The sequence below is a fragment of the [Lactobacillus] rogosae genome (assembly GCA_900112995.1).
Lineage (GTDB): Bacteria > Bacillota > Clostridia > Lachnospirales > Lachnospiraceae > Lachnospira > Lachnospira rogosae.
Genome location: FONU01000021.1, coordinates 1 through 57,671, shown reverse-complemented (window position 1 = coordinate 57,671; position 57,671 = coordinate 1). Strand labels below are relative to the sequence as shown.

Genomic DNA, 57,671 nt, shown 5'->3' with positions numbered 1-57,671 from the left:
CAATATTGTAGACAGAGTGTACATTGCAAGGATTCCCGATGTCGGAACAAATGCCCTTGGTGCAGTTGGACTATGCTTTCCAATAATTATGATTATGACCGCTTTCAGCAACCTCTTTGGAAGCGGAGGTGCACCTTTATTCTCAATTAAGAGAGGAATGGGTGATGAAAAAAATGCTAACACCATTATGAACACTTCTTTTACAATGCTTTGCGGCTCCGCAATTATTCTTATGTGCATATGCCTCTTATTTGCAGCCCCTCTGCTCACACTCTTTGGAGCTTCTGACACAGCACTTAAGTACGCATTTCCTTATCTGTGCATTTACCTTATCGGAACCCTTCCTTCAATGATAGCAACAGGAATGAACCCATTTATCAATGCACAGGGCTACTCAACAATCGGTATGCTCTCTGTTGCAATCGGTGCTATTGCCAATCTTATATTAGACCCGGTGTTTATATTTATCCTTAATCTTGGAATAAAAGGTGCGGCTGTGGCAACTGTTATTTCACAGCTTATGTCAGCTTCATTTGTAATATATTTCTTAAGATTTAAAGCTGAATTAAAGATAAGCTTTATAAGAAAAAATGAACTGCCACAATGTCTGAATTTTGCAAAAGATATAATCAGCCTTGGTACTTCCGGCTTTGTAATGCAGCTTACTAACAGCCTTGTATCAATATGCTGTAACAATGTTCTCTCAGTTACCGGCGGCGATATTTACATTTCTGTAATGACTATTGTTTCAAGCATACGGCAAATGGTTGAGACACCTATATACGCAATCAACGAAGGTTCTTCACCAATTATCAGCTATAATTATGGTGCCAAAAGGCCAGGAAGGGTGCGTAAAGCCGGACTTACTATGGGGGCATTAATATTAGGATATACCGCAGTTATGTGGAGCATAATACTTCTTGCCCCTCATATGCTTATTAATATTTTCAGCTCTGATACTTCACTTATGGAAGATGCAGTATCAGCATTGAAGATATATTTTGCCGCATTTATATTTATGGACCTGCAATACATCGGACAGACCATTTTCAAATCCCTTAATAAGAAAAAACAGGCTATATTCTTCTCTTTATTAAGAAAAGTATTTATTGTAATACCTCTTACATATATTATGCCTTACGCTCTTAATATGGGAACAAATGGTGTATTTGCAGCCGAACCTGTATCTAATATAATTGGCGGAAGCATATGTTTTATAACTATGCTGTGTACCATTCTCCCCGAACTTAAGCAGATGGAAAATGATAGATAATAACGACTTTTCTCCTTGTATTCGACAGACATTGATAGTATAATTCAATTAAGATATTTTGTGCGACAATATATCAATATAATGCCTTAATGGATAACATTTTAAATGTTATTTCGATATATTCTGGCATTATATCTTTTAATGTTGCAACTTATTATAGGTAATTGCGAATGGTCTTAGCAGTTTTCGCAATTACCTACAACTCAATTATACTAGGAGGAGATATTTTATGATTAATTGGAACAATCTTGACACACTTGAAGCTTTTAAGGAATTAAAGGAAACTCCGCTTGTTGACCTTAATAAGGTTATGTCGGGCGAAGCTGGTGCTGAACGTGTTAAGACATATAATATTCCTATGGCTGAGGGACTTAACTACAACTTCGCAGCTAAGAAAGTAGATGATACAACTCTTAAGGCACTTGAAAAGCTTGCTACAGAAGCTGAACTTTCAAACAAATTTGCTGCTCTTTACAATGGCGAAGTTGTTAATACCGGCGAGAACAGACTTGTACTCCACCATATGACACGCGGACAGCTCGGTGAAGCTGTTAATGCTGACGGCGTAGACAAGCGTACATTCTATACAACACAACAGAAGCGTATCGCTGAATTTGCTGACAAGGTACATAATGGTGCTATTACTAATGGTGCTGGCGAGAAGTTCACAACTGTTGTTCAGATTGGTATCGGTGGAAGTGATTTAGGTCCTCGTGCTATGTATATTGCTCTTGAGAACTGGGCTAAAAAGAATAATTCATTTAAAATGGAAGCTCATTTTATAAGTAATGTAGATCCAGATGATGCATCTGCTGTACTTACTTCTATTGATGTTGCACACTCATTATTCATTCTTGTATCTAAGTCTGGAACAACTCTTGAGACGTTAACTAATGAATCATTTGTTAAAAATGCTCTTAAGGAAGCTGGTCTTGACCCTGCAAAGCATATGATTGCAGTAACAAGCGAGACCTCACCTCTTGCCAAAAGTGATGATTATTTAGATGCATTTTATATGGACGATTACATCGGAGGACGTTTCTCTTCAACATCTTCTGTAGGCGGTGCTGTATTATCATTGGCATTTGGTCCTGATGTATTCGCAGATTTCCTTGAAGGTGCCTCTGCTGAGGACAAACTTGCATTAAACAAAGACATTCTTAAGAACCCAGCAATGCTTGATGCGCTTATTGGCGTATATGAACGCAATGTACTTGGATATGAATGTACTGCTGTACTTCCATACTCACAGGGCTTAAGCCGTTTCCCTGCACATTTACAGCAGCTTGATATGGAGTCTAATGGTAAGTCCGTCAACAGATTTAATGAACCGGTTAATTACCCTACAGGTCCAGTAATATTTGGTGAACCGGGAACTAATGGACAACATTCTTTCTATCAGCTTCTTCATCAGGGAACTAATATCGTTCCTTTACAGTTCATTGGATTTAAGAACAGCCAGCTTGAAAATGATGTTACTATTCAGGACAGCACAAGCCAGCAGAAGTTATGTGCCAATGTAGCGGCTCAGATTGTTGCATTTGCGTGTGGAAAAGATGACAATAACCCTAATAAGACTTTCAAAGGTGGAAGACCTTCAAGCATTATAACTGGAGACAAGCTTACTCCTAAGTCTTTAGGTGCTTTGCTTTCTCATTTTGAGAATAAGGTTATGTTCCAGGGATTTTTATGGAATATCAACAGCTTCGATCAGGAAGGCGTACAGCTTGGAAAGGTGCTTGCTAAGAGAGTGCTGGCACACGATACTGATGGAGCATTGCAGGTTTATAGTGAGATGCTTGGGATTTAGGGCGTGAGTTTGCTATTAGTGCATTATAGATGATATGCTATAAATTTCTGTAATATTGGATTTATGATTATATAATTATGGCTTATAACGGACGGAATTAAGGCAGACAGCTGGATGGTTGTGTGGCTGGACTGGCGGGGAGCTCGTTACTTAAGTTATAAGACAATTGGATACTACTAAGCCTTTCCCGATAGGCAAAGAGAACGGACGCACCGCTCCAAATTCGCCATCGTGGCTCAGTTGTCGCTTGCCCAGACCTCGTGTCTGGGCATTGCTGTTTGGTGAGGGGAAAGACTAAGTTGTATCTCAATTGTGCTTATAATACTTGCGTAACAAGCCCCCGCCAGCCCACGCTGACACAACCGTCCAGCCGTCTGCCTTAATTCCTGCATTGTGAAGGAATATACAGTACACCTCTACAGCTAACTTCACGAACTACAGGTCCCACTGATTTGTACAGCTTTCCAACCACTACATCTTGACAGCCACACTCCTATCTCCCTTCCCAGCCATATTTCTGCCCTATTATCCGCAACCCCGGTAGTGTGTGCCCCTGCCATCGCAACCCGACAGGGGTGCGGGTAGGGGCTGTGGTGGTGCGTGTGAGGACTGACATTATAAGATAATTGCTGATATTTCTTAGTCATTCCCTCCACCATACAGCAATGCCCAGACACGAGGTCTGGGCAAGCGACAACTGAGCCACGATGGCGAATTTGGAGCGGTGCGTCCGGCACCATAACTCCACCGGGAATGACTTAGTAATATCCAATTATCTTATAGCAGTCTCACACGCACCACCACAGCCCCTAGCCACAGCCCGTCCGTTTGTCACAACCATTTGCCACAACCGCACTCCGCGTCCGACATAATAAATCAGCAGAAATTATATCTGTCTATATCTATATCTGTCCCACCAATTCCTTAATCAGCTTAACCGAATTCTCAATCGCCTGCTTCTCAAATGTAGGATAATCCATAGTTGCACTATCATCAGCCTTATCTGAGATTGCTCTTAATATAACAAATGGAACTTTATTAAGATATGCTGCCTGTGCAATTGCTGCACCTTCCATCTCTGTGCAGTATCCATCAAAATTAGCTGATATTCTTTCTTTAACAGCCTTGTCTGATATGAACTGGTCACCGCTTACAACCCTGCCAATATGTGTACCTATCTCTGGAAGAACCTTAGCACAAGCCTCTTTGGCAACATCTATAAGGTGCTTGTCTGCTTCAAAAGACAATACGTCCATTCTTGGAATCTGTCCTAAAGGATATCCAAATCCTGAAGCATCCATATCGTGATGTAATACATCACTTGATATAACAATATCTGCAATATTAATCTCTGCCTTAAGTGAACCTGCAATTCCTGTATTAATAACATAATCAACGCCGAAATCATCTACAAGTATCTGTGTACATACTGCCGCATTTACCTTGCCGATACCGCTTCTTACAACAACAACATCTTTGCCATTAAGCTTTCCAGCCTTAAATGACATACAAGCCTTATCTTCCTGTCTTTCAATTTCCATAGCTTCAACTATCTTAGCTACTTCTTCGTCCATAGCTCCAATAATACCTATCATAATAATCCTCATTTCTGCGCACATTTTTCGCATACTGGTTTGTGTATGGTACGCACAGACACAAATCCACTGTGTGAAAATCTGTTTTCCACACTAATCTCCTGTTATTACTTTATTAGTTAATTATTCACAGTTAAAATGCGTTTTACTTATTGTACCAATTAATTGGCAATATCACAATGTTTGTGTCAGGCTTTATTTTTAAATATTAATCACTATAACATCATAAACGAAAATCATTTGATTTACTCTGATTTTCACCTGAATATTGAATTAATTACATCTTACATAATACAACTCTTTAAAAACTATGATATAATATGACTACTTCGTAGTCACTTAGATGTTTCTTCGAAACTTCGGATGCGTTGAACGCACACAATGCATTTCCGTCTATATAACATTTTTGTACTAACTGACTGTGCGTAGAAATGAGGATAATTATGAAATATACTACAAGAGGCGTATGTTCACGTTCTATTGAATTCGATGTAGTCGATAATAAGGTTACTGGCGTTAAGTTTGAGGGTGGCTGTTCTGGTAATACCCAGGGTGTTGCCGCACTTGTTGAGGGCATGGACGTTAACGAAGCTATCAAACGTATGGAAGGAATTAAATGCGGCTTTAAGCCAACATCCTGTCCTGACCAGCTTGCAACTGCACTCAAGCAATATATTGCCAATAAGTAATTTATGGGAAATATTAAACGCTTCAAACGAATATATATAGAAATAACAAGTTCCTGTAATCTGAAATGCTCTTTCTGTCAGGAAACCAAACGCCCGGCACATTTTATGCCGATTGAAGATTTCGGACATATACTTGATGAAATACGTCCGTATACGAATTATATATATCTTCACGTCAAGGGTGAGCCACTGCTTCACCCACAGCTTGCCGACATACTTTCCCTGTGCAGGGATTGTGGCATAACGGTCAACCTCACTACCAATGGAACGCTTATAAGACAAAGACTTGATACTTTGATTAAATATCCAGTACACCAGATTAATGTATCTATGCACAGTGCCGATGACAACGACTGCATAGATATGGATACTTATATTAATGATTTGTTCTATTCCTGTGAGACACTTCTTGATAAGACTGATACAGAGATTTCGTTAAGATTATGGAACACGAAAAATGAGCCATTTTTATTTGGTGAGCGAAACTGCACTATCAAACGTCATCTTTATGTCAATGTGCAAAGTCCATTTGAATGGCCTGAACTTAACGGAAGTTATTATAACGAACGCGGCTTCTGTCAGGGAATACGCACACATATTGCCATATTAAGTGATGGAACAGTTGTACCCTGCTGTCTTGACGGCAACGGCGTTATGGCTCTTGGCAATATACTTGATACTCCGCTTTCTGATATACTTGAAAGCGATAAAAGCAAGGCATTTGTTCAGGGATTCAATGACAAATATGCAGTTGAACCGCTATGCAGGCATTGCAGTTTCAAGGAAAGGTTTTCACACAAAATATAATAACACCGCGTGAATTCTGACACTCACTAATGCAACAGTAAATTACTGCTATAAAATTTTAAAATTTACCATAAACAATAATTATAATTAAGAAAATGAGGATTGGCTATGAAAAAGATTATATTAACAGGTGGTGGTACAGCCGGCCACGTAACACCTAATATAGCATTACTTCCCAGCCTTAAGGAAGCTGGCTACGAAGTATTCTATATTGGTTCATACACTGGAATCGAAAAGACATTAATAGAAAATCTGGATATTCCCTACTATGGAATATCTTCAGGTAAATTAAGACGTTATAAGAGCTTTAAAAATCTTACTGACCCATTCAGGGTTATAAATGGATATTTTCAGGCACGCAGGCTTATGAGAAGAATTAAGCCTGATATCATATTCTCAAAGGGCGGCTTCGTATCTGTTCCAGTTGTACTTGCAGCTGGACACAAGCACATTCCTGTTATCATACACGAATCAGATATGACACCAGGACTTGCCAACAGAATAGCTATTAAAAAGGCTACAAAGGTATGCTGTAATTTTCCTGAAACTATCAAGTACCTTCCTGCTGACAAGGCTGTTCTTACAGGCTCTCCTATCCGTCAGGAGCTTTTACAGGGTAATAAGCTTGCCGGACTTAAGCTTTGCAATTTCACAAGTGGCAAACCAATAATTATGGTTGTCGGCGGAAGTACTGGTGCTGTTCACGTTAATGAAGCGGTAAGAAAAGTTCTTCCTGAACTTCTTAAAGATTATCAGGTTGTTCACCTTTGTGGAAAAGGCAAGACTGATAACTCACTTAACAACATTGAAGGCTATGTACAATTTGAATATATAAGTGAGGAAATGCGCGATTTATTTGCAATAAGCGATATCGTAATATCAAGAGCTGGTGCTAACGCTATATGTGAATTATTAGCCCTTAAAAAGCCTAACCTCTTAATTCCACTTTCAGCTAACGCAAGCCGTGGCGACCAGATTCTTAATGCAAAATCATTTCAGGAGCACGGTTATTCAAGTGTATTATTTGAGGAAGACCTTACACCAGAAAGCTTATTAAAAGCTGTTAATGAACTCTATACTAACAGACAGACATATATCAACGCTATGTCAGAAAGCAAGGAAAGCCACGCTATTCCTATAATAATGAACTTAATTAATTCTACTGCCAGATAAAAAGAATATGCAAAATACATTCTCGTGTCAGGTGCGGTTGTTTGCGACAAACTACATCTTCGCACGGGTGTGCATTACCGGCACATATTGCTTTTTATCTAACAGGGAATTATATTGGATTTTCCTATTACATAAAATATATATAAAGCACCCACTGTAAGCCGTATATAAATAATATATGATTTGAAACTATTGTAAGAAATTAAGTGGGTGCTTATTTTATCTATTCCACAAAATATGTGTCTGGGTTTATTGGTTCTCCATATTGTGTAAGTTTGAAATACACTCCAGGACCCTCTTCTATATAGTATGCACTTGGGCTTGCCACTGTACCAATCAGCTGTCCGGCTACAACCTTATCCCCTTTTTTCAAATTAACATTTTCTATAAGACCAGTTGTTGTTTCATAACCATTTCCAATTGATACTGTAACTGTTGTTCCTGTTTCTGAAAGATTAGCCACATCTGTTACAATTCCCGATGCCGCCGCTGCAACATTAGTTCCTACCTCGGATTGTATAATTATTGCTGGATTACATTTGTACATTCCAAGACTCTTAAAGAAAATGGTCTCGTCCATATTATAGTCGAGTACAATCTGACCAAGCACTGGCCACGCAAGCTTGTTGCTCTCATCAAATGCAAAATTCTTCATTGCCTCAGCCATAACTTCTTCTGATGATAAAGTCGGTGGAACTGTCGGCTCAGTTTCCTTATCTGCATCGTCAGTGCCAGCTTTATGTGTGTTATAAGTATTATCTGCTTTATTACTGATATTATCTGTATCCACCGCCATACTTGCACCAGCATTAGCTTCCTGTAATTCATCATCGATATTCCCCAGCACATCGTCCGTCACATCTTCTGTCTTTATTGCAACATCTTCCTGAGTTTCATTAAGATTAACAATGTTATTCTCATTATTTCTATTGGAATTAACGCTTCTTACCACCGAAATTACTCCTATAATAAGTGTTGCAATAATTCCTAATGATATAACGATTGAAACTATCTTTGTCTTACTGGCTGTGTTCTTATCCATATTAACCTCCATTCCTGCCCATAGAGGGCATAAAGTCTGGTGCTGTAGGTAAAACCTACAGTTATCAAAACCTTTCTATGTTAATATGCTTTCCATAATCCTGCGTATTATTCACTTATTATATTTATTTTATTATAAAATGTTTCTATAATATCTTCATAAGATGAGCCAGCCTTTGCCATACAATCTGCCGTATATACGCTGACACCAAAGCCTTCTCCAACACCGATTGTCGTTATCTTAACGCCAGTCTGCATATATTCAATACTAAAATTGGGCGAATTAATACCAAGTACATATGCAAATTCACTTCCCGACATAACAACATTCCCTATCTGAAGCTTTAACACATAACCAGCTTCATTCTTGGATACAATCTGAATTTGCTGTGCCAGATTATTTTTATCAAGATTAATGCTGTCGTATTTTTTCTCAAATGAATTAACAAAATCTTTATTGCTTATAGTCTTAACAACAAGATAGTCCTGTGCATTTTTATCATTATTACACTCCACTGCTGAAAGATAAGCATACTCATCACCTAGTATTGAAGCCCCTGAAAGCGTGCTTCCAGATGTTATATATGTATATCTTGCCTCAATATACTTATCGTTATACCTGATTGCAAGTCCACTTGTCGCAGCCGTGCAGTCCTTAACAAGATTATAATTATCCTCGTAATCCTTCCCCCATTTGCTTTTCATCTGCTGTGTCGTCATATATTCCATTCCAAGCTCACTGCTGTCTATAATCATTTGCTCACCCATAAGCCTGTATACATCTGTCCTTATCATAATGCTTTCTGCTTTAAGAACTTCTACTTCACTGCTCATATAAAGCCTTTTGGCAAGCACCATCGCCACAAACCTGTCAACACCTACCTCCTGCGTGGCATTTCTGTATTTTACAATCACTTTTCTTCCATCGCTGTAATCTTCATTCACAGGCGTGTACACAACTCCTGTAACATTCAGTGTAACAATAGTCGGTATAAGCAGATATATGGCGATAAATACAATTACCGCCGCACATTTTTTCTTTCTATAACTATATGAATTGCTTAAAAAAATTCTATCCAACATTCAGTACTCCTTTATGTCTGCACTTATATGGCGCATATTAAAGAGTATGAATTATGGATAGAATTTATTCTTGTTATTACTGTACTTTAACTGGTGTCTTAGTAAGCTTCCAGATTTCTGTAGCGTACTCTTCTATAGTTCTGTCCGATGAGAACTTACCAGCCTTGAACGAATTAATCATAACTGTCTTAGCCCAGCTCTTCTCATCTCTATATCTTTCATCAATCTTCTTCTGTGCATCTGCATAAGAACAGAAATCTTTAAGGATAAAGTAAGTATCTGCCCTTCTGCCTTCTTGTGTATTAAGAAGTGAATTGTAAATATCTCTGAACATCTCTGGGTCTTCCTTAGAATACTTACCATTGATAAGTTCCATAAGAACTTCTCTTATATCCTGATCATTGTTGAAGATTTCCATTGGGTCATATCCGCCCTCATTCTCATAACGTATAACTTCGTCTGAGCTAAGTCCGAATATAACTGCATTGTCTGCTCCAACTTCCTGTACTATCTCTACGTTAGCACCGTCCATTGTTCCAAGTGTCATAGCACCGTTAAGCATAAACTTCATATTACCTGTACCAGACGCTTCCTTAGAAGCTGTTGAAATCTGCTCTGATACATCTGCTGCTGCAAATATAATCTCAGCATTAGATACTCTGTAGTTCTCTATGAATACAACCTTAATCTTACCATTGATAGACTCATCATTATTGATTACTTCTGCTACATTATTGATAAGCTTGATTGTCTGCTTCGCAATCTTGTAACCTGCTGCTGCCTTTGCACCAAATATAAATGTTCTTGGCACAATATCCATATCTGGATTCTTCTTAATCTCATTGTAAAGATACATTATGTGAAGAATATTAAGAAGCTGTCTCTTATATTCGTGAAGTCTCTTTACCTGAACATCAAATATTGAATCCGGATTAACATCTATTCCATTATGCTCCTTAATGTACTTAGCAAGTCTTACCTTATTCTTATGCTTAATCTGCATAAATTCCTGTCTTGCCTTTTCATCATTAACATATACTAAAAGCTTCTCTAACTGCTTAAGGTCTGTTATCCAGCCGTCACCAATCTTGTCTGTAATCCAGTCTGCAAGAAGTGGATTAGCGTGAAGAAGGAATCTTCTCTGTGTAATACCATTAGTCTTGTTGTTGAACTTCTCTGGCATCATCTCATAGAAGTCCTTAAGCTCCTGCTTTTCTAAGATTTCTGTGTGAAGCTTTGCAACACCATTAACTGAGTAGCCTGCACATATAGCAAGATGTGCCATCTTAACCTGCCCGTCATAGATAACAGCCATCTTTCTAACCTTTTCCTGATCTCCAGGATATTTAGCTTTAATCTCTTCTACAAATCTTCTATTAATCTCTTCTACTATCTGATAAATTCTAGGAAGAAGTCTTGAGAATAATTCGATAGGCCATTTTTCAAGTGCTTCTGCCATAATAGTATGGTTAGTATATGCAACTGTCTTAGTTGTGATATCCCATGCCTCATCCCATTCAAGACCATTTTCATCCATAAGAATTCTCATAAGCTCTGCAACTGCAACTGTTGGATGTGTATCATTAAGCTGGAATGTAACTTTCTCATAGAGCTTTCTTACATCACCGTTGTGCATACTCTTATATCTGTCAACAGCTCTCTGTACTGATGCTGATACGAAGAAATACTGCTGCTTAAGTCTTAATTCCTTACCAGCATAGTGGTTATCATTAGGGTAAAGAACTTCTACGATATTCTTAGCAAGGTTCTCCTCCTCAATAGCCTTCTGGTAATCACCTTTATCAAATGAGCTTAAGTTAAATGTATTAACTGGCTCTGCATCCCATATTCTAAGTGAATTAACTGTGTTATTGCCATATCCAATAACAGGAAGGTCGTATGGAACAGCTATAACTGAACGGTAATCTTCCTGAACAAATATATCACGTCCTGATGCTTCATCTCTGTAAGAACGTACATATCCACCAAACTTTACTTCATACTTGTATTCAGAACGCTTAATCTCAAATGGATTGCCATCCTTTAACCAGTTATCTGGAACTTCTACCTGATATCCGTCCTTAATCTCCTGCTTAAACATTCCGTACTTATATCTTATACCACAGCCGTATGCTGGATATTCAAGTGTAGCTAAAGAATCAAGAAAACATGCTGCAAGTCTTCCAAGACCACCATTACCAAGTGCCGCATCAGGTTCCTGATCTTCGATAATATTGATATCAAGACCTAATTCTTCAAGAGCTTCTTTTATCTCATTGTACTTAGTAAGATTAATCATATTATTGCCAAGTGCACGACCCATAAGGAATTCCATTGACATATAATATACAACCTTAGGATCTTCCTTATCATATGTCTTATGAGTTGCTATCCACTTATCTATTATAAGATCTTTAACTGCATATGCCACTGATTGGAACACCTGCTGTTTGTCAGCTTCATCTATGTTCTTTCTATACAAAGACTTACAATTGCTTACGACCTTCTTCTTAAATTCTTCTTTGCTAAAAGATACTGCTGTGTCTGTCATACTGTATTCTCCTCCTTATATATAGATATACCCAATCTGTATACCTTTTATTACCAAATTAAGAGTTAATTAATCATCAACTCCGCTTTCCAACTGTATCTCCAGCCAGAAATACTATATAAGTAAATTATACACGATTACCACACCTATTGCAATTTAATAAACTTATTTTAGTGTAAATACAACATAAAATTGTTAAAAAAACAACATACTTTTCACGAAAATCATCTTTATTACAACATAAGCAATACCCTGCACTGAACTATATCAACTCCCAACTGTATATATTCTATTGTTCCGTTATTCTTCTTAACAAGCTCACTTACATTCCTAATACCATATCCGTGATAGCTGTTATCTTTTTTGGTTGTGTTCATTTCCGGATTGTTTTTTAACACATTTTCTTCTGTAGTATTACTTATTTTTATTACCATCGCCTGTTCATCTGAATATATGTCCACACTTATTCTTTTATTGACTGCTTTTAATGCTGCCTCTATTGCATTATCCAGCAAATTCTCCAGAATAATATGTATATCATAGTCGGATACACCTTTAAGTTCTCCACATACCATACACTTTATTGATAATCCATTATTGTTGCAATACTCTATCTTTCTGTTGAGAATATGATTGATAATTGCATTTTCTGAATATATATTATCCTGCCTATACAGCTTTCCTTCTTTCTGAAATTCACTCAGATAATTGACCGCTCTCTCTTGTTGCCCATTTTCTATAAGATATTGTGTCATATCTATAACTTTTGTAATTTCATGGCGCACTTTTTTAGTTTCAAGATACACTTTATTAATCTCATCAACATTTTGCTTCTGATGCTCCAACATCTCCATCTGAATAGCATTTTCCGCCTGTTTCTGACATATATTTTGTTCCATCATTAACAATATAATTGTTATAATATTTATAGCCACAAGTCCTATTATAACAACCGATGTATATACAATATTATTACCATTATCAGCATCAATGCTTAAAACTCCCGCACATACCATAATAGTAATAATAGGTATAGACAATGTAAGTATAATGTACCTGTCTTTCAAAAAGCTTCTTGTTCTTTCTTCCATTTTAACTATAATCAATAAAAATGACATTAATACAATCTGATTGACAAATGCCGCAATATAATAATCTATATTTCTAGTCTTTATAAGCTCCATAAAATCCTTGGATAAAACCAGTCCCACAATATTCCCCGCAATAACTGATGAGAAAGCCAGAACAAATACAAGCATAATATTATATACAAGTTTCTTTATAAAAGTACCTCCAAGCATCATATAACTAAAAAACAATGATAACCCCAGATATATTAAAATTCCGACACCTTCAAAATCTGTAAAATATCCCTGTAACATAAGATATAAAAATGTATACACTGTTCCCGTTATGTATACATCCTTTTTTTCTCTATCAGTTCCAAGACATTTTTGCAAATACCAGGTAACCATAAATCCCTGAAATATATTTAAAATAATCTCTATAATTACATCGTATACTCCCCAACCAGACATATTCTCTCACTCCTATATCTTTGCTCCATATAACTTTACATAATATCGTAATAATCCCTTACAATAATCTTTTATTAAGCCATTGTTGTTTTACCTTAGTAACATTTTCCCTCCCAATAGGATACATTTCTCCATTGTCCATAATCAAATTCGCTTCTTTTATGTTTTTTATATACCTTGAATTTACTACTATTCCCCTTCTCACCTGAATAAAGCCATTCTCTTCAAGTTCCTCTATATGCTTTACCATCTGATCTCTAATTGTAATATCCTTATTATTTTTAAGAACAATACGAAGCTGATGATTAAATACCTCAACCGAATATATATCATTAGCATTTAATTCCACTCTCTTAGTATTGTTGTTAAATGTTATTGTTCTGTACTCTTCACCAAGATATAATTTAATCTCATCCATAACCATTTTAAGGTCTTCACTGGCATATTTTTTTCTTATAAACCCCAAAGGTCTGCATACAAAACTCTTAGTGACATAATGGTCGTGATTGGACATATATATAATTGCAATGTTTTTATTTTGTCTGCACAATATCCTTGCTACATCAAACCCAATACTTTTATTTTCAAGTTCAATGTCCATAAATACTATATCTAATTCATTAGCAATATGAGCATTTACAAGTTCTTCTCCTGTATTAAAAAGATTATATATTATCTCATCGTTATAACCACTTTTAATAAATGCTTCATTTATTTTTTCTTTCATATAACTCATATTTTCATTATCGTCATCACATATTGCTAATCTTATCATATGCTTATCTCTCCATATAAAAATATTACTGTTTAAAACAATCACCCCTCAATATGAATTGCTTCAAACAGTAATATTTTATCATTATTATTCAAGATAATAAAGATATGCGTATTCCAAATCTATATCGTTATTTACCTATTCTATCTATTATCTACACATTATATTCATAAAATCTTCCATAGAAATTCTTTCATCCGCACTTGTTGATTACCTTTGACTATATTTCTTTGCTATTATTCAATATAATACTATATTCCCCTTTTATATAACTTATTCTGGTGTAACTGGTTCCAGCGTTATATTTCCACTACCAATCTGCGATTTATCCAAAATCGCTGAAACATTAACATCCACGAAACCTTTTTTATTTTTAAATACTTCGTCTTCTAATTTTATTCTAAGATTTTGTTCTTCTTCTGATAATTCCAAGCCTTTTATATCGTGTGTGGAAAATCCTATCAGCAGACACCGCTCGTCTCCTCCATAAAATTCAGCACTAATATTTCCTGATACCTTTTCATCCGTATTATTTAATATTACTGTATCCTTTATATTACCATCAGTATCTAATATATAAATATAATTATCATATTTTTTAAATTGCTCATCAAGAGGCTTTCCACTCAAAGCCATCAGATTAACACCCTTATATATATAGATATAGTTTCCATCATAATTCTTTAAATGTACATAACCATAGTCTTTTTCGTGCTGTAATTCCTGTACATACAAATCTTTGATATCTCCTGTACTTATATTAAGCTTTTTAACCATATAATTATCTTTATCAACACAAGTAAAATATAAGTTGCCATCCTTATCAAAATACGTTTCACTATTCCAATTTATAATCGTTGATGATATTTCAGGGTACTTTTCATTCATATCACACAGTCTACTCACCTTGTCTGTAGAGATATCTATCTGTTCTATATAATATAAGCTTTTATCGGCAGATACTCCACTTAACCAATTCACATATATCTTATCCTCTATTGGATATAACGATACTCTTTCATAATAATTATATTCACTCACATACTCTTTAACAACATATGCCTGTTCATCTGAATTCAAGGAAACTGCACATATAAACAATGAATTATCTCCTGATAATTCATAATACAGCTTACCATTAGTTATACAGGCGTTCTTACTATTTTTATTAACGGACAATCCATTTATTGATAAGGTCTTCTCTTCCTTCTTATCTCTCATCGTCTTATCATAAGAAACAAGTATATCTTTTTCCTCAGTTTTCTCAATCATATATAATCTTTCATTATGATACCATATCTTGCTTCCTACACAGATATTCTGTGATATATATGCCTCACATTCATCTGTTCTATGGTCGCAATCAACCTTAGAACATAATGGTATCGTCATATCTTTAATCATATCATAATAATATATATACATATTACTATTATTAATAACTGGTGCACCGTCTATGTAATAATATCCAGTCTCCGATGCAGCTGCGGAACCCGCCATATAATACTGCGGTGCATTATCGTCATAAGTATATGAAGAATACCTGTAATCATCAGTTACTGTTGATTGATTAGATTGCTTATCACCACAGGCAGATATTCCCAGCATTGTAACTACTGCCATTATTATTAATATTATTTTTTTCATAGCCGATACACCTCTTTCTAATATGCTAAATCAATATAATACCTGTCACATTATGTTTATACTGTTCTTACTAATTTCAGTATATCTATCCAAGCGAACATTTCAATACCATTGGCGTGAACTGTCATTTTTTGGCGTGAATTGTACCTCATCTCACCTATTTATATAAAAACGTGGAAAAAAATTGTAATCATACAACCTTCTTCCACGCTTATTACTATTGATTATATTTTCTATTTATCATTCAAAATAATAAAGATATACATCCTCTAAATCTATATCATTGTCCACCCTTACAGCCTCCTCTGGAAGCTCATCTCCGACAAGCCTTAATACCATACCGTTCTTTCTCTGCCTGATATTTCCTATATGGTACTTTCCCTGCAAATCAGCTACATCTGAAAGAGTGCAGACAACTTCACCAACCTTGCCCTGCATATTCTCTATAAGCTGTGAAGGTGTTCCTGTTGCAATTATCTCACCATCCTTTAACAAAAGCACTTTATCCGCTATACACTCAATATCACTTACAACGTGAGTTGCGAATAATATAATCTTATCTCTGGATAATTCAGCAATATAATTACGGATACCTATTCTTTCCTTAGGGTCAAGACCTGCTGTCGGTTCATCAAGTATAAGTATCTTTGGGTCACCCAGCAATGCCTGTGCAAGAAGTACACGCTGTTTCATACCACCAGAGAAACCACCTATCTTCTTATACGCAACTGATGTAAGATTGACCACTTCAAGCAATTCATCTATCTGCTGATTAACTTTTTTAATGGTCACATTTCCAGCTTCATCAACAGACTTTACACTCTTAACACCTTTTATCTCTGCCATATACTTAAGAAATGCCTTAGGCGAAAACTCCTCATAAAAGCCCTGTTGCTGTGGCATATATCCTACAACCCCACGAAACTTTGCCCCAAGCTTTAATATATCAACAAGCTCCTTAGATACTGTATTATCTTCACCATCACTATACATTATGCTTCCGCCATTCTTATCACGGCTGACATTATCTGTTATCAGATTAATCATCGTACTTTTGCCTGCACCGTTAGCACCAAGTATTCCATATACTCCCGGCGTAAATGTATAATTTATCCCTTTCAAAGCTTTGACATTTCCATATGTTTTCTTTAAATCTGTAATCTTAAGTTCCATAATAACCCTCCATACTTCTCATACCAAATAGCTTTTATTTAATGGATATTCTGTCTATATAATATTTAAAAATATTATTTTATATTTTTACGATATGTTGCACAGGCTATCACAAGCATTATTACAAATACTACAATAAGCAGAATTATGCTTTTTACGTTATAGCCATATGTATTAAACAGTCTGTTAATATCCATACCTACAACTATTGAAAACTTTTGCGCCCAGTTTACACCTAATATATATATAACGTGTGGTATTAACATAACAAATGAAACCATTAACGATACTTTATAGCTAAATCTATAAGATATAATATAAGCTGTAAATGCAACAACAAGCATCCATATAAGCCTGTATACACTACACCAGATAATATATGCCAGAATACTTATATTAACTGGAAAATCCTTAAACATCTGTAAACACCATATACTTTGTGTAAGCTGGTTATATACATAACGGTCAGATATATTATGTACATTAATTATAGTTGATATCAGCCACAATAATGTGGTTATTATGAAGACCTTTAACATTTTATTATTCCATAACCTTACTCTTCCTTTAGATGAACGTATATGGGCTGTCATTTTATTCTGCCTTTCAAAAGCATAGTCCCCTGCAAATAATAATATAACTATAATAATACTTATAAAATTCACGCTCTCATTACTAGAATACATTCTTTCTCCAAGTATATCATTATAATTGGCTGGATTAACTATAACTGCTGATGCTGACCTGTTATCATTAATTTCATTGACATAATCAACTGCCGCCTGCATTGCATCTATGTTACGCTGCTCTTTTAACAATTCCTCCTTTTTATATAACATTGCAGCTTCATCCTGCTTTGCTTCTTCTAACTCATCTCTTAAATCTGTTATATAGGCTTCCACATCTTCATCTGGCGCACGTCCATCAAATTCCTTATAGAATTTATTAACCATATAATTGTTATTAGTGTAATCCACGCCTCGTTGAATTTTAAATGTCATAAGCACATACACCAATACAATTATAAACAGAATTCCCTTCTGTATTATAAGCGTCTTATATATTTCCATTAAAAGAAGCGACATTTTATACATCAGTTTCTGTATCAATATATGTATTTTATCAAGCATAATATCAATAATATTCTTCTTTCTGATAGTATGCTTTGATGAATACACAACTATATTTCCAACAAGACCTATAAGGAATATAACCGCAGTCATAACAAATGTAGTAGTACTTATATCTGCTATAAAGCCATTGGTTCCCCAGTTCTCATACACAAGATAAGATGTTCCAGAAAACAATATATTTATTATGTTTATGTACTTCAAAGCATTAAACTGGCTATTATACTGAATTTTATTATATAGCAGATATTCACACAAAAATATTACTATAACCAATGTAACAGCAACTTTATAATTACTTATAAGATTAATTACAAAATATATAAATAACCCTATAGTAAACATTGCCAGTGCATATACCAGACAATATAGAACAAAGAACTGGTTAATGCTTATAGCATATGGAAACATATTAAACAACTTGGAATTCTGTATATATGCACCGCCAGAAATTCCATATACACGAGCATATATAGCATACAATATTCCGTTGTACAGAAATGAAAGTACAATATTATATATAATTATAATGCCACATCTTACTATCGGAAGTAATATGCGCCCACGCCTGCTTGTTCTTACAAGTACCAATACACCATTATCTGTTTCTTCTGTAAAATAGATAATAATAACTGTGAATATAATTATATACAAAAGAGGCATCGTTCTGTTGGTTACCAGCTTTTCAACAGCCGTTGTATTAACCATTTCTACATCAACAGATGGGCGATTTTCCTTATCCTTAATCTGTTTATTCGCATTAAGTATATAAAAACTATTGTCATTACCAAAAAGTGTACTCTGCAATATTCTGTTATAATTCTTTGACTGGTTATCTGCATTATAACTTTCGATATATTTTTCTTTTTCCTTAATCAGTCCAGCAGCTTCCTCTATATATTCGCTGTCTTCTTCCTTATATTGTTCATACGTTTTAGTAAGTTTTTCTGCTGTAAATGCTACGTTATCATTTTTAATATTATTATAATCTGCGATAATCTCCTTGTAATACTTATACACTTTACTATCCTGATTATAATTAATCTGATAAAGGCTTATACATATCATTGCTATAAACAGACACACTATGCAAAGTAGACTTTTTCTTACAATTCTTACAAGTTCCATACGCCTTCACCTCACCCATAACTTATTCAGGTGTAATCTGCTCCAAAGTTATAGCACCACTGCCAATCTGAGATTTATCCAAAATGGCTGAAACACTGACAACTGGACTTCCCTTTTTATTTTTTCTACTTTCTTCTATAAGTTCCGCCCTAAGAGCTGTTTTTTCTTCAGATAACTCCAGACCTTTTATACCATATGTGCTAAATACAATAAGAAGACATCTGTCATCTCCTCCATAAAATTCACCTGAAATATTTCCACTTGCTGTATCATCTGTTCCATTCAATGTTACTGTATCTTTTACATTACCATCTGTATCTAATATATATATATTATTGTCGTATTTTTTTAATTTTTCTTCGATGCTCTTTTCATCAAGTGCTTCTCCATTGACATTTTTATAAATATATAAATACTTACCATCATAATTTTTCAAACTCACATACATGTAGTCTTTTTCGTGCTGCATTTCCTGCAAATATATATCTTTGATATCCCCTGTACTTATATTAAGCTTTCTTACTATATATTTATTATCACCTACGCAGGCAAAATATATATTTCCATCACTATCAAAACGCGACTGTCTACACCATTCTGTATATATAATAGTTGATGCTATTTCTGGATACTTCTCATTCATATTACACTGAATAACAACTCCATCTGTTGACACATCAATCTGCTCTGTATAATATCTATACTCATCAGCTGATATTCCACTCAGCCAGTTAACATATAGCTTATCTTCTATTGGATATAATGAAATCACTTCGTGATAATAATACCCACTCGCATACTGTTTTACAATATAAGCCTGCCCATCTGTATCTATAGGCACTGCACACAGATATATCTGATTATCTCCAGATATTTCATAATATAATTTACCATTAGTTAAACAGGCACTGTTATAATTTTTATTAACTGACAGCCCATTTATTGATAGCGTCTTCTCTTCTTTCTTATCTCTCATTGTCTTATCATAGGAAACAAGTATATCTTTTTCTGTAGTCCTCTCAATCATATATAATCTTTGGTTATGATACCATATCTTATTTCCCAGACAGGCATCCTTAGACATATATGCCTCACACTCTTCTGTCCTATGGTCACAGTCCATCTTAGAACATAATGGTATGGTCATATCTTTCACCATATCATAATAATATATATACGAATTTCTATTATTATTAACAGGCGCACCGGCTATATAATAATATCCTGTCTCTGATGCCGCTGCATTATCCGACATATAATACTGTGGTGCATTGTCATCATATACATATGAGGAATACTTATAATCCTCAGATGATGTCTGACTGTTCGTCTTTCCAGAACACGCTGTCATAACTAATGCTGTTGTAACTGTCATCATAATTAATAATATCTTTTTCATAGCCGATACGCCCCTTTCCATAATCAACATTTTAGATATTTTATTATTCTAACCAGTAATCAATATTCCCCCATTCATCAACACTAAAATTGAAATATACATATCCCTCATAATCACTATCTCCTAAATAACCTGTATAATGGAATACATATGTTGCCATTGATGTTGTATATCCATATTCATCTACGTAATCCATATTACCTATAATAACATCACCATAATCACTCCATCCTCGTGGAGTTATATTTATAACCCAGCCATAAGAACCCTCATCATATGCATATTCAACATCAGCCGTTATAGAAATATCCACACTATGTGAATTGTCAAGTACATAATTGGAAGTAGCTGTTACCGTTACTGCACCTCCCTGTGATGCCTGTGCTTTCTGTGGATTAATAAATACTACAACAGCAATAAATGCTATGATAGCCGCTGTTGCCATTTTACCTATTTTCTTTATTCTCATAAAATTCATAATATTTTCTCCTTTCGGCAAATATCTTTAGTTACTCGGTTACTAACTAAATATTATCTATACCTCCTCCCTTCTTAATTAAATTTAACTCTTTGTTGCACTAATACTAAATATTAAGAACTGAGCTCTTGGTTCTTTATAATTAATGCACAAAGTATTTATACCACAAGTCTAACTCATTAGACCTATTCTGTCAATTAATTTTACTTTTATTTATTACATATTAGCTACCACAATGTTCATTCCCATTATGTCATTAATCATAATATCTATCTATTATTTCATAATCTACACTTGTTTCACCATAACAATCTGCGTACGCTTTTATCTTATATTTTATATTTAAGCCGTCAGAGTTGCTTATCGTGCAATATCTTACTCCGTAATCTTGATATATTTGAGCATTCTCATCTATTACAGCTGAATAACCGTCACAACATTCCACATTTAAATATATCCAGTCCATACTTACCCAAACTCCATCAGCATATTCATATGAAATAATAACTTTTACATAAGCACATACTTCTCCTGTATTATCTATTAACTCTATATGATAAGTAACATTATCCTCATACAGTCTCCTATCCAAATCAATCTCTTCAATATATGAATTCATAAATTCACTTTCTCCTGCTTTTACATTACAAATCATAGAATTAACCGAAATTATTATAAATAAAACTAACCCTAATAAAAATTGTACTCTTTTTTTCATACTTAACTCCTCTCTAGACTCCTATTCACCTTAAATTACCTATCTAAATGTTATTCACTTGGAAAAACAATCCATATCGTAACCCCGCTATCTCTTGCATTAGCTGGGTCAAACTCCTGATATGACTGGACATATTGTCCACCCGTTCCTAATACTTTCCCATCGACTTCCTTCTGCTCTGTCTTAATTACCTCATCTTCTGCCTGTTCTTCATCTTCTATCTGTACGCTCTCATCTGTATGCTCTATCTTTTCAATAACATCTGTACTTCTATTAACTTCATTACCGCCGGCTTCTACATACTGCACCGTAGGCTTTATGAATAATGCAGCCATAACAACCGTCAATATCAGTAATGATACTGCCACCTTGCTGGTACTGGCACTTTGAGGCTTCATTATATTACCTATTCTATTAATCGTAATTCTGTAATCATTATTAAATCCCAGCACCCTTACTTTTGTCACATTGCCTTTATAAGCACTATTTAACAATATATTGGCATATTTCTTACTCCAGTCCTCATCGTCCCTATGTCTGTTACAGCAGTCATAATCACAGCTTAACTCTATATATTCTGCATAATACTTATAAAACATCCATACCAGCGGATTGTACCAATATATAACCGCTGCTATGCCTGTTATTATCTTGATAATATGATGTCTGTGGCGTATGTGCGTATACTCGTGCTCATAAAGATATGGTACGTCTTCATCATTGACTGCATATGATATATAAACCTTAGGTCTGACAACATCATATACCAATCCAGAAGATATATAATCACTTCTGTATACTTTCACTCTTTTACCGCCAGCTAGTATCTCCTGTGGAATACTTGTAGATAATCCGTTCCTGAATTTCATATCAGCTAACATATTATGTAGAAATATCACAACAATTCCAAGCAGCCATATGACCGCTAATATTTCATACATATTTATTGTTATTCCCGTCACACTGTCTGTGTAACTCACTTCTGACAATATGTCTGTTGATACTCTTTTTATATTGAACCTGATTGACAGTGGTATCAGAATTCTGACCCACACTAAAGACATTAACAGCAGCTTAAGCTTCGCTGACTTTATACGCATTAATCCGCATATCAGCAGGCATATTAATATAGCTGCCATTACTCTGATATTATTCTCCAAAATGTCTGTATATAACTTTAACCCCATCATATGTATACCCCCACTCACTGATGTATACGGATTGCCCTAAGCCTTCCACTTTACACAATCCCCATTGTGTTATTTATCTAACCCAAATTGCCTTACTATCTCCTGTCTTTCCTCGTCCGTTATCCCCCTTGCACGAACAAAAGCCGCCACAAATTCCGGCAGCGAACCGTCAAATCTTGAATCTATGGTATTCACGCTCTCTATTGACTGTGCATCTTCTTTCTTAATTATAGATGTGACTATTGCATTCTCGGACTTTATTATTCCGCGGTCACTCAGTCTTTTTATAACTGTATATGTGGTTGACTTCTTCCAGTCAAGCTTTTCCCTGCATAATCTCACCAGCTCTGTGCTCTTAACCGGTTCATTCTCCCACAATATCTTACAGAAGTTATACTCACTTTCATATATTACTGGCTGCATATTAATCTGCACCTCTCTTATCTGATATTTATAGCCTTAGTCTAAGTCACTAAACCTTATTTGTCAATATATATTTTCACAAATATTTATACGTCAACCCAAAAACTGTAAATATTAAAAAATCAGGAGAAAATTCGCACAACTGTAATTTTCTCCTGATATATTAAAGTTCTATATTAGTTCTTCTCAACTGCAAGTACAACCTTCTCACCATTGATATCCCAATCCTTAGTGAAGCCTGCTGTCTTACCTGTTTCTATAGTATTTGCAAGAACAACGCTCTTGATCTGTTCTTCATTCTTCTTCATAAGGTCTGCTAACTTGTCATTACCATCTACATATACAGTAATCTTGTCCATAACCTCAAATCCAGCATCCTTACGCATAGTCTGAATCTTGCTTACGATTTCTCTTACGAAGCCTTCCTCGATAAGCTCTGGTGTAAGGTTAGTATCCATAACAACTGTAATACCCTTGTCAGAACTTGCTACAAAACCTTCCTTCTGAGTCATCTCTATAAGAACATCATCCTTCTCAAGAACGATATCTTCACCATCAGCATTGATTGTAAATGAACCCTTAGTATTAAGCTCATCCATAGTTGCATTGCCATCAAGTGTTGAAAGCGCAGTTCTTATAGCATTAAGATGCTTGCCATACTTTGGTCCAAGTGTCTTTAACTGTGGCTTGAATGAGTACGAAGTAAATGCTCTTACATCATCTGTATACTCAACTTCCTTAACATTAAGCTCATCTGCTATGATAGCTGTAAAGTATTCGTTTAACTTCCAGTCAGCCTTGATGTACAGCTTGCCGATTGGCTGTCTGTTCTTGATATTAGTTGAGTTACGGCATGCTCTTCCGATAACAACAGCATTTAATACATCTTCCATGTTATCTTCAAGTTCCTTGTCAATCCATTCTTCCTTGACTTCTGGGAAGTCGCAGAGGTGGATACTGATAGGAGCTGTCTTGTCTATACTGCATACAAGGTTTCTGTAAATGCTTTCTGTCATAAAAGGAATCATAGGTGCTGCTGTCTTGCAAAGTGTTACAAGTGTTGTGTAAAGAGTCATATAAGCATTAATCTTATCCTGCTCCATACCCTTTGCCCAGAATCTTTCACGGCATCTTCTTACATACCAGTTAGAAAGCTCATCTACAAAGTCCTCAAGTGCTCTTGCTGTTTCTGTAATCTTGTAGTTGGCAAGATTATTATCAACAGTCTTAACAAGAGTATTAAGCTTTGAAAGAATCCATTTATCCATAACAGGAAGCTTATCATACTCAAGTGTGTACTTAGTAGCATCAAAATCATCTATGTTAGCATAAAGTACAAAGAATGCATATGTGTTCCAGATAGTTCCCATAAACTTTCTCTGACCTTCTGTAACAGCCTTGTCATGGAATCTGTTAGGAAGCCAAGGTGCTGAATTCTCGTAGAAATACCAGCGGATAGCATCTGCACCGTGCTTTTGTAATGCGTCAAATGGATCTACAGCGTTACCCTTTGACTTACTCATCTTCTGTCCATCTGCATCCTGAACGTGACCAAGTACGATAACATTTTCATAAGGTGCTTTATTGAAAAGAAGTGTTGATATTGCAAGAAGTGAGTAGAACCATCCTCTTGTCTGGTCAACGGCTTCTGAAATGAACTTAGCAGGGAACTGTTGTTCAAACACTTCCTTATTCTCAAATGGATAGTGGTGCTGTGCAAATGGCATTGAACCTGAGTCGAACCAGCAGTCGATAACTTCTGGAACTCTCTTCATCTTGCCCTTACATTTAGGACAAGTACAAGTAACAGCATCAATATATGGTCTGTGAAGCTCGATATCATCTGGACAGTTATCAGAATGTTCCTTTAATTCTGCCTTGCTTCCGATAGATAACATTTCTCCACAATCATCACATACCCAGATATTAAGAGGAGTACCCCAGTATCTGTTACGTGAAATTCCCCAGTCCTGAACATTTTCAAGCCATGCACCAAAACGTCCAGTTCCAATAGTTTCCGGAATCCAGTTGATTGTCTTGTTGTTAGCTATTAAGTTAGCCTTAACTTCTGGATCACTCATCTTGATAAACCAAGACTCTCTTGCGTAGTAGATAAGTGGTGTATCACATCTCCAGCAGTATGGGTAATCGTGCTCGAACTTAGGAGCATCAAATAACTTGCCCTCTTTATCAAGGTCTTTAAGTACTTCTGGGTCTGCTTTCTTAACGAAAAGTCCTGCATATGGTGTTTCCTTTGTAAGTTCACCCTTTCCGTCAACGAACTGTACGAATGGAAGGTCATACTTACGTCCAACCTTGGCATCATCTTCACCAAATGCTGGTGCAATATGAACGATACCAGTACCATCTGACATAGTTACATAGTCATCACATGTAACAAAATGTCCCTTCTTGTGCTGCTTAGCTGCAACATCTGCCGCACACTGATATAATGGCTCATATTCTTTATATTCAAGGTCTTTACCCTTGTAAGTTTCTAATACTTCGTAGTCAACGCCAGCGCCGCTTCCAGCTTCCTTACCTTCTTCGATAACATTTCCGCCTACTGTCTGACCTGCCTTAACTGCAAGTCCACCAAGTACCTTATCAAGAAGTGCTTCTGCCATATAGTAAGTATAGCCGTCTGCTGCCTTAACTTTAACGTATGTTTCTTCTGGGTTCACGCAGAGTGCCACGTTAGATGGAAGTGTCCAAGGTGTTGTTGTCCATGCAAGGAAATATGCATCTTCGCCTACACACTTAAAACGTACTACTGCTGAACGCTCTTTAACAGCCTTATAGCCCTGTGCTACTTCGTGTGATGAAAGTGGTGTTCCACAACGTGGGCAGTAAGGAACAATCTTAAAGCCCTTGTATAAAAGACCCTTATCCCATATCTGCTTTAAAGCCCACCATTCAGACTCGATGAAGTTATCATCATATGTGATATATGGGTTATCCATATCAGCCCAGAAACCAACTGTAGATGAGAAATCCTCCCACATACCCTTGTATTTCCATACGCTTTCCTTACATTTCTTAATGAATGGCTCAAGACCATACTCTTCAATCTGTTCCTTGCCGTCAAGACCTAATTCCTTCTCAAGCTCAAGCTCAACTGGAAGTCCGTGTGTATCCCATCCGGCCTTACGTGGAACCATATAACCCTTCATTGTTCTATATCTTGGAATCATATCCTTTATAACTCTTGTAAGAACATGTCCGATATGTGGCTTACCATTAGCTGTAGGAGGTCCATCATAAAATGTATATGTCTCCCCCTTCTTGCGGTTATCAATACTCTTCTGGAATATATCATTATCCTTCCAGAACTTTTCGACCTGTTTTTCTCTGTCTACGAAATTCATATCTGATGAAACTTTCTCGTATACCATTGTGTTACTCCTTTCAAATCATTTACTTAATCGTAACGATGTCAGCTTGCTTTATTGGTGCTGTAACAAATGTCGTTACATATGCAAAAAAGCCCCTGCCGTAATACGACAGGGGCTGAATCAACTTAACCTATATCAATTACGACATACCATCATATGCGTCCCTTGTAACGGTAGGATTACCGTCCTTACTTACTTTTCGTAATATAATACTATCCTTAATGTTACCAATAATATCATACTACAAAGTTCTGCAAGGATGCTTGGAAGTGATATTCAACTATGCTCTACTCACACCGGCTTCCACCATCCCGGCTCGCTATCGCTTTCTTTCATAATCTACTGTCTTCGTCATCGCAGATAATGTGATTGTATATAATTGATCTTAAAATGTCAATAATTAAGCTGTATTATTTATTATAATTTATCACAAAATTTCCTGTTATTGTGTTATATGTATTGCTTTAGCCCTGCTATGCCCGTCCTTTTCTGCGTTCAACACCTTTTTCTTTATAATATTGTGCTTTATCAGCATACATCAGCTCCTCAGACTCACGTAATATTTCGCTAAAGCCTGTTATTACGTTCTCCCTCCAGATAACACCGGCTGCCATATTCACAGAACGCTCTTTCATTAGTTCTTTTAACTCTGTTATACGCTTTATTAATGTATTCTCGTCTATCTGTGTACAGATTACAAGGAATTCATCACCACCTATACGGAACACCCTATCTTCTCCAAACACATCCGTAAGACATGCACATGCATTTAGAATAAGTCTGTCACCAGCCTCGTGTCCCATCGTATCATTCACATACTTAAGTCCTGTAACATCACAATATACAACGCCTATACTTTGTTTTTTATCTATATTATCTACACATGCACTCATTGCAAAGCGGTTTCCTATATTAGTCAGGGCATCCTTATAGCTCATATTCTCAAGCTTTCTTATCGTATTCCTGCGCTTTATACACGATATAATAAAAGCTCCCATAATCTCAAGTATACTTAAGGCATATTTAAGTGTAAGCAGTGGCGGATTGCCTATTCCCATAAATGCAACAACATTTCCTTCGTTATATATAGGAATTGCAATTATTGAATGAACACCTTGTCTTTTTAAATTATCATATTGCAGGGGATCACTATCCTTTATTTCTTCAATATCCTGAATTACGATGTTTCCGCCTTTTTCAAAACACTTATACCAGTTAGCACATACCTCTGGCGGCAGATTCTGAAGATTATCCTTCTTCGGACTTATTCCCTCTGCCGTCCACTCATATGTATTATCATCTCTTCCATATATATTCTTTTCAAATATATAGGTTCTTTCTCCACTAAGTGCTTTACCTATATACCCAAGAAGTGTGCTTATCGTTTCATCAGGTGTATCTGCTGCAAGTGCCACTCTTAAGCCCTCATTGACAAGAGCCTCAGTTTCTCTATACTTCTGGATAAGCTTATCCTGTGCAAGCTCCTCACTTATATCTATGCCTATTTCCAGCCTGTACTTTCTGTTTCCTTCACCCTCTATCAGTGTATCCTTTATTATCATATATTTATCTAATACAGGATTATAATAACGCCATTCCTCAAAGGCTCCTGGTAAAAGTCTGCTGTTATTGCACATACCACATTTAACAGAAGCTTTTTGTAATACCTCATAACACTTCCGGCCTTTTATATCCTCTATTGATTCTAAGCCATACGCTTTCAATGCTTTATGATTCATATATACAATCTCATTGGTTTCTATATCTGTTGCATATACATATTCATTCAGATTTATAAAAAAATCCCCTATTTCTTTTATATTTTTCATACGCATGTCTCCCTTTATTATTGAATCTGTAATATTCCCCATTCATTAAACGAATCAGCATATTCTATATATAATTTCTCCGTAACAGCCCCTGTTTCTTTTACATTTATATCACTTTGTTATTTTTTTATCAATGCGTAGTATAATATTTTTATTATTTTTTCATGCATATTATACCACAATATTTGCACAGCTTTTCAGCGCACATACAAAGTTCCGTAAGGAACTTTTAAGATGAGCACTATTGTGTTCGTTATACCACAAGCGGAACTTTTATCTCAATAATAAAATCATTTCCCTGTATTCTTGCACTTATATCTCCATTCATACGCTCCACAAGCTCTTTTGCAATAGATAAACCCAGTCCGGTTGAGGCTCTGCCTCTTGCAACATCCGCTTTATAAAAACGCTCAAACACATGGCTTAAGTCAATATTTTCAGGATGTTCTGTATAATTGCTGATTTTAAGCAAGGCGTGATTATCCTCACGGGTAAGCTTGATACTTATATTCTTTTCCCCATGATCAAGACCATTTTTTATGACATTCTGTATAACTCTCCTTAAGCCCTGCTTATTACCTGATATATACAGCATTTCCTCAGTAATACTAATATCCGGGCAGATGCCCTGCTTCTTCCATTCATCATAATAAGAAAAGACAGTTTCTTTTAATATTCTGTTCATACAACAATCCGTAAGCTCCAGCTTATACGAATCATTTTTCAGCTTAGTGAATGTAAAAAGTTCCTCCAGCATTTCATTGAGGCTGTTAAGCCTTTCTCTGATTATATCAAGATATCTCCTCTGGTCATCTATATTGTCACATTCCTCTATAAGCTGGAAATACCCATCCAGCGATGTAAGCGGTGTCCTTATATCGTGTGAAAGATTAGTATATGTATCTGCAATCAGCTCTTCTTTTTTTCTGTACTCGTTTCTTTCTTTTTTACGCAGGTCAAGCAGTTCATTCAATTTATCTGAAAGCTCACCTATTCCCCCCATATCTATTTCGCGTTGAATCAGCTTGTTACTATCGTGTTCCATAAGAAACGACAACTGGCGGCAGATGTCCTTAATCTGCCGCTGGTATTTCCACATAATAAATGCCTGTATAATAATTATTACTGCTAATATTCCAATAATAATCCTCATTCTCTAAATATCCCTTTTCTGAAAAATATAACTGCTTAATGACAGCATTATAACAATAAATGTGGCTGCCACACACATTGAACTAATAACATCGTCCCTGCCTGCATTCATAGGAAGCATTGCCATCCTTCCAGTTACTGTATACTTATATATATTGAAGTTATGAAGTCCCACTCTATTGCCCACATAATCTATAAGGGCATACACAATGCTCATTATATTCATGGTAAGACATACCGATAAGGTCATGCTTATAACATTATTCTTAATTATAACTGCTATCGCCATACATATTAACACAAACGCATAATGAAGCATAAGTTCTGTTAAGAAATAAGGTATAATCTCTTTCCAGTTACCCCACACCACACATTTAAACGCAAGCATATTCGCTGCTGCCTGGAATACAAATATCCCTGCAAATGTAATTGCTGTAAATAAAGCAAGCGCAACTGCCCTTGAAACAATAAGCATCCCCCTTTGTGAAACCTGTCCACCAATATTCTTAATATAACCGCTCTTAATATCTGCTGTTGCAAACATAACCGCAAATATTACAAGAAAAAGTGCATAAAACTTTCCCTGTGCATTAGAAAAGAAAACATCCATTACCGTAACCTTCTTCCCTGGCTCCGTAGGTAATTCCACACTCATACCAATATTGACATTATCTGTATTCTGCTGCGAAAGCTGTTCCTTGTTGCTGTTATCTGCCTGTTGTTCCTCTATGTCTTGTGCATTTACCACATCAACTGTCTGACCATCAGTATCTGCCTGACTTTCCACTGCCTGCTGCCTCTCCCACTCTTTATTAACTGCATCATAATCTATTTTTGAAAGAAATGAGGTAAGCAGTGCTGATGCCAGCAATATAATCCATATTACATACATACTCTTTGTACGAAACATTCTGTATACATCCATCTTTATCATATTAAGCACGATTGTCACCCCCTGTAAGCCTTAAGAAATAATTCTCAAGCTCTTCACTTGTAATAGATATTCCCTTAACTGGAATCCCTGCCTTTGCAAGCTCCATATTCAGGCTGGCACTTTCTCCCAGTCTTTCAAATATATGAATATGTTCTTTATCTATAACCTGATAGCTGCTAAAGCCCATATCATCAAGCACAGGAACAGCCTGCTTAGGATTATCAAGCGTAAGCTCTATGCGCTCACTGCATTTTTTCATAAGTTCTTCTCTTGTAAGCTCCTGCACAAGGCATCCATTATGAATAATGCCATAATCTGTAGCAATCTTTGATAATTCCTCCAGAATATGACTTGAAATACATATTGTCATGCCACGCTCCTTTGCAAGCTTCTGGATGGTTTCACGCACCTCCACAATTCCCTGTGGATCAAGTCCGTTAATCGGCTCATCAAGAATAAGCAGGTCAGGCTCACCTACAAGTGCAAGAGCAATTCCTAAGCGCTGCTTCATTCCAAGCGAATAATGCTTTGTTTTCTTTTCTCCAACAGTATCAAGACCCACTGTTTTTAACAGTTCTTCTATATATCCTTTTTTCTTAATCCCTGTAAGCTTACATTTAATGTTCAGATTGTCATATGCCGACATATTGCCATAAAGTCCGGGAGCTTCTATAAGACACCCTACTCTTGAACGTACCTTTTGTAAGTCCTTTCCTTTATACCCAAACATTTCTATTTCGCCATAAGACGGTGTTGACAGTCCGCTAATCATCTTAAGACAGGTCGTTTTACCGGCTCCGTTTCTTCCAATAAAGCCATATATCGCACCCTTTTTAATGTGCATATTTACATCATCAACTGCCCTGTGTCTGCCATACTGCTTAGTCAGATTCCTTGTCTGCAATAATAATTCGCTCAAAGCTTTTTCCTCCTTTTCCTAATTGCTCTTATCATAAAAAATAAATCCTAATCAATCGCAAATAAATAGTAAAAAAAGAGTAAATTATTCATGCAGGCGATATCCAATCCCCCAGATTGTTTCTATATATTCATCAGATGTAACGGTCTTTATTTTCTTCCTGATATTGCTTATATGCACATCAAGAGTCTTTGTTTCACCCATATATGGCTCATCCCACGCATATTCGAATATATCCTCCTTGCTAAACACCTGCTTCGGGTTTTTAAGCAATAATTCCAGTATTGCGAATTCCTGTTTTGTAATCTTAGGAAGCACCCTGCCACCGATACTTACCTCAAAGGTAGAGCGTGTAAGCACCATATCTCTGAACTCAAGCCTTCCGCTGCCTTGTCCTTTTTGTATACCAGCCTTTGTTTTTACTTCTGTTTCTGCCTCTGCTTCTACCTTCGTTTCCGCCTCTGCTTCACCTTTTGTTTCCACCTCTATATGACGAAGCTGCACCTGAATACGTGCCAGTACCTCTCTAATCTCAAAGGGCTTTGTTATATAATCATCTGCTCCGTCCGTCAGCACTCCGATTTTATCATCTATACTATCCTTTGCAGTCAGCACAATCACCGGAAGCCTTCCATGTTTTCTTATTTCTTTTAAAACCTCTTCACCACTTGCACCAGGCAGCATTAAGTCAAGCAGTACAAGCGTATAAGCCTTTTCTTTTATATTAAGAAGCAGCTTTGCTTCTGTTCCTGAAAATGCCTGTTCACACGTATAACCAGCCTTCATAAGCACCTCACAAAGAAGGTTATTAATATTTATATCATCTTCTACAATTAATATATTAGGCATAATTTTTACTCCTGTATTTTATAATGTAAAATAGTCATCTACTTTATGAGAAATGGCATTAAATAAAACAGTTTTATTAATCCGTGCTTTCCTGCCCCTTATCTCTCATTTTGTCCTTTTCTTCAAAACTATTTTTGCTCATTTTGTCCGTTTCTTCAAGATTATTTTTGTTTATTTTGACCGTTTCTTCAAAACAATTTTCGAACAATTTGTCCGTTTCTTCAAGATTTTACTTTATTTATAAACAAAAAAACAGCACGACTATTCCCTTTATCCAGAAATAAATCGTGCCATCTTATCTTATCTGTATTATAATCCTAATTATTCTCTTCTCTCGCCATCGCAATCTGCTCCGGTGTTATAGGCAGCTCATAGAACCGCTTTCCTGCTGCGTGGCTTAGTGCATCTGTCACAGCCGGAAGTGGTGTATTTATTACAACCTCTCCTATTGACTTAGCACCAAATGGTCCCGCATTCTCAAAGCTGCTTTCAAACTCAACATTAATATGTCCAATATCCATTCTTGATGGTATCTTATATTGCAGGAATGAGTTCTCATAAAGCTTTCCCTTATCAGAATATGTGATATTTTCAGACATTGCCATACCAATTCCCTGAAGTATTCCGCCTTCTGCCTGAACCCTTGCAAGATTAGGATTAACCGGTGTTCCACAGTCAACGCATGCATCATATTCTACAACCCTGCTTTCGCCTGTAACAAGGTCAACTTCAACCTCAGCTGCACCTACCATAAATGGTGGTGGTGAAATAGGTGATGTATGTGTATTAGTAACAGAAAGTGCCATATCATTGCCGCACATTGAAGCTGTTGCGATATCGCAAAGACTTACTGATGCACCATTGTGCTCTCCTGCCTCACATATTACACAGCTTCCGTCAAATGTAACCTCACTCTTATCACAGCCTATAAGCTTAGCTCCAAGCTTTTCGATTCTGCTTCTTAGCTCTAAGGCACAGTTCTCAACTGCCTTTCCAGTAACATATGTTGTACTTGATGCATATGAGCCTGAATCATAAGGTGATATATCAGTATCAGCACCGAATACACTTATGTCATCAGTACTGCACTCAAGCACCTCCGCAGCAATCTGTGCAAGTATTGTATCACAGCCTGTTCCCATATCAGCAGCACCGATATTCATTGTATACACGCCCTCATCATTAAGCTTAAGTGTGGCACTTCCCACATCCACACCTGATATACCAGAGCCCTGCATAGCCATGCCCATTCCGACAAAACGTGCCTTCGTATCAGATATCTTTCTCATAGGATACTTCTCATCCCATTTAATCATCTCTTTAACCTTTTCTAAGCATCTGTCAAGTGCACAGCTTGTATTGACCTGACCATAGTAAGCAGGCATTACATCGCCCTCCTTAACTATGTTTTTAAATCTTATTTCAAAAGGATCCATATGCAGCTTATCAGCAAGCTCATTTACAGCAGATTCAACCGCAAAAAGTCCCTGTGTGGCACCATAGCCTCTGTATGCCCCTGCTGACATAACATTCGTGTATACAACATCACTTACAAAGCGGAATGCCTCCGCCTTTCCATATAACGGTATTGACTTGTGTCCTGAAAGACCTACTGTCGTTGGTCCATGCTCCCCATAAGCTCCTGTGTTAGACAGAGTATATAAATCTATTCCTTTTACGATACCATCCTTAGTTGCACCGAGCCTTACATGCATCTGCATCTCATGTCTTGGAGATGAAGCTGATAATGACTCTTCCCTTGAGAATATAATCATAGCTGGCTTCTTAGTCTTCCATGTGACAAATGCCGGATATATTTCTGAAACTGAGGTCTGCTTTGCGCCAAAACCACCACCTATTCTAGGCTTTGTAACACGTATCTTTGATGGAGATATTCCAAGTGCGTGTGATATGATTCTTCTGCAGTGAAATACTATCTGTGTAGAACTTACAACATGAAGTCTTCCATAGGTATCGATTGTACAGAATGTCCTGAAGGTCTCCATCATGCTCTGCTGGCACGCCTTTGTGTGATATGTCCTGTCAATTACAACATCACAACTCTCAAGCACCTTATCTATATCACCATTACTGCACTCATCATGTGCACATAGATTTCTTTTATTATCAGCTCCGACAGGACACATTGCTTCCCAGTTATCCTCCGGATGAACAAGTATCTCATTATCCTTTGCCTTTGTAAAGTCAAGCACTGGCTCAAGTACCTCATACTCTGCCTTAATAAGCTTCATTGCCTTATCAACACAGCGCTCATCCACTCCCGCAACAATCGCAACCGGATCACCTATGAATCTTACATGTTTATCAAGAATAAGCCTGTCATAAGGACTTGGCTCAGGATACGTCTGACCGGCACAGGTAAAACGCTTCATATTCTGGTCAACATCCTTATATGTATATATTGCCTCTATTCCGGGTACCTTCATTGCAATATCTGTATTAATGCTCTTAACATATGCGTTGGCATATGGTGAACGCAGAAGCTTTACAACAAGACAATCCTTTGGTGCAATATCATCTGTATATACTGGCTTTCCAAGAAGCAGCTCCATTGCATCCTTTTTTCTTACCGCTTTATTAACCGACTTCATTACTTCACCTCCTCTGCTATATTTTCTTTATTTTCCACACTGGCTTCCTTAGCCTTTTTTACCCTGAGGTAATCCAGAATTCCTCTTAACTGGCCTTCATACCCTGAACATCTGCACAGATTTCCTGAAAGAAACTCCTTTATCTCATCTTCATCAGGATAAGGATTCTCCCTAAAGAGTGCAATAGCATTCATAACAAAGCCCGGATTACAGAAGCCACACTGCTCTGCCCCCTGGTCAGCTATAAATGTAACGAATTCTGCGGCCTCCTCCTGTAAACCTTCAAGCGTTGTAACGCTGCATTTATCTGCTCTTACAGCAAGAACCGAACATGAAAGCACTGGTTTATCGTTAAGAAATACCGTACACAGTCCGCAGTTAGAAGTCTCACAGCCACATTTTACACTATAACAGCCATGCTCCCTCACGAAATCATAAAGAGTCATATCGCAGGCCACATCTGCTTTGACCGACTTTCCATTTAACTTAATATCTACTAACATATATTCTCCAATCCATACACTAATAAATCGATATATAAACAAATCTATATATTAACATTTATATATAAATAATACATCAGCTATTAATAATCAATAACTAATTATTAATAATTTACAGCCCTTAATGCTCTCTTGGTAAGCTCTTGTGCCAGATGGCTTCTGTATTCAGCACTTCCACGCATATTACTCTCTGTAGAAACATTTTCCCTTACATATCTGGCGAAGCTCTCTATAGTCTCATCATTTACTACGCCCTTAAGAATACCTTCCTTATCTTCTACAACAACAGCTCTTCCCGGTCTTGCACCTATGCATATATTATATTCACCCGAACCGCTAAAGCCCACGCCAGCACAGGTAAGAACCGGAAGGTCTGTTTCTGTTATTCTTACTGCCTCATAAAACATCTTGACTGGCTTTTTCTTAACTATAATGCTTACAATAATATCCCTGTCATAGCTTTTTGCCGCATACTCCTTTAGGGAAACTATTCCACCCTTATATAATTCAACGTATGAATCAAGTCCAATTAATAATGTAAGAACATCAGAAAATCCATATCTTCCATATATGCTTCCACCAACTGTTGCAAGATTTCTAAACTGCACGCCAACAATATGCCTTAGTGCTTCCTTAGCGCAGCCATTCGTATACTCATTAAACCCCTTATGGTTTTCCAACTGTCTTAGTGATGTCATGCATCCAATCTTAAATTCTTCATCTGCCTCTTCAATCTTATCAAGTCCCAGTCCTGACATGTCAATCGCGGTATTGATTCTGTTATCACCCATACGCATCCACATCATGCCGCCGACAATTCTGTTAGCCTTCTTCTGGTTAAGCTCGTAGGCCTCTTCAATACTTTCTACTCTCTTATAATTCTGTATATTAAGCATAAAAACTCCTCATTTTGATCATACTTATGCCAGAAATAAAAGTCCTGCTGTGCAGCTCAAACAACATTTAACCTCTTTTCTGACCGCTTCTTAATTACATCATAATGATGTCGGGGTCAAAAGCCCCCGACTTTGATACCTACGAATTGTTCCGTGCTACGCACTCCCACAATTCTCCCCAATATTCGCATATCGTGGGATTACCATCCCACTTTTATGCTCATATCGGGGCGGGTCCCAAAGTCTTTCACCCACCTATGAGCAAGCTCATGTGGGTTTAGACCTTTTGCCCCTGGTATCATCATAATATAACTATACTGACTTGTAAAAGCCTTGTCAATCTGATAAAATTCATTCGCGCACTTCTTTTAACTGTTGCTGTCAGATATATTCTGGCCAACATAAAAAATGTGTAAAAATAAAGTAGAAATGAGGATAAATATGAAGAATTTTAAAAGATTAACTGCTTTAGTCCTTGCAGTGCTCATGCTTATATCAACTGTAGCATGTGGCAGTTCTGCTGCAAACGACAGTACTACACAGGCTGCTTCAACATCAGCCTTTGATGTCATGTCACAATTCAACGAGGTAAGCACAAGCTACCCTCTTACTGTTACCGACCAGGCAGGACGAACAGTAACTTTTGAAAAAGCACCTGAAAAGATTGCTTCATCTTACTATATCTCTACAAGTCTTCTCCTTGCACTTGGATTAAAGGATAAGCTTGTGGGAATCGAAGCTAAGGCTAATACACGAAACATCTATAAGCTTGCAGCTCCATCCATCGTAAGTCTCCCTAATATGGGAACAGCTAAGGAATTCAACACAGAAGCCTGTGTTGCAGCAGCACCTGATGTTGTATTCCTTCCTATGAAGTTAAAAAAAGCTGCAGATACACTTGAAGGTCTTGGTATCAAGGCTGTTGTTGTTAATCCTGAGGATGCAACGCTCCTTAAGGAATGTATAACACTTGTTGGTAAAATAACTAACACAATCGGACGCTCTGATGCACTTAACAATTCTATCGATACATTTTTAGCTGATAATAAAGCTAAGCTTGCAGGTGAGAACACTCCTTTAGTATATCTTGCAGGTAACAGCTCTGTTCTTTCAACAGCAGGAAGCAAGATGTATCAGAACACATTACTTACCAATGCAGGCGGAAAGAATGCAGCCTCTGAGCTCACAGATACTTACTGGGCAAATGTTTCATATGAACAGCTTCTTGCCTGGAACCCTGATTATATTATAATAGCTGCTGATGCAACCTACTCAATAGATGACGTTTTAAATGATGCTAATCTTGCAAACTGCAATGCTGTTAAGAATAAAAAGGTTGTAAAGCTTCCTGGTGATATAGAAGCCTGGGATTCACCTGTACCAGCAAGCTTCTTAGGAAGCATATATATTGCCTCTGTTCTTCATCCAGAAAAGGTTACTAAGGATTTCTATGAAGAATGTGTAACTAAATTCTATGAAAGCTTTTATGGATTCACACCTGCTAAATAAGGATGATTTATGTTCAAAAATACTTCTAATTACCGGAACAAAATTATACTTTTATCAGTCATACAGGTACTGCTTCTTATAGTAGTACTTGTATGGTCTGTCATTACCGGACAGTATCCACTCACATTAAAGAGCTTACTGTCTGGTGATACTATGTCTATTATGGTCTTTAAAAGGCTCAGGCTTCCCCGCGCCCTTATGGGTGTTATAGGTGGTTTTGGGCTTTCAATATCAGGTTATATATATCAGCTTATATTTAAAAACCCTCTGGCATCTCCCGATATCGTTGGCGTTTCCTCCGGTGCAAGTGCCGGTGCTGCTCTTGCAATAGTCGCAGTTTCTGCTTCTGTTCCAGTCATCTCCATATCTGCTTTTATCGGAGCTGTTACAGCACTCATAATAACTCTGCTTACGGCTTATCTTGTCCCTGGCAGAAACAGTTATACTATCGTGCTTGCCGGTATAGCTATTCATTCTGTGGCACAGACTATACTTATGTTTCTAAAGCTTGCTGCAGATCCTGAAAAACAACTTGCTTCAATCGAATACTGGATTATGGGAAGCCTTAATGGTATTTCAAGAGACAGCCTTGCTATTCCATTTCTCACGACACTTACCGGCTTTATTATAATGGCTTTGTTATACAGACAGATTCTCATTCTCTCTACAAGTGAAGAGGAAGCTGTATCACTAGGTGTACATGTAACAAGTCTGCGTTTTATCATATTAATGCTTGCTACATTAGTAGTATCATCAATAATATGTGTTACGGGGCTTATAAGCTTTATCGGACTTATCGCACCTCATATTGCCAGACTTCTTACAAAGCGTAATGACATATTTACATACATAACAAGTGGCTTCACAGGAGCTATTTTACTGACACTTGCTGATATACTGGCAAGAAGTGTATCCCCATCAGAGCTGCCAGTCAGTATATTTACCTCACTTCTTGGTGCTCCACTGCTTATCATTCTGCTTATCAGAGCTAATAAAAAGGAGGCGTTATGATGTCCGATTTATTCAATAATACATTTTCCGCAGACGGAATATCAGTATATTACGGCAGCACCTGTGCGGTTGATAACGTAAGCTTTGACCTTATGCCTGGACAGCTTAATGCTGTTATTGGCAATAACGGCTGTGGTAAAACCTCTCTTATTAAGGCCATCATGGGACTTATAAAACACAACGGAAAATGTCAGCTTAATGAACACTTACTTGAAAACCTCTCTGTTAAAAAAAAGGCACAGCTCATAAGCTACATTCCCCAAAGAAACAATCTTACTATAAGCATGACCGTCAGGGATGTATGTCTGCTTGGCTTCAATCCTCATATGCACATACTTGGAGGCTACACCACAGATATGCTCAGGCGTGTGGATAAAGCTATTGATATGGTTGGACTTAAGGGTTTATACGAATCAGACTTCTTAGCTTTAAGCGAAGGGCAGAAGCAGTTATGTATTCTGGCACGCACCATAATAGAGGCTTCCCCACTGCTTCTTCTCGATGAACCGGATAGTGCACTTGATTTTTCTAACCGTCATCTTCTTATGCAGCACATAAGAAGTATTGTATCCGATGGCAGATGCGCCCTAATGTGTATTCACAGCCCTGAGCTTGCTTTAGAATACTGCGATAATATACTTCTTATGAAGTCTGGGACAATCCTTAGCACCATTAATACACATACAGACTCTCTTGATATTATTAATGAAAAGATGTCTCTTATATATGATAATATTAATGTCATTGAATGTACTGACATTAACCATAAAACCCACCGCGTAGTTGTGGCATTATAGCCTATACCTATACTGCGTATATATGTCTATTTACACTAGACACGCCTACGTTATAAAAGCATTTACTGAAATGAGGTGACTTAATCTATGGATAATTGTTATTTAGACGCTCTGGCTGTAATTACTTTTTTTAAAATGTCCCATAAAAAGCACTTGTTTATTACGGGAGAGCGGGGAAGTGGTAAATCATATCTGTTAAACAGCATTTTAAACCAGATTGAAGAAACTATGGATATGTCTGATTTTTTCAATTATCTGCTAAGCCGCAGAACAGACACACCAGAAGTTGTTATTAAATCTAATCTTATAGATGATGGAAAAGAATATGTGATTGGCAGACCACGTACACTCACTCCTGTTTCCCCTAAAAAAGGCAACAACATGACCTCCGTAGAGGATGGCTTTATTAACTGCGCCTGCCCTGCCATTAAGAAGCATCTTATGACCTCTGCTGATAGTGTATTTGTTATTGACGAGCTTGGTTATCTGGAAAGCTCCTGTATCCCTTTTCAGGAGAACATTAAAAATCTTCTTGATAACTCACGCGTATTAGCTGTCATCAGAAAACAATCCACGGAATTTCTTGATAGTATTAAAAGCAGATCTGATGTACTTTTAATCGATATTGATAACACCTTCAGCTCTATTTCGTGCATTATTATGGCATCCGGTATGTCAAAAAGATTCGGTACCAACAAGCTTTTAGCCTCCTTCAACAACAACACTCTCTTTGAAAATGCGATAAATATAAGCCGTTTCGTAGACTTTTGTGAAACTCTTGCTGTAACCCGGCATGATGAGCTTGTACAGATATGTGAACAGGAACATATACATTGCATAAAACACAATATGCCTTACAGAAATGATATGGTACGTCTTGGTGTTTCACGTATTCTAAAGGAAACTAACAGACACAAAAGCTGCTGCACCCAAGGGATATTATTTCTTCCATCAGACCAGCCGCTTATCACTAAGACAAGCCTTCAGCTGCTGTGCCTTTTATTTATTTACTACAACAGCAGTTATTTTGTTTGTAACAGCACAGATAAATCCAGCAATGCCAATAATAATTATTTCAATAATAATAGTAAGATATGCCGTCTTGCTTTTAATGGAACTCCTGGTTCTCCTGTAATATTCCCAGCCAGATATTATGATGAACTGATGAATCTTCCACAAGGCAAGGGTGGCGGTTTTATTGCAAAAAAATATCCTGCACAGGTTGTTTTAGTTCCTGCACAGGATGAATATGAATTATATGATATTGATACTCCTGATGGCCTTATTCGTCTTTCCCGGTATCTTCGCTAATTGCTGTACCTTATTTAGTTACAGCCTTTTCCTTTATTGTTGCTGCTTCTTCTGAAACAACTTCTTTAACCGTTTCCTCAGCTTTATCCTTAGGAAGAATTATGTTAAGTAATATTGCTACAAATGCTGCTGGAACAATACCAGACTCACCAAACATAAGCTGTACTGCCTGTGGTGTATGTGCAAGGATTGCAGGGCTTACACCCATACCATAGCCTACACCAAGTGCAACCGATACAATAGAAAGCCTTCTTGCATCAAGCGGCTCCTTAGTGATAAGCTGGATACCACTTACAATAATTGATGAGAACATCATAACTGCCGCACCACCAAGTACTGACTGTGGCATGATTGATATTAATGCTCCAAGCTTAGGAATAAGACCACATAATATAAGGAATACAGCACCAGATGCAAGTGCAATTCTGTTAACAACCTTAGTCATTGCAACAAGGCCAACATTCTGGCTGAATGATGTATTAGGAAGCACACCGAAAAGTGCTGCAAGCGATGAACCTAAACCATCACACATAACTCCGCCTGAAAGTTCTTTATCTGTCGCTTCTCTTCCTACTCCACCGACCATAACACCTGATATATCTCCAACAGTTTCTACTGCTGTTACAACAAACATAACAAGCACAGGAAGTATTGCTCTTAAGTCAAACACTGGCTTAACTGGCATGAACTTAGGAATCGCAATCCACTTAGCTTCTGCAACCTTATTCCAGTTAAGTACCCATGACTTAGTATATTCAACTCCCTCAGCATTAACTGCTGTATGTGGAAGCACACAGCCCATAATAGCTGCTACAATATAACCAACTATAATTCCAATCAGTATAGATGATGAACTAAGATATCCCTTTGTCCAGTGCTTAACGAATAATATAACAATAAGCACAACAAACGCCAGAAACAGATTCTCTAATGAGCCAAAGTCTTTAGCCCCGTTTCCACCACCGAATGAATTGATACCAACAGAAATAAGTGACAGTCCAATAGAAAGCACAACAGTTCCTGTTACAACTGATGGGAAAAATCTTCTTAAAGGCTTAATAAATGCACCAAGCACAGTTTCAAAAAGACCACCTATAATGGATGCTCCCATAATTGCACCATAGGCTAATACTCCGCCTCCCATAACCTTTGTTATACTGCTGAATACTCCGATAAATCCAGAGCTTGTACCCATAATAATAGGCACCTTGCCTCCAACAGGTCCAATTGAAAACAACTGTATAAGTGTTACAATACCAGCTATAATCATAGCATTCTGTAAAAGTGCAACCTGAATAGATGCATACTCACTTCCTGCTCCAATACCACAGGCTCCTGTAATAATAAGCAACGGTGTAAGATTTCCTACAAACATCGCCATAACGTGCTGAAGTCCAAGTGGTATCGCCTGTTTTAATGAAAGCTTTCCATTAAAATCATATGCCTCCGGCATAAGTTCTTTTATTTTTTTCATATATCCTCCGGTATATTAACCATAATCTATCTGTTATTAATCTCATATGAAGAAGGTCTAGGGAAAATCATTATTCAAGTACTGATTTTCCTTAGACCTTCCTTCTGTATGACCTACGCTTATTATCTCTGCACATCAAATGAAGCATTATTCATAAGTCGCTTAATCTGGTCAACGCTTGTGATGTTAGTATCGCCGCGGATAGCGTGCTTCATTACTGAAGAAGCTACTGCGAAATTGACGATATCTTCGTGCTTCCAGTCATTCTGCATAAGAGCATAGATAAGACCAGAAGAGAATGCATCTCCACCACCAACACGGTCAACAATCTCAAAATTGAGTGTCTTGCTTTCGTAAGTCTTTCCGTCAGCATAGTAGAAAGCCTTAAGAGAGTTATTACTTCCTGAATGAACATAACGTACTGTTCTTGCAATTGCTTTCATATGGTACTGCTCATCAATAGCCTTGAATACTCTGTCCATATCCTCAAATGATGGATCCATAGTAAGGCCGTCCTTAACATCTGTACCATCTGCATTGTATACATGGATAGGCTCAATACCTATAAGTACATCTACATATGGAAGATATCTGCTGAGTACATCCCTTGCTGTTTCAAAAGACCATAATGTACTTCTGAAATTAGGATCAAAGCTTACCGTAAGTCCAAGCTTCTTAGCTGCCTTGATAGCCTTATCTATAAGACGACGGCAGTTATATGAAAGAGCTGGTGTGATGCCACTTAAATGTAACCAGTCATAATCCTTTAAGATGTTCTCAAAATCTACATCCTTATAATCATATTCAGCAAATGCTGAGCTTCCTCTATCATATATTACCTGTGAAGGTCTTACTGAAACACCTTCTTCAAGGTAATAAAGTCCCATTCTTCCGTCAGACTTGATAATGTGCTTAGTGTGTACATCATTAGCCTTAAGGTAGTTGATACAAGACTTACCAAGGTCTGTGTTAGGTAATACTGTAAAAAATGTTGAATCTACACCAAGGTTAGCGAGTGAAACTGCTACGTTGGCTTCTGCTCCACCATAGTTAACTATGAAATTGTGGGTTGTAACTATCTTCTCATAGTTAGGTGGTGACAATCTTAACATCAATTCGCCAATTGCTATGAACTTCATACGTGCCTCCATCTATCATTAAACTTTAAACCTGATATTAAGTAATATTTTATGGCAATAATCTGTACTTTTATTGCTCTATATTGTCAAAATAATACTCCATTTAATGATACTACTTATCCTATAAAATTGCAAATTGTATTTAACGCATTAACTCATAAATACCGCAGTATTTTGTTGCATTAACACACCATTTCATTGTATAATTAAAAATATTTTGAAGCGAGGAAAGTAATACCTATGGACATTTACGAATCATTGAACTCTATTTTAGTAACTTTATTCAATGATATAATGAACATTGAAGAAAAGGCTTTAATTACAGATGAATTTTCTGACATCACAGTTACTGATATGCACATAATTGAAGCTATCGGAATTAAAGAGCCACGCACTATGGGAACAATATCCAAGGCCTTAGGCGTGACTATGGGAACTCTTACAGTCGGCATTAACGGACTTGTTAAAAAGGGATATGTAATAAGGACAAGAAGTGAAGAAGACCGCCGTGTCGTATATGCTTCCCTCACACCAAAGGGTAATGCGGCATACACTCACCATATGAGATTTCATCGGGATATGATTAAACATATAACTGACGATTTAAGCGAAGATGAAGCCGCCGTACTTATTAAGACATTTACAAGACTTGAAGATTATTTTAAAAGCATATCATAACATTCAAAATGATTATGGAATTATATTAACATATAACTATACTGTCGCAGCTGCGTAACCTTTAACGCACTGTCTGCATAGCAAAAACCCCACAGATATGAATTTCTGTGGGGTTTTTTGAAAGATTATTAATCTTTCCGCCGACCGGGCCGGCATAATTTATATATGAGAGTTTTGGAAAAGTAAGCTTATTTAGTTAATTCAGCTGTCTTATATATAAACGTTACTGAATTATCCTTACCATCTGACTTACCAAGGAATGTGTTGTAATTCTGACCAAGCTTGATTACTTCCTTGATTGTATCTACTGCTGTATCAGCATCATCACCAACAAGACTTGTAATAGCTTTAATACCTGTCTCATTGAATTCTGCCATACCATCTTTAAGTGTTATAGCACCATCATTAAGCTGTGTTACACCATCTGCTAAAGTTACAGAAGATGACTTAAGTGTTGATGTTCCATCAGCAAGCTGTGTAGAACCACTTCTTAAAGCTTCGTTGTTAGAATTAAGTGTGCTGAAACCGCCTGCAATCTGTTCAATACCACCGTTAAGTGTATCATTATTGTCGTTAAGCTGTGCAAGTCCTGCGCTTATCTGTGCTATACCACCATTAAGTGTATCATTGTTATCGCTAAGCTGTGCAAGTCCTGCACTTATCTGTGCTATACCACCATTAAGTGTATCATTGTTACCACTAAGCTGTGCAAGTCCTGCATTAAGCTGTGATGCACCTGCGTTAAGTGTATCGTTATTCTTAACAAGTTCACCAAGTCCGTCTGTTAATGACTGGCTTCCATCTGTAAGCTGCTTTAATGCTGCATTAATAGTTTCATTATTGCTAAGATTGCTAACAACTGCATCTAATGCACTTGAAGCACCTATATTACCAGCAGCCTTAATAAGAAGTCCTAACTGGTTAGCATATACATAATCCTTTGAACCAGCCTGTGATACCTGTGGAGTATATGGCTTACCGCTTGTCACAGCTTCTGTATATGTCTCTGTTATTATATTAGTTGTATAAGCTGTAAGATACTTTACAAAATAAGTCGATATATCTGTTGCTGCCTCACTACTGCTCTTCTTACCCAGATTACTAAGGTCTGTTGCTATAGTTACATCACTAAGGCCTAATGCTGTTCCTAATTTCTGTAAATCAGCTGCCTGCTCCATAACAGTCTTTCCTGTTGAGTCTGCTACAGAATTCATCTTATAAGCTGTTGAATTAGCTGCAAGTTCCTTAACAACATTTCCAATAAGTGCTGTCTTAATGCTCTTTATTCCTTCATTTAATTGTGAAGCTCCTGCCTCTGCACTAGCAACACCATCTGTATAAGCCTTTAAACCTGTCTGTAATGAAACTGCACCTGCTGCCGCACTGGCAACACCGCCTGTATATGTTGAAAGACCACTCTGTAATGTGCCTGAACCTGCATTAAGTGCTCCTACACCATCAGTATAAGTCTTTAAACCTGACTGTAACTGTCCTGCACCTGCACCAAGCTGGTTAGCTCCTGCTGTGTATGCACTGATACCATCCTTAAGCTGTCCTGCACCTGCTGCCAGAGCTGTAGCACCATCTGTATAAGCATAGATACCATCTTTAAGCTGGCTTGCACCATCATTTAACTGGTTCACGCCATCTGTAAGTGCTGGAATACTGTCAGAAAGTGTCTGTGTACCATTCTGGAGAGTAACTGTTCCATCTGTAAGCTGGTCAGCTGCTGACTGAAGCTCATTCATCTTATCTTCAAGCTTAGCAAGTGAGAAATCATCTGTATCTATATCATTAAGTGTGCTTGTTGTAGCAACTGACATAGACATATCAAGCTCGAAATCCTCTACATCTGCTGATATTTCAAAGTATTCTGGAATATCCATATCAAGGCTTTCACCATCAAACTTAAGGTTTAAAGTATCCTTTAAGCCTGGCATAGCCATACCAAGTGCAATGATATTATCGCCAACCTTGCTTACCTTGCCGTTAGTAACTTCTACATTACTGAACTTATCTGTTGGAAGAAGTGTTCCTGTAATCATAGTAAATGGAACATAAGCTGTCTGTGACTTTCCATTAACTGTTATATTCTTCTTCTCATTGTTAGTATAGTCATATCTGATAGTAACCTTACCACTCTTGCCAATCATATCTTCTGGCTTAGTTTCAACACCATTTAACTTGTAAGTAACCTTTATTGAAACAGGAGCAGTCTTATCAGATGTGCTCTGGTTAGTTGTTGTTTCGCCCTTAGAATCAGTAACCTTTTCTGTTACAAGAACGTGATCCTGAGTTCCGTCTGCCTTATCAAATACATATACCATCTCGTCTCTTGTATTTGTCTTTAATGTACTTGTATTTGATATTGAAAGCTCGTTCTTAATAGCATTTGTTATAATATTCTCTGTATTAGAAGCAGCCTCACTGCTTATTGCAACCTCACTGCCTGTCTGATTATATGCTGTGCTAGTGCCACAGCCTGTAAGTGTTGAAGCAATAAGAACAACACTTAATAATACTGAACTATATTTAAATAAAGTCTTCTTAACCATAACTATTCCTCCATTTTCTTACTTCCTGATATATTCTTATATCTGTTACGGCATATACACCTTTGACCCGTTCATACATCTTTCTGATTACATATCCTGATTCTTCTTAGGCTTAAATCCTATACTTGTATTGATAATGAGCTTATCACATAATACAAACAATGATGGAAGTATGAAGATAACTACGAACATACTTATAATTGCACCACGCGCCATAAGTGTACAAAGCGAACCAATCATATCAACTGAAGCTATACATCCAACACCAAATGTTGCGGCAAAGAAACCAAGCGCACTAACAATAATTGATGGTATTGATGTTGAAAGAGCTATCTGGATTGCTTCCTTCTTAGCGTATCCCTGGCTTCTTTCCTTCTTATATCTTGTTGTCATAAGAATAGCATAATCGACTGTTGCACCAAGCTGGATAGTACCGATAACTACTGATGCAATAAATGGTATCTGTGTATGCGTAAAATATGGAATACCCATATTAACAAAGATAGCAAATTCGATTGCTGAAACAAGTATAATTGGAAGCGATATTGATTTAAGTACGAACAGGATAATAACAAATATAGCTACTATTGATACCGCACTGACTGTCTTAAAGTCCTTATCTGTTATAGTGATAAGATCCTTGGTACAAGGAGCTTCACCAACTACCATTGCCTTAGAATCGTAAGACTTTACAATATCATTCACCTTACTAATCTGATTGTTAATTTCATCTGATGCTATTTTGTAATCTGTAGCAATCATCATTATCTGATAATCTTCACCCTTAAGCTCTGATACTGTCTTAGCCGGTAAGAATTCCTGTGGAATACCAGACTTAAGTGCTGTGTCAAGTCCGAGTGCGAACTGTACACCGTCTACATCACCTAACTTATCAAGCATTTCGTTAGCTGTATCTGTAGACATACTAGAGTCAGCAAGTATCATATAGATTGAATTCATATCAAAGTTTTCTTCCAGCTTCTTATTAGCCTGTGAGCAGGCAAGGTCATCTGGAAGTGTATCAGACAAATCATAATATACTGATGTATGATTCTGTCCATATATAGCAGGTCCTAATAATACAACAAAGACAATTACAAATATCCATGAGTGGTTTACTATAAATGTAGCAAGCTTATCGAAGTTTGGCATAATCTCACGATGCATTGTCTTCTCTAATGCCCTGTCAAATGTAAGTATCAATGATGGAAGGATTGTTACACAACCGATAACACCGAATACAACACCCTTTGCCATAACGATACCAAGGTCAAGACCAAGTGTGAAGCTCATAAAGCAAAGTGCAATGAAACCTGCAACTGTTGTTATAGAAGAACCAACTACGGATGTAAGTGTATTACTAATGGCAACTGCCATCGCTTCCTTGTGGTCATCCGGATATATTTCCTTCATTTCCTTGTAGCTGTGCCATAAGAAGATTGAATAATCCAGTGTAACACCTAACTGAAGTACAGCCGCAAGAGCTTTAGTTATATATGAAACCTCACCTAATAAAATGTTAGAACCCAGGTTGTATACAATTGCCATTCCTATACTTATCATAAAGAATACTGGTACAAGAAATGAATCCATAAATATAGCAAGCACGATACATACAAGAACTACTGCTATAAGTACATAAAGTGGTGTCTCTTTCTCCGAAAGATTCTTAGTATCCGTAACTACTGCTGACATACCACTTATAAAGGCCTGACCCTCTGTCTGCTCTCTTATCTGTATGATAGCATTCATAGTATCATCACTTGAAGTTGTATTATCGAAGAATATTGCAAATAAAGTTGTATCTGTGCTGTCATTCTCGAAATACTTTCTGAATTTTGATGGAACAATCTCAGATGGAACATCTTCACCAACTATTCCTGTGTAAGAAATAACCTGTGCAACGTGGTCTACATTCTCTACCTTCTTAATAAGTCTGTCAGTAGACTTCGTATCCATATTCTGGACAACGACCATCGCGTATGCACCCTTATTGAAGTCATCCATAAGAATGTCCTGACCCTGCATAGTCTCTATCTCATTCGGAAGATAATACAGAATATCGTAATTAACTCTTGTATTAAAGTATCCGATTGCAGATGGAATAAGAAGCAGGAAACTCAGAATAAGAATTGGAATTCTGAGTTTAACAATTACTTTTCCAAACTTTTCCATAACTCGCCTCATTTCTACGTCTGCGACGTAATTTTACTTTGATTGGACTGATAACCTCTCAATAATTAATAACTCTCTTAATTAATTACATTTATTATCAATTCAATACATATGACCGTGATCTCTCAAATATGACTTTTGGTCATTTTCTTTGCAAGTGTTATTCTAGCACAAAATGACCGATAGTCAATACTCAAAATGACTAAAAGTCATTTTTTTATAGATTTTTTATTTTCAACATGGTAGAATATTAATTGACAGAACAACTAATATTATGCCTGCATTAGATTGGAGATTTTATGGGAAAACTTGAGAACAACAAACAACAGAAAAGGACTTCCCTCTTAGATACAGCTTTTAAGCTCTTTACAACGCAGGGTGTTTCCAAGACATCAATTGCCGAGATTTCACAGAAAGCTGGAATTGCCAAGGGAACTTTTTATCTGTATTTCAAAGATAAATATGATATAAGAAATAAGCTCGTTTCTCACGAGGCAAGCAAGCTCTTTAAAAATGCAGTGAGTGCATTAGAGCTTCATATAAAAGAACAGCAGATTAATGACCATTCGTTTACAATTACATTTACTGAGGAGATTATATTTATTGCTGACCACATAATTAATGTGCTTAACACCAACCAGACACTTCTTACATTTATATCAAAGAACCTGTCGTGGGGAATATTTAAAGAGGCTCTTACAACCAATGTCGCTGATGACGACATTAATTTTAAAGATATCTACTATGAAATGCTTGAAGACTCTGGTCTTAACCTCAACGAGCCCGAGATTATGCTGTTTATGATTGTCGAGCTTATAAGCTCAACATGCTACAGCTCAATCCTTTACAAAGAACCAGCTGATATTGACAGGCTCAAGCCTTACCTTTATAAGGCCATTAAGGCAATTATCAATGAACATACAATAGAAGATTAGAAGATAAGAAATCCCCTTCCTTACCAGAAATATTATCTGACAAAGAAGGGGATTTGTACCACTCCACCTATAATTTTAAAATTTACTCTTAAATTTATTTTAGCTAAGACTCTCTTTTAATCACTCTTTTATATAAGTTTTTAACATTTGTGTAACATTTTTTCTTTTAAGAACTAATTTCCCAGAAGCTTATTATATATATCCCTCTTAGATACGCCCCTGTCCCTGGCTGCTGCCTTCATAGCCTCTTTTTTATCAAGTCCCTGTGCTATATACATATCAACGTGTTCCTGCTCAGACATAGTAAGCCACTGTGCCTGTGCTTCCTCTTTAAGCTCATTTCTGTCTTTTCCAGCAATTACAAGAACATACTCGCCCCTTGGCTGGTTATTCTCATAATAACTGCACGCCTCTGCAAGCGTTGTAACCATACTATTCTCATAGCGTTTGGTAAGTTCCTTGCATATAGTAACTGCCCTGCTTCCTCCTAACACCTCAGAAAGCTCTTTAAGTGTCTTTAAAAGCCTGTGTGGAGCTTCGTATATAATCATTGTTCTTGTTTCATCTTCAAGCTCTTTTAATATGTCTTTACGCTCATTCTTGTCCGCCGGAAGAAATGCTTCAAATGCAAAACGTCTTGTTGCCTGTCCCGACATTGTAAGTGCCGTTATACACGCTGCCGCACCAGGAACTGATGATACCTTAATTCCTGATGCAAGTGCCTGCCTTACAAGCTCCTCTCCCGGGTCAGATATTCCAGGTGTTCCAGCATCAGTTATTACAGCGACTGACATTCCTTTAAGCATCTTCTCAACAAGCACCTTTGCCTTATCATACTTGTTATATTCATGATAGCTTGTCATCGGCGTATTAATCTCAAAATGATTAAGCAGCTTTATGCTGTTTCTCGTATCCTCCGCCGCAATAATATCAACTTCCTTTAATATCCTTAACACCCTGAACGTAATATCCTCAAGATTACCAATCGGAGTTGCACACAAATATAACTGCCCAACTCCGCTATTATTATGAGAGCCATTAAATTCTTCAAGTGCCTGCACACTATCATAATCAATATCTGTAATATTATCTTCCATACTGCTCCTCTCTTAAATTCATACTAATTGTACATTTTTAAAAGTTCTTCCGTGTAACTTCCATCGCTATTGTATACAATAAGTGGTTCTTCCACTATAAGCTGTGAACGTCCGCCCTTTACCGCCTCTATAAGCACCATATTAGCTGGCTTATCTATATGCGGATACACAAGCCTTATACGCTTTGGCTCAAGGTGGTTATTCTTCATAGAAGTAAATATATCTACAAGTCTTGATGGTCTGTGAACCATATACATATGTCCCTTAACCTTAAGGCACTTTGAAGCTTCCCTTACAACGTCCTCAAGACTGCATAGAAGCTCGTGTCTTGCGATTGCCTTGGCACTCTCAGGATTAACAATTCCGTGATTTTCATTCATATATGGTGGATTGCTTGTAACCACATTAAAAGAAGCCCCACCTAAAATATGTGAAGCTTCTTTAATATCACCTTTTACAATATTAACCTTGTCTGACAGACTATTAAGTTCAACATTTCTGACAGCAAGGTCATAACTGATATCCTGAATTTCCAAGCCTGTATACATACTGCCTGGATTTTTCGCCTGCATAAGAATTGGTATTACACCATTTCCAGTACCCATATCAAGCACCTTCTGGTTCTTTCCGGCCTTCGCAAATGTAGACAACAACACAGCATCCATTCCAAAACAGAACACATCTGTATTCTGGATTAGTCTGAGATTATCCCTGCATAAGTCATCAATTCTCTCATTGGCATTAATACCTGCATTAATCTTAGCATCAGTCATCATTAATATGGGCTTTTCCTTCCTTTTTCTCAAGCTCTTCGAGTTCTTTTAACTCTTTATCATCTATATTCATTCTGTCGTTTCTTCTCTTAGGCTTAAATCTAAGCTCAGCAACAGGATACTCTCTTATCTCTTTCTCATCTCCATCAAGTGTGACAATTACCTTAACAAGCTGTCTTAACACATTAACGCTTGATACCTCACCCTTTAACTTCTCAGGTGTAGTAACATAATCTCCCACATTAGGAAGGTTGCTGTTAAGCTCCTCGTAAGTTTCCTGCTCATTCTTAAGACAGCACATAAGTCTTCCACACACACCCGATATCTTTGATGGATTAAGCGATAAATTCTGTTCCTTTGCCATCTTAATTGACACTGGTATGAACTCTGGCATATATGTTGCACAGCACAATGGTCTTCCACAAGAACCAATTCCGCCTAATATCTTAGTTTCATCTCTTACACCAATCTGACGAAGTTCAATTCTTGTCTTAAATACTGCTGCCAGATCCTTTACAAGCTCTCTGAAATCAATTCTTCCATCCGCTGTAAAGTAGAACAATACTTTATTATTGTCAAATGTATACTCAACCTTTATAAGCTTCATTTCAAGATTATGCTTCTTAATCTTCTCAAGACATATCTTATACGCTTCTTTTTCCTTTTCCCTGTTCTTAGCTTCCCTTTCATCATCATCAGGTGTCGATATTCTGATAATAGCCTTAAGCGGCTGTACAACTGCTGAATCCTCAACCTCTCTTTCACCAAGAACAACGTGGCCATACTCAATTCCTCTTGCTGTTTCAACAATAACGTGCTGACCAACCTCAACATTATACTGTCCCGGTGCAAAGAAATATATTTTGCCCACCTGCCTGAATCTAACACCAACAACTTTAGTCATCTATTTTTAATCTCCAATCCTGCCAAATATTAATTCCTAACATCAGCCAATTATTCACTAACTGCCTACATATCCTCTTTCATAGCCATAATAAGAAGTTCTATGCATAAGTCAAAATTAACATTGGCCTTAAGTCTTACCTTTACTTTATCTATAGAATTAAGTATATCCTGAATTCCTTCGTATGACATAACCTCAGCCTGCGATTTGATAAGCGAAATCTCATCACTAAATATTAGATAATTCGTATCATTAGTACTCTTAAACATAAGCACGTCCCTGAACCACATAGCCATAAGATCAAGATAATCGTCTATTGTAAGCTTGTAATTAGTCACATCTTTAACAACTGCCATTATGTCTGCCGCCGTCATATCCTTCACATTCTTGATAACGTGCATAACATCATTCTTTAAATGTGCGAATTCCGTACTTTCTATAATAGTCTTAGCACGTCCAATCTTACCCTGTGCAAAATCAGCCGCAAACTTACGTTCATATTCTGACACGTCATAGTTATCCTTAAGATAATCCATAACTACGCTTTCCTTTAATGGCTTTAAATCAAGAAGCACACATCTTGATATAATAGTCTGTAAGAAAATGTCTGCGTTAGTCGTAAGAAATATAACAATACCATACGCTGGTGGCTCTTCTATAGTCTTAAGAAGTGCATTCTGTGCCTGCACTGTAAGCTTCTCAGCCTCATCTATAATGTATATCTTATAACGGCTTGAGTATGGTTTAATAAGCATATCTGATATTATCTGATCTCTTACATCATCTACACCTATACTTGCAGGCTTCTCGTGTCGTACCCATATTATATCAGGCTGATTGCCTGACTCTGTCTGTATACAGGAATGACATTTATTACAAGGCTTATTATCGCCTTCTGCCTCACACTGTAATGCTTTTGCAAATATCTTGGCAATCATCTTCTTTCCAGCACCAAGCCCTCCATTGATAATGTAAGCGTGTGATACCTTATCTAATTTAATTGCGTTCTGTAAATGCTCTTTAATTGTATCGTATCCATAAATATCTGAAAATGTGCTCATTATATACTCCAATCTTATGCTGATATATCAAGCAATAAACCCCTGATATCATCAATTCTTCCTACAATCTCAAGATGATTTTTCTCTTCTTTAACAAGTTCTCCTGCCAGCTCATCAAGATTCTTATCCACAAGTTTAACAATACCATATACTCTGTGTCTGCCTCGTCTATCAAGAAAGTTCTCTCTTGAGAACTTATGGGAACGGTTAACAACCTCATTAAGAAACCCCTTAACAAGCTCCCTGTACTTTCGCATATCCTTAATATCCATATGCTTTGCAATCTTCTCACCCTGCTCAGTAATCTGTTCCATCATACTGCCAAGCTTTTCCTGAAGATCCTTTTCTTCTATATTACTAATAAGAGTAAACTTAAAACTACTGTCCGTACTCTCTGTATTCTTCACCTGCTGAACTGAAGATGATGTCTGTATATCATTAATCTTTATATCCATAACTTTACTCTCTTTCGTGTCCACCATTATGTAATTGTATCATATAAATATCATTAATACAATTCAAGCCAACTCACTCTTACTGCATTTATAAAAGCTGCTGTTTAATTGCCTCTTTGATGTCCCTTATACAATCCTCTATTGTTCCATCGTTGCTAAATCTCTGATTAATTCCGGCTTCCTTAATCTTTTCCTCCGAGAAATCTTTACTGTCTGCAAGAAAACGCCTGCACATTTCCTCATACTGTGGTACTTCCTGCTTCTGTTCCCTGTTGATAGCTCTCATAAGCCTTATTCCATCATCGACTTCTATATATATCGGTAATATTGCATCTTTTCCAAAGTATGCACAAAATTTATTGTAAGCCTCAATAGTACCTATAACAATGTACTTGTCACCGCTTCCAAGCCTGATCTGCCCATCATCAACTGTAAAATACTTCCACTCTCCATACACTGTGTTATATATCCGCATCTCTATTACTTTATCCGCCGCTTCAAGCTCCAATGCCTTCTCATTATCTACATAATAATACTCTACACCTTCTTTTTCTCCAGCTCTCATAGGTCTTGTTGTATACATAATAACAGTCTTAAGATTTAGCTCCTTATCACCAACTAAAGCCTTAAATATATTATCTTTACCACTTGAACTTTTTCCCATTAAAAATGCTATCTCAGGCATAACAAAGCTCCTTCTTTTACACCTACAACCTCCAGACCTGCCTCACCAGCCGCCTGAAGTATTGCAATAATCTTTCGTGTAATAACCTCTCCCGGACATAATATCGGTATTCCCGGTGGATATACATACACTGACTCTCCACTTATCTTACCATATATCTTCTCATTATTCATCTGAATTTCATCACAACCTGATAAATCCCGCCTGTTAAATGCTTCCGCAATTGTTAAAGTCTGCTCATCCCTGAAATCGTCAATATTTATCTTATTACCATTATCCTCATCATTAATTAAAATCTCATCTTTACTTCTATTATTATATTTACTCCTACTCTCATCTATTTCTTCGTCTATCTCCTTTAATGCCGCAAGAACTCTATTATCTAATTCTTCGTCTATCTCTTTTAATGCCGCAAGAACTCTATTATCTAATTCTTCGTCTATCTCTTTTAATGCCGCAAGAAATCTATCATAATACTCCTGCGAGTCAAATATTGATGTCATCGCTATCACATACTTTATAGATGACATTTCAAGCTGGATTTTATATTTATAAAATAAAGTGTCATATAACCATTTTGCATCTTTATATCCTAATACAAGCTTTGATATGTCGTCTGTATTTATTAACCTGATGTGCTTTAATTCTGACAATCCATTTCTTAAAATAGTGAGCTTATCAACATATTCAGCAAATAATTTATCACCGTCATTCTTAACAATGCTTAAGCTTCTTGCTATGGAAGACATTAATATATACGATGGGCTTGTCGACTGGTATATATTCCAATACCTTCTTATGCGTTCTACATCAACTATTCCATAATTAATATGCATAATCGCTGTCTGTGTAAGCGATGGAAGTGTCTTATGCACACTGTTAATTACTATATCAGCTCCACACTTAACTGCTGACTGTGGAAAGCTTTCCGAGAAATTAAAATGTGCACCATGAGCCTCATCAACAATCAATGGAATATTATATTGATGAAGATACTCTGCTATTGATTTAATATCAGATACATTTCCCTCATAAGTTGGTGATGTAAGTATCACGGCTTTAATATCATTTCTGTCATGGTCTGAGCTGTATTTATCCACAATGTCCTTAATTTCTTTTAATGTTATCCCCTTATAATACCCATATTCCTCATCATATTCTGGATAAATATACACAGGATTCAGTTCATTGAGGATAACTGCATTATAAACTGATATATGACAGTTTCTTGCCATTATAACAACATCATTTTTATGGGTAACTCCGCATATTGCCGACATATTACCTGCAGTGCTTCCATTTACCAGATACCAGCTCTCATCAGCTCCATAAAGCTCCGCCGCCTCATCAAACGCATCTTTAATAATAGTTTCGGCATTGTGCATATTATCAAAACCATTAATCTCCGTTATATCTTTCTCATATGGATTTCCCATATCACCCATATATAACTCAATTAATTCTTTATTTCTCTTAGCCCCCGGCATATGCATAGGTACTATATTTTCATCTTTATATTTATCTAACTTAGACAATATATCATTATATTTAACATTCGGTTTAATGCCTGAATTTTTATTTGTAGTTCCTGCATTGCCATTCAATAATATATCATCATATTTAATATCCTTATTTGTAGTTCCTGTTTTATCCGATTTTCCCGTTTTATCTAAATTCATCTTTATACTCTTATCTCCATTCCAATTTATTGTTACACTCTCATCTTTTATTTACTGTTATTTATTATTGGGATACAAAAAAACCATAGATACTACATAACGTAATACCTATGGTATAAATAAGTGCCTAGAACCGGAATCGAACCAGTGACACGAGGATTTTCAGTCCTCTGCTCTACCGACTGAGCTATCTAGGCAAAGTAGCGGGGACAGGATTTGAACCTGTGACCTTCGGGTTATGAGCCCGACGAGCTTCCGAGCTGCTCTACCCCGCGTCATCTATAACTATTGTATTCATATATGATGAAGATTATTCATCAAATGGGCGGAGAAGGATTCGAACCTTCGAAGGCAGTGCCAGCAGATTTACAGTCTGTCCCCTTTGGCCACTCGGGAATCCACCCATATAAAATTAAATTAACAATAACCCTAGCCTTCCAACCAAGATATTATTGTTAATAAAAAGCCGACAGTCGGAGTCGAACCAACAACCTGCTGATTACAAATCAGCTGCTCTGCCATTGAGCCATGTCGGCATATAAATGGGACCTACAGGGCTCGAACCTGTGACCCTCTGCTTGTAAGGCAGATGCTCTCCCAGCTGAGCTAAGATCCCATATCAAATACCTACAATATATAATTGTAAACGACCCGGATGGGGTTCGAACCCACGACCTCCGCCGTGACAGGGCGGCGCTCTAACCAGCTGAGCCACCAGGCCAT

Annotated in this window: 46 protein-coding genes and 6 tRNA genes (1 of these 52 running past the window's edge); 11 read left to right on the top strand and 41 right to left on the bottom strand. The window is 36.9% G+C overall.

Annotated elements, in window-relative coordinates; all coding sequences use genetic code 11:
• Positions 1-1,273, top strand: the 3' portion of a protein-coding gene (locus BM157_RS10075) for an MATE family efflux transporter (RefSeq protein ID WP_055306913.1). Its footprint begins 95 nt before the window's first position; only the last 1,273 of its 1,368 coding nucleotides appear in the window; its start codon lies off the left edge, out of view; its stop codon occupies positions 1,271-1,273.
• Between the two features lie 229 nt (positions 1,274-1,502).
• A complete protein-coding gene (locus tag BM157_RS10070) occupies positions 1,503-3,083 on the top strand; it encodes a glucose-6-phosphate isomerase (RefSeq protein WP_090140968.1) in 1,581 nt (526 codons plus the stop codon).
• Positions 3,084-3,389: 306 nt separating this feature from the next.
• On the opposite strand, the gene BM157_RS13035 is transcribed toward BM157_RS10070, so the two are convergent.
• Both BM157_RS13035 and BM157_RS10060 read right to left on the bottom strand, forming a co-directional pair.
• Positions 3,390-3,515 (bottom strand): hypothetical protein, encoded by a 126-nt coding sequence (locus BM157_RS13035; RefSeq protein WP_278320150.1) that lies wholly within the window; start codon positions 3,513-3,515, stop codon positions 3,390-3,392.
• Positions 3,516-3,985: 470 nt separating this feature from the next.
• Positions 3,986-4,678, bottom strand: coding sequence for a 5'-methylthioadenosine/adenosylhomocysteine nucleosidase (locus BM157_RS10060; RefSeq protein ID WP_055306916.1), 693 nt, complete (start codon positions 4,676-4,678; stop codon positions 3,986-3,988).
• Between the two features lie 443 nt (positions 4,679-5,121).
• Between BM157_RS10060 and BM157_RS10055 the strand changes: the two genes are divergently transcribed.
• From BM157_RS10055 to BM157_RS10045, 3 genes are all read left to right on the top strand, one after another.
• Positions 5,122-5,367 (top strand): TIGR03905 family TSCPD domain-containing protein, encoded by a 246-nt coding sequence (locus tag BM157_RS10055; protein WP_022501252.1) that lies wholly within the window; start codon positions 5,122-5,124, stop codon positions 5,365-5,367.
• Between the two features lie 3 nt (positions 5,368-5,370).
• A complete protein-coding gene (locus BM157_RS10050; RefSeq protein ID WP_318255912.1) occupies positions 5,371-6,174 on the top strand; it encodes a radical SAM/SPASM domain-containing protein in 804 nt (267 codons plus the stop codon).
• A 108-nt stretch (positions 6,175-6,282) separates the two neighbouring features.
• Positions 6,283-7,347, top strand: a complete 1,065-nt coding sequence (locus tag BM157_RS10045; RefSeq protein WP_090140966.1) for an undecaprenyldiphospho-muramoylpentapeptide beta-N-acetylglucosaminyltransferase — start codon at positions 6,283-6,285, stop codon at positions 7,345-7,347.
• A gap of 223 nt (positions 7,348-7,570) precedes the next feature.
• Here the strand turns inward: BM157_RS10045 and BM157_RS10040 are convergent, their stop codons facing one another.
• The 22 genes from BM157_RS10040 to BM157_RS09935 all read right to left on the bottom strand — a co-directional run bounded on the left by BM157_RS10040 (position 7,571) and on the right by BM157_RS09935 (position 36,710).
• A complete protein-coding gene (locus tag BM157_RS10040) occupies positions 7,571-8,389 on the bottom strand; it encodes a M23 family metallopeptidase (protein WP_022501255.1) in 819 nt (272 codons plus the stop codon).
• 107 nt (positions 8,390-8,496) lie between these two features.
• Entirely contained in the window at positions 8,497-9,471 is a 975-nt protein-coding gene (locus tag BM157_RS10035; protein ID WP_022501256.1) for a SpoIID/LytB domain-containing protein, read from the bottom strand.
• A 76-nt stretch (positions 9,472-9,547) separates the two neighbouring features.
• Positions 9,548-12,022 carry a glycogen/starch/alpha-glucan phosphorylase gene (locus tag BM157_RS10030; protein WP_090140963.1) on the bottom strand — a complete coding sequence of 825 codons (2,475 nt, stop codon included), beginning with the start codon at positions 12,020-12,022 and terminating at the stop codon, positions 9,548-9,550.
• A gap of 233 nt (positions 12,023-12,255) precedes the next feature.
• Positions 12,256-13,560 carry a sensor histidine kinase gene (locus BM157_RS10025; RefSeq protein WP_090140960.1) on the bottom strand — a complete coding sequence of 435 codons (1,305 nt, stop codon included), beginning with the start codon at positions 13,558-13,560 and terminating at the stop codon, positions 12,256-12,258.
• A gap of 58 nt (positions 13,561-13,618) precedes the next feature.
• A complete protein-coding gene (locus BM157_RS10020) occupies positions 13,619-14,335 on the bottom strand; it encodes a LytR/AlgR family response regulator transcription factor (protein WP_090140959.1) in 717 nt (238 codons plus the stop codon).
• A gap of 273 nt (positions 14,336-14,608) precedes the next feature.
• Positions 14,609-15,982 carry a hypothetical protein gene (locus BM157_RS10015; protein WP_090140957.1) on the bottom strand — a complete coding sequence of 458 codons (1,374 nt, stop codon included), beginning with the start codon at positions 15,980-15,982 and terminating at the stop codon, positions 14,609-14,611.
• 240 nt (positions 15,983-16,222) lie between these two features.
• Positions 16,223-17,155: an ATP-binding cassette domain-containing protein gene (locus tag BM157_RS10010; protein WP_090140954.1), complete on the bottom strand. Its 933-nt coding sequence runs from the start codon at positions 17,153-17,155 to the stop codon at positions 16,223-16,225.
• 74 nt (positions 17,156-17,229) lie between these two features.
• Positions 17,230-19,413 carry a hypothetical protein gene (locus tag BM157_RS10005; protein ID WP_090140951.1) on the bottom strand — a complete coding sequence of 728 codons (2,184 nt, stop codon included), beginning with the start codon at positions 19,411-19,413 and terminating at the stop codon, positions 17,230-17,232.
• A gap of 22 nt (positions 19,414-19,435) precedes the next feature.
• On the bottom strand, positions 19,436-20,812 hold the full coding sequence (locus BM157_RS10000) for a hypothetical protein (RefSeq protein ID WP_090140949.1): 1,377 nt from the start codon (positions 20,810-20,812) through the stop codon (positions 19,436-19,438).
• Between the two features lie 43 nt (positions 20,813-20,855).
• Positions 20,856-21,290, bottom strand: a complete 435-nt coding sequence (locus BM157_RS09995) for a hypothetical protein (protein ID WP_090140948.1) — start codon at positions 21,288-21,290, stop codon at positions 20,856-20,858.
• Between the two features lie 256 nt (positions 21,291-21,546).
• On the bottom strand, positions 21,547-22,008 hold the full coding sequence (locus BM157_RS09990) for a hypothetical protein (RefSeq protein ID WP_090140945.1): 462 nt from the start codon (positions 22,006-22,008) through the stop codon (positions 21,547-21,549).
• A gap of 50 nt (positions 22,009-22,058) precedes the next feature.
• Complete coding sequence (locus tag BM157_RS09985) at positions 22,059-23,195, bottom strand: M56 family metallopeptidase (protein WP_318255911.1); 1,137 nt, start codon at positions 23,193-23,195, stop codon at positions 22,059-22,061.
• A gap of 72 nt (positions 23,196-23,267) precedes the next feature.
• A complete protein-coding gene (locus BM157_RS09980) occupies positions 23,268-23,621 on the bottom strand; it encodes a BlaI/MecI/CopY family transcriptional regulator (RefSeq protein ID WP_022501265.1) in 354 nt (117 codons plus the stop codon).
• A gap of 176 nt (positions 23,622-23,797) precedes the next feature.
• Positions 23,798-27,016, bottom strand: a complete 3,219-nt coding sequence (gene ileS, locus BM157_RS09975; protein ID WP_090140941.1) for an isoleucine--tRNA ligase — start codon at positions 27,014-27,016, stop codon at positions 23,798-23,800.
• Between the two features lie 473 nt (positions 27,017-27,489).
• A complete protein-coding gene (locus BM157_RS09970) occupies positions 27,490-28,845 on the bottom strand; it encodes a sensor domain-containing diguanylate cyclase (protein WP_090140974.1) in 1,356 nt (451 codons plus the stop codon).
• Positions 28,846-29,098: 253 nt separating this feature from the next.
• Positions 29,099-29,998: a sensor histidine kinase gene (locus tag BM157_RS09965; RefSeq protein WP_090140940.1), complete on the bottom strand. Its 900-nt coding sequence runs from the start codon at positions 29,996-29,998 to the stop codon at positions 29,099-29,101.
• 3 nt (positions 29,999-30,001) lie between these two features.
• Positions 30,002-30,931, bottom strand: a complete 930-nt coding sequence (locus BM157_RS09960) for an ABC transporter permease (RefSeq protein ID WP_242858660.1) — start codon at positions 30,929-30,931, stop codon at positions 30,002-30,004.
• 1 nt (position 30,932) lies between these two features.
• Positions 30,933-31,850, bottom strand: a complete 918-nt coding sequence (locus tag BM157_RS09955; RefSeq protein WP_055176780.1) for an ABC transporter ATP-binding protein — start codon at positions 31,848-31,850, stop codon at positions 30,933-30,935.
• Between the two features lie 84 nt (positions 31,851-31,934).
• Positions 31,935-32,699, bottom strand: coding sequence for a response regulator transcription factor (locus BM157_RS09950; RefSeq protein ID WP_055306925.1), 765 nt, complete (start codon positions 32,697-32,699; stop codon positions 31,935-31,937).
• A 317-nt stretch (positions 32,700-33,016) separates the two neighbouring features.
• Positions 33,017-35,311 carry a xanthine dehydrogenase family protein molybdopterin-binding subunit gene (locus BM157_RS09945; RefSeq protein WP_090140938.1) on the bottom strand — a complete coding sequence of 765 codons (2,295 nt, stop codon included), beginning with the start codon at positions 35,309-35,311 and terminating at the stop codon, positions 33,017-33,019.
• Positions 35,311-35,814: a (2Fe-2S)-binding protein gene (locus BM157_RS09940; protein WP_055306929.1), complete on the bottom strand. Its 504-nt coding sequence runs from the start codon at positions 35,812-35,814 to the stop codon at positions 35,311-35,313. Before BM157_RS09940 ends, BM157_RS09945 begins: the two co-directional genes overlap by 1 nt.
• A gap of 104 nt (positions 35,815-35,918) precedes the next feature.
• Positions 35,919-36,710, bottom strand: coding sequence for an FAD binding domain-containing protein (locus BM157_RS09935; RefSeq protein ID WP_055306930.1), 792 nt, complete (start codon positions 36,708-36,710; stop codon positions 35,919-35,921).
• A gap of 441 nt (positions 36,711-37,151) precedes the next feature.
• Between BM157_RS09935 and BM157_RS09930 the strand changes: the two genes are divergently transcribed.
• The 4 genes from BM157_RS09930 to BM157_RS09915 all read left to right on the top strand — a co-directional run bounded on the left by BM157_RS09930 (position 37,152) and on the right by BM157_RS09915 (position 41,338).
• Positions 37,152-38,219 carry an ABC transporter substrate-binding protein gene (locus BM157_RS09930; RefSeq protein ID WP_090140936.1) on the top strand — a complete coding sequence of 356 codons (1,068 nt, stop codon included), beginning with the start codon at positions 37,152-37,154 and terminating at the stop codon, positions 38,217-38,219.
• 9 nt (positions 38,220-38,228) lie between these two features.
• Entirely contained in the window at positions 38,229-39,230 is a 1,002-nt protein-coding gene (locus tag BM157_RS09925; RefSeq protein WP_090140934.1) for a FecCD family ABC transporter permease, read from the top strand.
• A complete protein-coding gene (locus BM157_RS09920) occupies positions 39,230-40,027 on the top strand; it encodes an ABC transporter ATP-binding protein (RefSeq protein WP_055176756.1) in 798 nt (265 codons plus the stop codon). Before BM157_RS09925 ends, BM157_RS09920 begins: the two co-directional genes overlap by 1 nt.
• Positions 40,028-40,114: 87 nt before the next feature.
• The gene (locus BM157_RS09915) at positions 40,115-41,338 is read left to right on the top strand and encodes an NTP transferase domain-containing protein (RefSeq protein WP_090140932.1); all 1,224 of its coding nucleotides are present in this window, start codon (positions 40,115-40,117) and stop codon (positions 41,336-41,338) included.
• A 10-nt stretch (positions 41,339-41,348) separates the two neighbouring features.
• On the opposite strand, the gene BM157_RS09910 is transcribed toward BM157_RS09915, so the two are convergent.
• Both BM157_RS09910 and BM157_RS09905 read right to left on the bottom strand, forming a co-directional pair.
• Positions 41,349-42,812, bottom strand: coding sequence for a uracil-xanthine permease family protein (locus BM157_RS09910; RefSeq protein ID WP_082421648.1), 1,464 nt, complete (start codon positions 42,810-42,812; stop codon positions 41,349-41,351).
• Between the two features lie 122 nt (positions 42,813-42,934).
• Positions 42,935-43,951, bottom strand: a complete 1,017-nt coding sequence (locus BM157_RS09905; RefSeq protein ID WP_242854162.1) for a sugar kinase — start codon at positions 43,949-43,951, stop codon at positions 42,935-42,937.
• A gap of 240 nt (positions 43,952-44,191) precedes the next feature.
• Between BM157_RS09905 and BM157_RS09900 the strand changes: the two genes are divergently transcribed.
• A complete protein-coding gene (locus BM157_RS09900) occupies positions 44,192-44,629 on the top strand; it encodes a MarR family winged helix-turn-helix transcriptional regulator (protein ID WP_055176747.1) in 438 nt (145 codons plus the stop codon).
• Positions 44,630-44,817: 188 nt separating this feature from the next.
• Here the strand turns inward: BM157_RS09900 and BM157_RS09895 are convergent, their stop codons facing one another.
• Together BM157_RS09895 and BM157_RS09890 are read right to left on the bottom strand one after the other, a co-directional pair.
• Positions 44,818-47,184, bottom strand: coding sequence for a YhgE/Pip domain-containing protein (locus tag BM157_RS09895; RefSeq protein WP_055176744.1), 2,367 nt, complete (start codon positions 47,182-47,184; stop codon positions 44,818-44,820).
• 87 nt (positions 47,185-47,271) lie between these two features.
• Positions 47,272-49,359, bottom strand: a complete 2,088-nt coding sequence (locus BM157_RS09890; RefSeq protein ID WP_055176741.1) for an efflux RND transporter permease subunit — start codon at positions 49,357-49,359, stop codon at positions 47,272-47,274.
• 299 nt (positions 49,360-49,658) lie between these two features.
• On the opposite strand from BM157_RS09890, the gene BM157_RS09885 reads away from it, so the two are divergent.
• Positions 49,659-50,294 carry a TetR/AcrR family transcriptional regulator gene (locus BM157_RS09885; protein WP_055306935.1) on the top strand — a complete coding sequence of 212 codons (636 nt, stop codon included), beginning with the start codon at positions 49,659-49,661 and terminating at the stop codon, positions 50,292-50,294.
• A gap of 173 nt (positions 50,295-50,467) precedes the next feature.
• Here the strand turns inward: BM157_RS09885 and rsmI are convergent, their stop codons facing one another.
• The 13 genes from rsmI to BM157_RS09820 all read right to left on the bottom strand — a co-directional run bounded on the left by rsmI (position 50,468) and on the right by BM157_RS09820 (position 57,669).
• Entirely contained in the window at positions 50,468-51,391 is a 924-nt protein-coding gene (gene rsmI / locus BM157_RS09880; RefSeq protein WP_022501526.1) for a 16S rRNA (cytidine(1402)-2'-O)-methyltransferase, read from the bottom strand.
• 23 nt (positions 51,392-51,414) lie between these two features.
• On the bottom strand, positions 51,415-52,167 hold the full coding sequence (locus BM157_RS09875; RefSeq protein ID WP_242854161.1) for a tRNA1(Val) (adenine(37)-N6)-methyltransferase: 753 nt from the start codon (positions 52,165-52,167) through the stop codon (positions 51,415-51,417).
• Positions 52,157-53,068, bottom strand: coding sequence for a PSP1 domain-containing protein (locus tag BM157_RS09870; protein ID WP_055176736.1), 912 nt, complete (start codon positions 53,066-53,068; stop codon positions 52,157-52,159). The genes BM157_RS09875 and BM157_RS09870 overlap by 11 nt, the downstream gene beginning before the upstream one ends.
• Positions 53,069-53,133: 65 nt before the next feature.
• Positions 53,134-54,129: a DNA polymerase III subunit gene (locus tag BM157_RS09865; protein WP_055176733.1), complete on the bottom strand. Its 996-nt coding sequence runs from the start codon at positions 54,127-54,129 to the stop codon at positions 53,134-53,136.
• 14 nt (positions 54,130-54,143) lie between these two features.
• Complete coding sequence (locus tag BM157_RS09860; RefSeq protein WP_022501530.1) at positions 54,144-54,584, bottom strand: YaaR family protein; 441 nt, start codon at positions 54,582-54,584, stop codon at positions 54,144-54,146.
• 88 nt (positions 54,585-54,672) lie between these two features.
• Complete coding sequence (locus BM157_RS09855) at positions 54,673-55,269, bottom strand: nucleoside/nucleotide kinase family protein (protein WP_055176729.1); 597 nt, start codon at positions 55,267-55,269, stop codon at positions 54,673-54,675.
• Complete coding sequence (locus BM157_RS09850; protein WP_090140931.1) at positions 55,257-56,948, bottom strand: aminotransferase class I/II-fold pyridoxal phosphate-dependent enzyme; 1,692 nt, start codon at positions 56,946-56,948, stop codon at positions 55,257-55,259. The genes BM157_RS09855 and BM157_RS09850 overlap by 13 nt, the downstream gene beginning before the upstream one ends.
• A gap of 124 nt (positions 56,949-57,072) precedes the next feature.
• Positions 57,073-57,145 (bottom strand) — tRNA-Phe (locus tag BM157_RS09845).
• A gap of 4 nt (positions 57,146-57,149) precedes the next feature.
• Positions 57,150-57,223 (bottom strand) — tRNA-Met (locus BM157_RS09840).
• A 47-nt stretch (positions 57,224-57,270) separates the two neighbouring features.
• Positions 57,271-57,352: transfer RNA gene (locus BM157_RS09835), tRNA-Tyr, on the bottom strand.
• A gap of 60 nt (positions 57,353-57,412) precedes the next feature.
• Positions 57,413-57,484 (bottom strand) — tRNA-Thr (locus BM157_RS09830).
• Positions 57,485-57,491: 7 nt separating this feature from the next.
• Positions 57,492-57,564 (bottom strand) — tRNA-Val (locus tag BM157_RS09825).
• Positions 57,565-57,595: 31 nt separating this feature from the next.
• Positions 57,596-57,669: transfer RNA gene (locus BM157_RS09820), tRNA-Asp, on the bottom strand.
• Positions 57,670-57,671 lie beyond the last annotated feature (2 nt).

What these genes read in the sequence shown, in the direction of transcription:
- BM157_RS10070 (WP_090140968.1), top strand. Translation starts at nt 1,503, where the DNA reads ATGATTAATTGGAACAATCTTGACACACTTGAAGCTTTTAAGGAATTA.
- BM157_RS10060 (WP_055306916.1), bottom strand. Translation starts at nt 4,678, where the DNA reads ATGATAGGTATTATTGGAGCTATGGACGAAGAAGTAGCTAAGATAGTT.
- BM157_RS10055 (WP_022501252.1), top strand. Translation starts at nt 5,122, where the DNA reads ATGAAATATACTACAAGAGGCGTATGTTCACGTTCTATTGAATTCGAT.
- BM157_RS10050 (WP_318255912.1), top strand. Translation starts at nt 5,371, where the DNA reads ATGGGAAATATTAAACGCTTCAAACGAATATATATAGAAATAACAAGT.
- BM157_RS10045 (WP_090140966.1), top strand. Translation starts at nt 6,283, where the DNA reads ATGAAAAAGATTATATTAACAGGTGGTGGTACAGCCGGCCACGTAACA.
- BM157_RS10040 (WP_022501255.1), bottom strand. Translation starts at nt 8,389, where the DNA reads ATGGATAAGAACACAGCCAGTAAGACAAAGATAGTTTCAATCGTTATA.
- BM157_RS10035 (WP_022501256.1), bottom strand. Translation starts at nt 9,471, where the DNA reads ATGTTGGATAGAATTTTTTTAAGCAATTCATATAGTTATAGAAAGAAA.
- BM157_RS10030 (WP_090140963.1), bottom strand. Translation starts at nt 12,022, where the DNA reads ATGACAGACACAGCAGTATCTTTTAGCAAAGAAGAATTTAAGAAGAAG.
- BM157_RS10025 (WP_090140960.1), bottom strand. Translation starts at nt 13,560, where the DNA reads ATGTCTGGTTGGGGAGTATACGATGTAATTATAGAGATTATTTTAAAT.
- BM157_RS10020 (WP_090140959.1), bottom strand. Translation starts at nt 14,335, where the DNA reads ATGATAAGATTAGCAATATGTGATGACGATAATGAAAATATGAGTTAT.
- BM157_RS10015 (WP_090140957.1), bottom strand. Translation starts at nt 15,982, where the DNA reads ATGAAAAAAATAATATTAATAATAATGGCAGTAGTTACAATGCTGGGA.
- BM157_RS10010 (WP_090140954.1), bottom strand. Translation starts at nt 17,155, where the DNA reads ATGGAACTTAAGATTACAGATTTAAAGAAAACATATGGAAATGTCAAA.
- BM157_RS10005 (WP_090140951.1), bottom strand. Translation starts at nt 19,413, where the DNA reads ATGGAACTTGTAAGAATTGTAAGAAAAAGTCTACTTTGCATAGTGTGT.
- BM157_RS10000 (WP_090140949.1), bottom strand. Translation starts at nt 20,812, where the DNA reads ATGAAAAAGATATTATTAATTATGATGACAGTTACAACAGCATTAGTT.
- BM157_RS09995 (WP_090140948.1), bottom strand. Translation starts at nt 21,290, where the DNA reads ATGAATTTTATGAGAATAAAGAAAATAGGTAAAATGGCAACAGCGGCT.
- BM157_RS09990 (WP_090140945.1), bottom strand. Translation starts at nt 22,008, where the DNA reads ATGAAAAAAAGAGTACAATTTTTATTAGGGTTAGTTTTATTTATAATA.
- BM157_RS09985 (WP_318255911.1), bottom strand. Translation starts at nt 23,195, where the DNA reads ATGGGGTTAAAGTTATATACAGACATTTTGGAGAATAATATCAGAGTA.
- BM157_RS09980 (WP_022501265.1), bottom strand. Translation starts at nt 23,621, where the DNA reads ATGCAGCCAGTAATATATGAAAGTGAGTATAACTTCTGTAAGATATTG.
- ileS (WP_090140941.1), bottom strand. Translation starts at nt 27,016, where the DNA reads ATGGTATACGAGAAAGTTTCATCAGATATGAATTTCGTAGACAGAGAA.
- BM157_RS09970 (WP_090140974.1), bottom strand. Translation starts at nt 28,845, where the DNA reads ATGAAAAATATAAAAGAAATAGGGGATTTTTTTATAAATCTGAATGAA.
- BM157_RS09965 (WP_090140940.1), bottom strand. Translation starts at nt 29,998, where the DNA reads ATGAGGATTATTATTGGAATATTAGCAGTAATAATTATTATACAGGCA.
- BM157_RS09960 (WP_242858660.1), bottom strand. Translation starts at nt 30,931, where the DNA reads ATGATAAAGATGGATGTATACAGAATGTTTCGTACAAAGAGTATGTAT.
- BM157_RS09950 (WP_055306925.1), bottom strand. Translation starts at nt 32,699, where the DNA reads ATGCCTAATATATTAATTGTAGAAGATGATATAAATATTAATAACCTT.
- BM157_RS09945 (WP_090140938.1), bottom strand. Translation starts at nt 35,311, where the DNA reads ATGAAGTCGGTTAATAAAGCGGTAAGAAAAAAGGATGCAATGGAGCTG.
- BM157_RS09940 (WP_055306929.1), bottom strand. Translation starts at nt 35,814, where the DNA reads ATGTTAGTAGATATTAAGTTAAATGGAAAGTCGGTCAAAGCAGATGTG.
- BM157_RS09935 (WP_055306930.1), bottom strand. Translation starts at nt 36,710, where the DNA reads ATGCTTAATATACAGAATTATAAGAGAGTAGAAAGTATTGAAGAGGCC.
- BM157_RS09930 (WP_090140936.1), top strand. Translation starts at nt 37,152, where the DNA reads ATGAAGAATTTTAAAAGATTAACTGCTTTAGTCCTTGCAGTGCTCATG.
- BM157_RS09925 (WP_090140934.1), top strand. Translation starts at nt 38,229, where the DNA reads ATGTTCAAAAATACTTCTAATTACCGGAACAAAATTATACTTTTATCA.
- BM157_RS09920 (WP_055176756.1), top strand. Translation starts at nt 39,230, where the DNA reads ATGTCCGATTTATTCAATAATACATTTTCCGCAGACGGAATATCAGTA.
- BM157_RS09915 (WP_090140932.1), top strand. Translation starts at nt 40,115, where the DNA reads ATGGATAATTGTTATTTAGACGCTCTGGCTGTAATTACTTTTTTTAAA.
- BM157_RS09910 (WP_082421648.1), bottom strand. Translation starts at nt 42,812, where the DNA reads ATGAAAAAAATAAAAGAACTTATGCCGGAGGCATATGATTTTAATGGA.
- BM157_RS09905 (WP_242854162.1), bottom strand. Translation starts at nt 43,951, where the DNA reads ATGAAGTTCATAGCAATTGGCGAATTGATGTTAAGATTGTCACCACCT.
- BM157_RS09900 (WP_055176747.1), top strand. Translation starts at nt 44,192, where the DNA reads ATGGACATTTACGAATCATTGAACTCTATTTTAGTAACTTTATTCAAT.
- BM157_RS09895 (WP_055176744.1), bottom strand. Translation starts at nt 47,184, where the DNA reads ATGGTTAAGAAGACTTTATTTAAATATAGTTCAGTATTATTAAGTGTT.
- BM157_RS09890 (WP_055176741.1), bottom strand. Translation starts at nt 49,359, where the DNA reads ATGGAAAAGTTTGGAAAAGTAATTGTTAAACTCAGAATTCCAATTCTT.
- BM157_RS09885 (WP_055306935.1), top strand. Translation starts at nt 49,659, where the DNA reads ATGGGAAAACTTGAGAACAACAAACAACAGAAAAGGACTTCCCTCTTA.
- rsmI (WP_022501526.1), bottom strand. Translation starts at nt 51,391, where the DNA reads ATGGAAGATAATATTACAGATATTGATTATGATAGTGTGCAGGCACTT.
- BM157_RS09875 (WP_242854161.1), bottom strand. Translation starts at nt 52,167, where the DNA reads ATGATGACTGATGCTAAGATTAATGCAGGTATTAATGCCAATGAGAGA.
- BM157_RS09870 (WP_055176736.1), bottom strand. Translation starts at nt 53,068, where the DNA reads ATGACTAAAGTTGTTGGTGTTAGATTCAGGCAGGTGGGCAAAATATAT.
- BM157_RS09865 (WP_055176733.1), bottom strand. Translation starts at nt 54,129, where the DNA reads ATGAGCACATTTTCAGATATTTATGGATACGATACAATTAAAGAGCAT.
- BM157_RS09860 (WP_022501530.1), bottom strand. Translation starts at nt 54,584, where the DNA reads ATGGATATAAAGATTAATGATATACAGACATCATCTTCAGTTCAGCAG.
- BM157_RS09855 (WP_055176729.1), bottom strand. Translation starts at nt 55,269, where the DNA reads ATGCCTGAGATAGCATTTTTAATGGGAAAAAGTTCAAGTGGTAAAGAT.
- BM157_RS09850 (WP_090140931.1), bottom strand. Translation starts at nt 56,948, where the DNA reads ATGAATTTAGATAAAACGGGAAAATCGGATAAAACAGGAACTACAAAT.